This is a genomic window from Streptomyces sindenensis (genome assembly GCF_014649035.1).
In the GTDB taxonomy this organism is placed as follows: domain Bacteria; phylum Actinomycetota; class Actinomycetes; order Streptomycetales; family Streptomycetaceae; genus Streptomyces; species Streptomyces sindenensis.
In genome coordinates this window covers 169,385-225,404 of sequence record NZ_BMSG01000006.1, presented here as the reverse complement: position 1 = coordinate 225,404, position 56,020 = coordinate 169,385, and the positions used below count along the sequence as shown (strand labels likewise).

Sequence of the window (56,020 nt, the reverse complement as noted above, 5' to 3'; positions counted from 1 at the left end):
ATGGAGTACGCGGAAAGGAAACCGCTTTTCCCCGGAAAACACAAACCCTCGGGAGAGGTTCAGGGGGCCGGGAAGCCGGGAAACATGCGCGATTCGGACATAGGGATGCAGGTCCTTCTGCCGATCACAGGTGCAGAAGCATCCGGCTGTTGCCCAAGGTGTTCGGCTTCACTCGTTCGAGACCGAGGAACTCCGCGACACCCTCGTCGTAGGAACGCAGCAGCTCACTGTAGACATCGGTGTCGACGGGCGTCTCTCCGATCTCGACGAAGCCGTGCTTGGCGAAGAAGTCCACTTCGAAGGTGAGACAGAAAACCCTGCGGACACCGAGCCATCGCGCGGTCTGCAAGAGCTTCTCCAGCACCTGGTGCCCGACTCCCGCGCCCTTCATGCGGGGGTCGACGGCAAGGGTCCGCACCTCTGCCAGGTCTTCCCACATGACATGAAGTGCGCCGCAGCCGATGACGGTCGCGTCCTCGTCGCGTTCCGCGACCCAGAACTCCTGGATGTCCTCGTAAAGGGTGACGGTCGCTTTGTCGAGCAGGATGCCCCCGGACACGTACCCGTCGAGGAGTCGTCGCACCGACCCGACATCACTCGTCCTGGCCCGTCGGACGGTGATGGCGGGCTTATTTACCGACGGGTCGGTATGGAGTTCGGTTTCCGGATCGCTTTGCGGCTGCTCTGAGGACATGCCCCGACGCTATCGCCCGCTCTCCGGCGTCGCGTCATCGGTCGGGGAGTCATCTCCGGCGGCGTCGGCGGTCGGTTCCGCGGGGGCGCTCGGAGTGGTTTCGGCCGTCGGGCCGGGGGTGGTTTCCGTGAGATTGGGGGAAACCATACGAACGGCGTCCTGCAGCGCTTCGCGCTGCTCGGCGGACATCATGCCGAAGAACGCGACAAGCGCTGCGGCGGGGTTGTCACTCTGTGACCAGGCTTCGTTCATCAGTGCGGCCGAGTAGGCGGCCCTGGTGGAGACGGCCGTATATCGATAGGCGCGGCCGTCGACTTCCCTGCGGACCCAGCCCTTCTGATGGAGATTGTCCATTACCGTCATCACGGTCGTGTAGGCGATGGACCGTTCCTGCTGAAGGTCCTCCAGGACTTCCCGCACCGTGACCGGTCGGTTCCATTGCCAGACGCGCGTCATCACGGCGTCTTCGAGGTCTCCCAATTGACGGGGCACGCGATCACTTTAGTGCTAGATGTCCCAAATGCTCTGCTCCTTGGGCAGCAAAAAGCGCACGACTCGTGCGAGCCGTGCGCTCGGCGAACGTGCGCCGGGAAGACGCGGGCGGGCGGAGCCGCTCCGGCGGTCAGACATTCTCCGGACGAGCGGTCTGCTTTGCGGATTCCGCGCGGGCGATCGCCGCGTCCACCGCGTCGTCCTCCTTGGTCTTGTTCGGACCACCCTGGCTCTTGACGATGATCACGATCAGGGAGACGAAGAAGACGGCCATCACCACGGGGGGCACGAGCGCGGATACATAGTCCATACCGCCCAGAGTAGCGAGCCCGGAACGGCCGGACGCGGCGACCTCCCGGTGGAGGGCGCCGCGTCGGGAAACGCCGGAGGTCAGCCGGCCGCCCGCTCCTCGGACGGGGGCGGTGCGGGCCGCCGGCGCGGCGGGAAGACCTCGGAGGGCTTGGGCATGGGGCGCTCGCCCGGCTTCCGCGGCTTGTCCGGCGCGGCCGGGGTCCTGGGCCGGTCCGGTTCCCGAGCCGCGGCGCGGCCGCCGGGCAGGGCGAGCAGCCGGCTGCGGGGGCCGGGTGCCGCGGTGCCGGCGGAGCGGCCGGCGAGCCTGGCTCGTACGGAGCGCTCGGCGAGCACCTGGCAGCGTTCCAGGAGGGCCGCCGCGAGGGGTCCGCCGCGCAGGGCCCGCAGGGCGGCCAGATCGTCCGGGCGGGGGTCGTAGCCGGCCGCCAGGGCGTCCTGGAGCAGCTCCAGGTAGCCGGCGGCGGAGCCGGGGAGGGCGTTGCGGTAGCGGGCGAGATCGGCAAGGAGGAACGCTCGCAGCCGACCGGCCTCGCCGACCGCCTCGTCCACGGAGCCCGCGAGCCGCAGGCAGTCCTGGACGTCCTCGTCGGACAGGGGCGTGGGGTGGAGGGCGATGGCGAGGGCACGTCGGAGCACCCGCAGCTCGTCCGCGCTGAACGCCATGCCGCCTCGTGAACCGTAGGGCGTGGGCATAACGCGACAATACGTGCTAAATGGACAAAATCCGTTTAACTGGTCGTCGGTGGCGCGGCGTGGCAGAACGTGGCGCGGGGCAGCCGCCCCGGCCGTTCCCGCAGGTACGCCGGGGTCCTCGGCGGCTGCCTCTAGGCGCGGGAGGCGTTCCGCTCGTAGACCAGGCGCAGCCCGATGAGCGTCAGCCACGGCTCGTGCTCGTCGATGACCGAGGACTCCCCCAACACCATCGGAGCAAGGCCGCCCGTCGCGATGACGGTGACGTCGTCCGGGTCGGCGGCCAGCTCCTTCTTCATCCGGGTCACGACCCCGTCGACCTGGCCGGCGAAGCCGTAGATGATGCCGGACTGCATGGCCTCCACGGTGTTCTTGCCGATCACGCTGCGCGGCCTGGCCAGCTCGATCTTGCGGAGCTGGGCGCCCCTGACGCCGAGCGCCTCGACGGAGATCTCGATACCGGGGGCGATCACCCCGCCCGCGTACTCGCCGCGCGGGGAGACCGCGTCGAAGGTGGTGGCGGTGCCGAAGTCGACGACGATCGCCGGGCCCCCGTACAGCTCGACGGCGGCGACCGCGTTGATGATGCGGTCCGCGCCGACCTCCTTGGGGTTGTCCATCAGGATCGGCACGCCCGTCTTGACCCCGGGCTCGACCAGCACGGCGGGGACGTCGCCGTAGTAGCGGCGGGTGACCTCGCGCAGCTCGTGCAGGACCGAGGGGACGGTGGCGCAGATCGCGATGCCCTCGATGCCGTCGCCCAGCTCCATGCCGAGCAGCGGATGCATGCCCATCAGGCCCTGCAGCAGGACGGCCAGCTCGTCCGCGGTGCGGCGGGCGTCGGTGGAGATCCGCCAGTGCTCGACGATCTCCTCGCCGTCGAAGAGGCCGAGGACCGTGTGCGTGTTGCCGACGTCGATGGTGAGCAGCATCAGGCGTCGGCCCCGTCCTCGGCCGAGGGGGTCGCGTCCGCGTCACGGAAGTCCAGGCCGATGTCGAGGATCGGCGAGGAGTGGGTGAGCGCGCCGACCGCGAGATAGTCGACGCCCGCGTCGGCGTAGGCGCGGGCCGAGTCGAGGGTGAGGCGGCCCGAGGACTCCAGGATCGCCCGGCCGTCGACCAGGGCGACCGCCTCGGCGGTCTCGGCCGGGGTGAAGTTGTCCAGCAGGATCAGGTCGACGCCCGCGTCCAGCACCTCGCGGACCTGCTCCAGCGTGTCGACCTCGACCTCGATGGGCAGCTCGGGGAACTCGGCGCGCACCCTCCGGAACGCCTCCGCGACCCCGCCCGCGGCGATCACGTGGTTGTCCTTGACCAGGGCCGCGTCCGAGAGCGACATCCGGTGGTTGACGCCGCCGCCGCAGCGCACCGCGTACTTCTCCAGGGCGCGCAGGCCCGCCGTCGTCTTGCGGCTGTCGCGGACCCTGGCCTTGGAGCCCTCCAGCACGTCCGCCCAGGCGCGCGTGGCGGTCGCGATGCCCGAGAGGCGGCAGAGCAGGTTCAGCGCGCTGCGCTCGCCGGTCAGCAGGTCCCGGGTGCGGGTGGTGACGGTCAGCAGCCTCTGGCCGGGGACGATCCGGTCGCCGTCCTCGACATGCCGCTCGACCTCGAACTCCTCGGTGCAGACGATCGACAGGACCGCCTCGGCGACCCGCAGCCCGGCGACCACGCCGGCCTCGCGGGCGGTGAAGTCACCGGTGACCACGGCGTCCTCGGGGACGGTCGCCACGGTCGTGACGTCCACCCCGCCGTCGAGGTCCTCCTCGATCGCCACATGCGCGACGTCCTCGACCTGGACGGGGTCGAGGCCGGCCTCCGCCAGCAGCAGGGCGAGCGCGGGGTCGAGGCCGCACTCCAGGGCGTCGGGGTCGAAGCCGTCGCCGCAACCGCAGCCGTCGCCGCAGCCGCCCTCCGGGGCCTCGGACGATGCGGGCGCGCCGACGCTGATCAGCGGTACGTCCACGGGAGTGGGGCGCGGATTCTCTTCGGGCGTGCTCACGGTGTCGGCTCCTCGGGGACGTGGCGGGTGGCGCGGGTGCGGCTGGTGCTTCGGGTGGTGCGGGTGTTGTTGCGGGTGGTGCGGCTGGTGCTTCGGGTGGCGCTTCGGGTGGTGCTGCGTGTTGCTGTGGCTGCGTGTTGCCGGTGCTGCGTGTTGCCGGTGCTGCTCCGCGCGGGGCGGCGGAGCGGCTGCTTCCAGCAGTCTGCTCAATCCGAGGGGCGTACGGGCGGGAATGCGGCGGTCTCCGTGCGGTGGACGACCGGGGTGCGGTCCGGCGCGATGCGGACGACCAGGTGGCGGCGGCCGTGCGCGTCGTCGCGGTCGGGCCGGTCCTCGCGCCAGTGACAGCCGCGGGTCTCCTCGCGTTCCCGGGCGGCGGCGACCAGGACCCGGGAGACCAGGAGCAGATTGGTGACCTCCCAGGCGTCGACCCCGGGGACGACCGCCTTGGCCCCGTCCCCCGCCGCGTCGGCGGCGGCCTCCCGGTGCAGGGTCTCCAGCTCCTCGGCGGCGGCGGCCAGGGAGTCGGCGGAGCGCAGGACTCCGGCGCCCCGCGTCATCGTGCGCTGGATCGCCGTACGGGCCTCGGGGGCCAGCAGCGGGACGGGGTCGCCCGCCGCCCGGGGGGCCCCGGCCGGTTCCGTGCGGGGCGGGCGGACCTCGGCGATGTCGGCGGCGATGCGCTCGGCGAAGACCAGGCCCTCCAGCAGGGAGTTGGACGCGAGGCGGTTGGCCCCGTGGACTCCGGTGCAGGCGACCTCGCCGCAGGCGTACAGGCCGGGGACGGTGGTGCGGCCCCGCAGGTCGGTGCGGACGCCGCCGGAGGCGTAGTGCGCGGCCGGGGCGACCGGGATCGGCTCGGTCACCGGGTCGATGCCGTGGGACCGGCAGGCGGCCAGGATGGTGGGGAAGCGCTGCTCCCACATGGCTGCCCCGAAGTGCCGGGCGTCGAGATACATGTGCTCGGCGCCCTTCTCGTGCATGCGGCGCGTGATGCCCTTGGCGACGATGTCGCGCGGGGCCAGCTCGGCCAGCTCGTGCTGTCCGAGCATGAAGCGGACGCCGTCGGCGTCGACGAGATGCGCGCCCTCGCCCCGTACGGCCTCGGAGACCAGCGGTTGCTGGCCCTCGGAGTCCGCGCCGAGGAAGAGGACCGTGGGGTGGAACTGGACGAACTCCAGGTCGGAGACCTCCGCCCCGGCCCGCAGCGCGAGCGCCACGCCGTCGCCGGTGGAGACGGAGGGGTTGGTGGTGGCGGAGAAGACCTGGCCCATCCCTCCGGTGGCGAGGACCACCGAGGGGGCCCGGACCGCGCCCACGCCGTCGTGCTGCCCCTCGCCCATGACGTGCAGGGAGACGCCCGCCGTACGGCCTTCGGCGTCCGTGAGCAGGTCCAGGACGAGGGCGTTCTCGATGGTGTGCAGGGCGGCTTCGCGGACCGCCTCGACCAGGGCGCGGGAGATCTCCGCGCCGGTCGCGTCGCCGCCCGCGTGCGCGATGCGGCGGCGGTGGTGGCCTCCCTCGCGGGTGAGCGCGATGGCGCCGCTGTCGGTGGTGTCGAAGTGGGCGCCGGTGGTGATCAGCCGGCGTACGGCGTCGGGGCCCTCGGTGACCAGGGTGCGCACGGCCTCCTCGTCGCAGAGGCCCGCGCCCGCGACGAGGGTGTCGTCGAGGTGCTGCTCGGGGGTGTCGCCCTCGCCGAGCGCCGCGGCGATGCCGCCCTGGGCCCAGCGGGTCGAGCCGTCGTCGAGCCGGGCCTTGGTGACGACGACGGTGTCCAGGCCGGCGGCGGCGCACCGCAGCGCGGCGGTGAGCCCGGCGACGCCGGAACCGACCACCACGACGTCCGCGTCGATGGCCCAGCCGGGGGCGGGGGCGGTCAGCCGTATTCCGGTCACGTCAGGGCTCCGAAGGTGAGGGGGATGTTGTCGATGAGACGGGTGTTCCCGACCCGGGCCGCGACGGCGAGAATCGCCTCCCCGCTCTCGCGGTCGTCCGGGATCTCGGTGAAGTCCGCCGGGTCCACCAGGGCCAGGTAGTCCAGGACGAGCGGGACCCGGTCGCGGGCGGCGGCCTCCTCCAGGATCGTCCGGGCGGCGGCGCGGACGGCGGCGGGCGCCCCGTTCGGCCGGGCCAGCGCCACGGCCTGGGCGTCGGCGGCGGCCCGGGCCTCGCCCAGCCGGTTGAGCCCGGCGGCCCGGTCGCCGCCGGGTGCGGTGGCCTTGGCCCGCTCGTGCAGGGCCTGCTGGGCGGCGAGCCGGTCCTGGGCCGCGAACAGGGCGCGGGGCAGGGCGAGGGCGGTGTGCCGCTCCTGCGGGGAGAGGAAACGGTTGCGGCTGGAGAGCGCGAGGCCGTCCTCGTCCCGGACGGTGGGGACGCCGGTGATCCGGACGGCGAAATTCAGGTCCCGGACCATACGCCGGATCAGGGCGAGCTGCTGGGCGTCCTTCTGCCCGTAGAACGCCTCGTCGGGGCGGGTGAGGTGGAGGAGCTTGGCGACGACGGTGAGCATCCCGTCGAAGTGGCCGGGTCGGGACGCGCCTTCGAGGCGCTCCCCCATGGGGCCCGCGGTGATCCGGACCTGGGGTTCGCCGCCCGGGTAGACCTCGTCGACGCCGGGGGCGAAGACCGCGTCGGCGCCCGCGGCTGCGGCGGTCTCCAGGTCGGCGTCCAGGGTGCGCGGATAGCGGTCCAGGTCGGCGGCCTCGCCGAACTGGAGCGGGTTCACGAAGACGGTGACCACGACCTGGCCGTCCGGTCCCGCCGCCTCCCGGGCCGCGCGGATCAGGGTGGCGTGGCCGTCGTGCAGCGCGCCCATCGTCATGACGACGGCCCGCTCCGCCCCGGCCGGGCGGGGCAGCGCGTCCAGCTCGGCGGCGGTGCGCAGCAGGGTGGTACGCGTGGTGCGCGTCATCGGGTCTCCCCCGCTCCCGTACGACCGGTGGTCGCCCGGCCGGCCATGGTCCCGCTGGTGGTCGTCATCGGGGCTCCCCCGGTCCGGCGCCGCCGGGGCGGCGCTCCTGATCGGCCAGGACGACGAGGAGGTCCTCGGCCAGCTCGGCCTTGAGCAGGCCGTGGGCGAGCGCCCGGTCGGCCGTGGCGCGGGCCATCGCGACATATCCGGCCACCGCCTGCGGGGCGTGGGTGCGCAGCTCGCCGATGTGGGCGGCGACCGTGCCCGCGTCCCCGCGGGCGACCGGGCCGGTCAGCGCGGCGTCGCCGGAACGCAGGGCGTTGTCCAGGGCGGCACCGAGCAGCGGGCCGAGCATCCGGTCGGGAGCGGTGACCCCGGCCTTGGACAGCAGCTCCATCGACTGGGCGACCAGGGTGACCAGGTGGTTCGCGCCCAGCGCGAGGGCGGCGTGGTAGAGCGGGCGCGCCTCCTCGGCGATCCACTCGGGCTCGCCGCCCATCTCGATGACCAGCGCCTCGGCCGCGAGCCGCAGCCCTTCGGGAGCGGTGACGCCGAAGGAGCAGCCCGCGAGCCGCTGGACGTCGACGGCGGTGCCGGTGAACGTCATCGCGGGGTGCAGCGCGAGCGGCAGCGCCCCGGCCCGCAGCGCGGGGTCCAGCACCTTCGCCCCGTACCGCCCGGAGGTGTGGACGAGCAGCTGGCCCGGCCGGACGGCGCCGGTCTCGACGAGGCCCTCGACCAGCGTGGGCAGCACGTCGTCGGGGACGGTCAGGAGCACCAGCTCGGCGCGGGCCAGCACCTCGGCGGGCTCCACCAGGGGCACGTCGGGGAGGAGGGCCGCGGCGCGGCGGCGGGAGGCGTCGGAGACGCCGGACACGGCGACCGGGCGGTGCCCGGCGAGCTGGAGCGACGCGGCGAGGGCGGGCCCGACCCGGCCCGCGCCGACGACGCCGACCGTGAGACGGGCGGGGCGGTCCCTCGCGTCGAGGGGTTCCTTCGAAACTGATGCGTTCACGCGGCGATGGCCTTCCGTTCCAGTCCGCGGGGGGTACCGGACGACTTCTCTGCATGCTACGCCAGCGTTTCGGGGAAGCCCCGCCCCTGCCCACAGCCTGTGGATAACTTTCCGGGCGGGACGGAACCGCGCGGGCGCGCCGCCGGAGGTCCGGGTGATGATCGTCCCATGGCGACCATGGATGAGCAGGAGCAGCGGCGGCGCAGACTGACCGCGTGGCGGGGTGCGCGGCGGGTGCTGGCCCGCGTGGGCGCGGACGGCACGCTCGGCGAACGGCTGGCGGCGCTGGCGGCCGACGCCCCGTCCGTACACGATCCGGACGACTGGACCGATGTGTACGGGGGCGGGGTCGTCGCCGATCTGGAGCGGCGGGCGGCCGGGCTGCTGGGGATGGAGGCGGCGACGTTCTTCCCGACCGGGACGATGGCCCAGCAGGTCGCGCTGCGGTGCTGGGCGGGGCGTACGGGCAACGCGACGGTGGCGCTGCATCCCCTGTCCCACCCGGAGGTGCACGAGGGCGGGGCGCTGGGGGTGGTGAGCGGGCTGCGCACGGTGCATCCGACGTCGGAGCCGAGGCTGCCGGACGCGGAGGAGGTCCGGGGGTTCCCCGAGCCGTTCGGCACGCTGATGCTGGAGCTGCCGTTGCGGGACGCCGGGTTCGTCCTGCCGTCCTGGGAGGAGCTGACGGCGGTGGTGGACGCGGCCCGGGAGCGGGACGCGGTCGTCCACTTCGACGGGGCGCGGCTGTGGGAGTGCGCACCGCACTTCGGGCGCGCGCTGCCGGAGATCGCGGGGCTCGCGGACAGCGTGTACGTGTCCTTCTACAAGTCGCTGGACGGGCTGTCCGGGGCGGTGCTGGCGGGACCCGCGACGCTGGTGGAGGAGGCGCGGGTGTGGCGTCACCGGTACGGGGGCCAGCTCTTCCAGCAGTTTCCGGCGGCGCTGTCCGCGCTGATCGGTCTCGAGCGGGAGCTGCCGCGCCTCCCGTCGTACGTGGCCCACGCGAAGGTGGTGGCCGGGGCGCTGGCGGAGGGGTTCGCGGCGGCGGGGGTGCCGTGGTTCCGGGTGCATCCGGAGCCGCCGCACACGCATCAGTTCCAGGTGTGGCTGCCGTACGGGACGGAGGTGCTGGACGAGGCGTCGGTGCGGCAGGCGGAGGAGACGGGGGTGGCCCTGTTCCGGCGCTGGTTCGCGGGGACGGGCGGGGCGGGGCTGCCGCCGGGGACCTCGTTCACCGAGGTGACGGTGGGGGGCGCGGGGCTGGAGTGGTCGGCGGGGGATGTACGGGATGCGGTGGCGGGGTTCGTGGGGTTGCTGCGGTAGGCCGCGGCCTCATGGCCTCATGGGGGGGCGGGCGGCCTCGTTCGGGGCGGAGCCTCCGGGACGCCCGGGGGCCCGGGGCCCGGGTCGCCGGGGGGCCGTGTTCCGTGCGGGCCCCTGGACCCCGGGGTTCCGTCCTCAGACGCCGGACGGGGTGGGAGGGCAGGACGGGGTGGAAGCGCCGGTGCGGCAAGTCGGGGGGTGCGTGAGCCAGTGTCTGTACAGGTCGCGCAGGACCGTGCGGTCGTGGCGGCCCGGGGGCGGCGGCGCGGGCTCCGACCGCTGGGCCGCGCGGTAGGTGTCGAGCAGGTGCTGCTGGATGGCGTCCATGCTTTTCAGCCTGCGCGGCTCGTGGCGGGCCCGCGCGTTGATTGACGGCCCCCGTCAATCGGAACGTCGGCCCGGGACCGTACCCCCACTATGGAGGGGTGAGCGTGCACATAGACATCGCGGGACTCCCCGCCGACCGCGTCGTATTCGCGACCTCTCCCCTGGCCGAGCTGGGCCTCGCCCTGCATGCGCTCTCCGAGCCCGGCCACCATCCGGGGCTGCACGGCTGGACCACCGCGACCGCCGCGGCCCTGGAGCCCGACCTCGCGGACCGGCTGCTGGAGGCGGAGTTCCTCTGGCAGAACACCTTCGCCGACATCTTCCTGCCGTTCTCCGGCATCCCCGGCGGCGACGGCAGGACCGGGGCGACCCTCGCGGAGGACCTGGACATCCTGGACCGGCTCGACGACGAGCGGTTCGTCGCCGCGGCCACCGAGTTCACCTGCTCCAGCCTGTACGGGGCGGAGGCCCGGTCCCCGCTGACGGACCCGGCCATGCGGGCCCGGGCCCTGGACATGGCGACGGCACGCGGACCGCGCCAGGTGGAGTTCACCAAGCGGCTGCTGGCCGACCCCGTCTCCGTACGCGGATGGATCAGGCGGCTCCTGGAGGACTGCGACCAGGCGTTCTTCGCCGACACCTGGCGGCGGGTCTCCGTCCAGCTGGTCGCCGACGCCCGGCACAAGACGGAGTTGCTGCGGCGCAAGGGGCTCGCCGACGCGATCGGTGCCGTCTCCTCGGCCGTGACCGTGGACGAGGCCGCGGAGCGGATCACCATCGACAAGCTGACCGAGGGCCGGACCACGGCCGTCGCCCCGGAGGCCGGCCTCGGCCTCACCCTCGTCCCCACCAGCTTCGGCTGGCCGCACCTGACCGTGCTGCACGCCCACCACTGGCGCCCCGTGATCCACTACCCGGTCCGGCTGCCCGACCTGCCGTCGCCCGCCTCCGTGGAACAGCTCCAGCGCCGGATGGAGGCCCTGGCCCACCCGATGCGGATGCGGCTGTGCCGCAACCTCGCCCGCTCCCCGTACACCACGGGCGAACTGGCCGAATCGCACAGCATCACCGCGCCCGAGGTCTCGCGGCATCTCTCGGTGCTCAAGAAGGCGGGCCTGGTCACCACGCGCCGCCGGGGCCGCTATGTCCTGCACCAGCTGGACCTGACGGTCGTCGCCCGGCTCGGCAGCGACTTCCTGGAGGGCGTCCTGCGCTGAGCCCCCGCCCTCCCCGCCAGCTCAGCCCGCGCCGCCGCCGGCCCTGACCAGACCGGTCTCGTAGGCGAGGACGACGACCTGGACCCGGTCGCGGAGGTTCAGCTTGGTGAGGATGCGGCCCACGTGCGTCTTCACCGTGGCCTCGGAGAGTACGAGCCGGGCCGCGATCTCCCCGTTGGAGAGGCCCTGGGCGACCAGGAGCATGACTTCCCGTTCGCGTTCGGTGAGCTTGCCGACGTGCTTGTTCTTCGGCTCCTTCTCGCCGCTGGGCAGCATCGGCGAGAAGCGGTCGAGCAGCCGGCGGGTGGTGGACGGGGCGACGACCGCGTCGCCGCTGTGCACCGAACGGATCGCGGCGAGCAGCTCGGCGGGCGGCACGTCCTTGAGCATGAAGCCGCTGGCCCCCGCCTTCAGCCCGGAGAAGGCGTACTCGTCGAGGTCGAAGGTGGTCAGGATGAGCACCTTCGGCGGGTTCTGCTGCGCGCAGATCCGGCGGGTCGCCTCGACGCCGTCCAGCCGGGGCATGCGGACGTCCATCAGAACCACGTCGACGGCGGTGGACCGCAGCATCTCGATCGCCTCGGCCCCGTCACCGGCCTCGGCGACGACCTCCATGTCGGGCTGGGCGGCGAGCACCATCCGGAAGCCGGTCCGCAGCAGCACCTGGTCGTCGACGAGCATCACGCGGATGGCCATGGTCATGGGAACGAGTCCTGTCCTGAGGTCGGTCGATCGGTCGGACGTCGGGGTCGGGTCGGACGTCGGGGTCGGGTCGGACGTCGGGGTCGGGTCGGGCGTCGGGGTCTTGGTCGGTCGGTCGCCGGGGTCGCGGTCGGGCCGGGGTCGTCGTCCGGCCGGTCTGCGTGGTCGGGGCCGGCAAGCCGTGGGGCCGGTCAGCCCGAGGGCTTCAGCGGCAGCAGGGCGCTGATGCGGAAACCGCCGCCGGGGCGGGGCCCCGCGTCCAGGGTGCCTCCCACCATGCCGACCCGCTCCCGCATCCCGATCATCCCGTGTCCGGCGCCGTCCGCGCCGCCGTCCTCGTACAGTTCGTGCGCCGCGCCCCGGCCGTCGTCCTCGATCAGCAGCCCGAGACCGTCGTCGAAGTACACCAGCCGGACGCTGGCCCCGGCGTCGGGCCCGCCGTGCTTGCGGGTGTTCGTCAGGGCCTCCTGCACCACCCGGTACGCGGTCAGCTCCACGCCGCTGGGCAGCGGACGCGGGGTGCCCTCGACCTTGAAATCGACCTCCAGGCCGGTCTGCCGCACCTGCGCGACCAGGTCCTCGATCTGTTCGACGTCGGGCTGGGGGACGTACTCCCCGCTCTCCGGGGCGTCACCGGTCCGCAGCACGCCGAGCAGCCGCCGCATCTCCGCGAGCGCCTGGCGGCCGGTGCTGGAGATGGTCTCCAGGGCCTGCTTGGCCTGGTCGGGGGCGGCGTCCATGACATAGGCGGCACCGTCGGCCTGGACGACCATCACGGACACGTTGTGCGCCACGACGTCGTGCAGCTCCCGGGCGATCCGGGCCCGCTCGGCGGCGACCGCGACCTTGGACTGCGCCTCGCGTTCCCGCTCCAGGCGGGCGGCACGCTCCTCCAGCTGGTCGAAATAGGCGCGCCGGGTCCGCAGCGAGTCCCCGAGCACCCAGGCCAGCACGAACGGCACGGTCATGATGACCGTCACGAAGATCACCTGGGCCCAGGACCCGCCGGGCTCCGCCTCCCACCGCAGCTGGGACAGAGCCGCCGCGCTCAGACTGCAGATCAGGGCGAGCCGGGACGCCCAGCGCTCGCCGACCGTGGCCACGGTGTACGTGATCACCAGCATCGCGAAGTTCCCGATGCCCGGCCGGACGTCGAACACCAGCTGCACGACGCCCACCAGGATGGCGAGCAGCAGCATCTTCTCCGGGGCCTTGCGGCGCAGCGCCACGACGGTGGAGAACCCCAGCGCGACCGGGACCGCGACGATCTCCTCGCGCCCGGCGTCGTACATGCCCGAGACCATCGACATGCCGGAGAGCCCGAGGAGGAAGACGGCCCAGAAGACGTCGACGCCCGTCGGGTGTCTGCGGATGAAGTCGTAGAGGCGCTGCACTTGACCAAGCGTAGGGACAGGGGATCGGTGACCGGGTCAACCGGAGGGTCGATCCGGGTCCTGGGACCGTACTCCCCAAGGTGGAGACTTGCCTACGTGACGGACGAATGGCGCGGTTGGCGGGAGGCGGCTCAGGCCGCTCTGTACGGGGATGAGGGCTTTTATCGCAGCCCGGTGCGGAGCCCGAAGGGGCCCGCGGGCCACTTCCGTACCTCGGTGCACGCCTCGCCGCTCTTCGCCGGGGCGGTGGCCCGGCTGCTGACCGGAATCGCACGGGAGCTGAACACCGGGACGGTCGCGCTGGTCGATGTGGGGGCGGGGCGCGGCGAGCTGTTGACCGGAGTGCTGGAAGCGCTGGACGCAGGGCCGGAGGGACCGGACGTGGCCCCGTACGCCGTCGAGGTCGCCGCCCGGCCGCCGGGGCTGGATACCCGGATCGAGTGGTGCGCCGAACCGCCGGCCGGGGTCACCGGGCTGCTGTTCGCCAACGAGTGGCTGGACAACGTACCGGTGGAGGTGGCGGAGGCGGACGCGGAGGGCGTTCCCCGGTACGTCGAGGTGCGGACCTCGGACGGTGCGGAGCGCCTGGGCGCTCCGGTGACCGGGGCGGACGCCGCGTGGCTGGAGCGCTGGTGGCCGCTGTCCGCGCCGGGCGAGCGGGCGGAGATCGGCCGCCCCCGGGACGCCGGCTGGGCCGGGGCGGTGGGCTCCCTGACCGCCGGTCTCGCGGTGGCGGTGGACTACGCGCACGGGCGGGACGCCCGCCCGCCCTTCGGGACGCTGACGGGCTTCCGGGGCGGGCGCGAGGTGCGCCCGGTGCCGGACGGCTCCTGCGACGTGACCGCGCATGTGGCGCTGGACGCCTGCGCGGCGGCGGTCACGGAGGCGGGGGCGGACGTGCGCACCGAGCTGACCGACCAGCGGGCGGCGCTGCGCAGGCTCGGCGTCGGCGGCGACCGGCCGCCGCTGAGCCTGGCCACCACCGACCCGGCGGGGTACGTCACCGCGCTGGCGGCGGCGGGCGAGGCGGCGGAGCTGACCGCGCGCGGCGGCCTCGGCGACTTCGGCTGGCTGCTGCACCGGGTGGGGCTGCCGGAACCCGGGTGACCGCCCCGGCGCAGGGGCCGCAGGGAACACAGCCGCCGCAGGGAATACTGTCCCGCATGACGGAGACGACGATCGGCATCGGCGGAGCGGCGGAGAGCACCGACATGGTGCTCAACATCGGTCCCCAGCACCCCTCGACGCACGGGGTCCTCCGGCTGCGGATCGTGCTGGACGGCGAGCGCGTCCAGCACGCGGAGCCGGTCATCGGCTATATGCACCGGGGCGCGGAGAAGCTCTTCGAGGCCCGCGACTACCGGCAGATCGTCATGCTGGCCAACCGTCACGACTGGCTGTCCGCGTTCTCGAACGAGCTGGGCGTCGTGATGGCCGTCGAGCGGATGCTCGGCATGGAGGTCCCCGAGCGCGCCGTGTGGACGCGGACGCTGCTCGCCGAGTTGAACCGGGTCCTCAACCATCTGATGTTCCTCGGCTCCTACCCCCTCGAACTCGGCGGCATCACCCCGGTCTTCCACGCGTTCCGGGAGCGCGAGGAGCTCCAGGCGGTGATGGAGGAGGTCTCCGGCGGGCGGATGCACTACATGTTCAACCGGGTCGGGGGCCTCAAGGAGGACATCCCGGCGGGCTGGACCGGCCGGGTCCGGGACGCCGTCGCCTCCGTCCGCTCCCGGATGGACGTGTACGAGGACCTCGTCCTCGGCAACGAGATCTTCCGGGGCCGTACGCGCGACGTGGGCGTGCTGTCCGCCGAAGCGGTGCACGCGTACGGGGTGTCGGGGCCGATCGCCCGCGCCTCGGGCGTCGACTTCGACCTGCGGCGCGACGAGCCCTATCTGGCGTACGGGGAGCTGCGGGACACCCTGAAGGTGGTGACCCGGTCCGAGGGCGACTGCCTGGCCCGCTTCGAGTGCCTGCTGGAGCAGACCCTCAACTCCCTGGACCTGGCGGACGCCTGCCTGGACCGTATGGCCGGCCTGGCGCCGGGGCCGATCAACCAGCGGCTGCCCAAGGTGCTCAAGGCCCCCGAGGGCCACACCTACGCCTGGACGGAGAATCCGCTCGGCGTGAACGGCTACTACCTGGTGTCCAAGGGCGAGAAGACGCCCTACCGGCTGAAGCTGCGCTCGGCCTCGTTCAACAACATCCAGGCGCTCACCGAGCTGCTGCCGGGCACCCTGGTCGCCGACATGGTGGCGATCCTGGGCTCGCTGTTCTTCGTCGTCGGCGACATCGACAAGTAGCGGGCCGGGCGGGGCGGTCCCGCGTCAGGAGACCGCGCCGCGCAGTCGGGCCACGTCGATCTGCTCGGTCTCGTCGTGCGCGGTGAGGTCGATGACCTTGCCGACGGCCCGGCTGTCGACGACCGCCGTGCGGTGGGCGGCGAGCGCCTCCTCGCCGACGACGTCCGCGAGGTCCTCGTTCTGCACGGACTCGATCGCGGCCTTGGTCTTCTGGTCGTTCTGGGTGCCGAAGAAGTCGAAGTTCCCCTGGGGGACCAGCTGGCGGCGGGCGGCGTACGGGACGACGGCCGAGGCGGCGGCGATCGCTCGCGGCGCCCGCACCGGCGCGATGGAGGCCGGGGCGGCGCTCTGCGCCGAGCTCCTGTCCGTGTGCTGCGCGTCGCTCTTGGCCGTGTGCTGCTCGTCCGTGGCCGGGGCGGTGCTCTGTGCGGACTGCTGCGCGTTCGTGTCCGGGGCGGGCGGGGTGGTCGAGGGGCGGCCGTGCTGGTCGTCCCGGTGCTCGCCCGCCCCGGTGGCCGCCGTCTGCTTCCCCTCCGGGCTCTCCGCCTCCGCATCCCGGTGCCGCTCGGCGAGGGCGAGCTGGCGCTGCCGGACCGCCTCCACCGTGCGGCGGGTCTCCTGGAGCGCCGCGTTCCGCGTGAGGTTCATCAGGGCCTCGTCCGCGCGCCGGTACGACTCGGGGGTCGGCGTGGACCGCGCGGGCAGCAGCTCCTTGGGGGCCGCGGCCTCGATGGCGAGCTGCCTGCGGCCCTCCAGCGCACTGGCCCGCTCGGTCTCGGCGTTGGCGTAACGGCGGAGCAGTCCGGCGTGCTCCCCGCGCAGTCCCGCGAGCTCCACCCGCTTGCGCCGGAGCTTGGTCTCCAGCCGGGTGCGCAGCTCGCGCGACTCCTCCAGGTCCTGCTCCAGCTCGGCTATCCGCTCCTCGGCCCGCCATTCGTCACTGGCCCGGGCCCGGGTCAGCTCGGCGACCCGCAGCCCCGCGGCCCGGTCCCAGCTGCGCATCAGATACGCACCGGTGACGGCGGCGGCCGCCACGGCGGCCACCAGGCCGCGCAGGGCCAGGGGTTCGGCCAGCAGCCAGGCGCCGGCGGCGCCGACGACCGACACGCCCGCCACCACGGAGGGCGGCAGGATTCTGTGGAGAGGCGGCGAATGGCGGTGGCGTCCACGTGGCATGGCCTGAAATTTACCGTGTGTGCGGGCCACTTGGGGAGCCGCCCGGGAATCTGTTCCCCGCCGGTTACCTCGCGGCCCCCCGGAAGCCCTCTCCACGGCCCTTTACCTATTGATCAAGAACTACTTCTTGATCAGATCCTTCGACTCCAGATACTCCTTGGCCACATCGGCCGGCTTGGCCCGCTCCGCGTCGACCTTCCGGTTCAGCTCGGCGAGATCCTCCGTGGTGAGCGCGGCGGTGAGCTCGCCCAGCGCGTCGGCGATCTCCGGGTCGCCCGCGTCCTCGGTATTCAGGACCGGCAGCACGTTGTCGGCGTTCTGGAGCTTCTTGTCGTCCTCCAGGAACACCAGCCCGTCCAGCACCGCGTCCGTGGTGGTCGTCAGAACCAGCTGGACCTTGCCGTCCCGGACGGCCTGCTTGGACACCGGGGTGCCGACGCCCTTGGGGTCGATCCCGGTGACGTCGATGCCGTACGTCTTCTTCAGACCGGGTGCGCAGAACGGCCGCACCTCGCACTCGTCACCCGCCGCGATCTTCACCTTCAGCTTCGACTTCCCCAGATCGGAAAGCGTCTTGAGGCTGTTCTTCTCGGCGAATTCCTTCGACACCGCGAAGGCGTTCTGGTCCACGGCCTTCCCTGCCGGGAGGACCGTGAGACCCAGCGGCTCGGCGAGCCGCTTCAGCGCGGAGACCGTGGCTTCGACGTCACCGGAGGCCACGGGCTCGGCCTGGGCCTTGTCGGCCCCGTTGACCTTGGCGTTGAGGAACTCGGCGAGCGTGGCCGCGTACTCCGGTACGACGTCGATCTCGCCCTTCTCCAGCGACGGCTCGTACAGCTCGCGGTTCTTCACCGTGGTGATCGAGGTGCTGTACCCGGCGTCGCCGAGGACCTGGGCGTACAGCTCGGCGAGCACCTTGGACTCGGTGAAGGAGGCCGACCCGACGACCAGGGACCCCTTCTTGCCGTCGCCGCCGGCCGAGGAGCCGGAGCCGCTCTTCTCCTGCTCCAGGCTGTCGCCACCGCAGGCCGCGAGCGACCCGGCCAGCGCCACCATGCCGATGACCGCTCCGGCTATCCGCGAGGTCCTGCTCATGTGTTGTTCTCCGTCCGAACAGAAGGAAAGTGACCAGAAGAAAGGTGATCTGAAACGAGGTGATGCGGAACGAGCTGAGCCGGAACGAGGTGATGTGCGCTCACGCGGGCCTGCGGCGGCGCAGCGGGGACAGCAGCCGGTCGAGGCCCACCAGCACGCCCTCCACCACCAGGGCGAGACCGGCGACCAGGACCGCGCCCGCGAAGACCTGGGCGGTGTCGTAGGTGTTGAACCCGGCGGTGATGATCCGGCCGAGACCGCCGAGGCCGACCATGGCGGCGATCGACGCGGTGGCCACGACCTGGACGGCGGCGGACCGCAGCCCGGCCATGATCATCGGGTGGGCGAGCGGCAGCTCGACCCGAAGGAAGAGCTGCCCGCCCGACATCCCCATGCCGCGCGCGGCCTCCACGACGGCCCGGTCCACCTCCCGCATGCCGACATAGGCGTTGGTCAGCAGCGGCGGCACCGCGAACAGGACCAGCGCGATGATCGTGGGCCAGTACCCCGAGTTGCGCAGGGACGTGACCATGAACAGGGCCAGCACCGCGAAGACCGGGACGGCCCGCCCCACGTTGGAGAGGTTCACCGCGAGCGCGCCGCCCTTGCCGATGTGCCCCAGATACAGGGCGATCGGCAGGGCGATCGCGCAGGCCACCGCGAGGGCGACCCCGCTCACGTACAGATGCTCGCCGAGCCGGTGCGCGGCTCCGCCGTCGCCCGACCAGTTGGACCCGGTGGTCAGCCAGGTCCAGGCGTCGCCGATGACTCCCACGGGTCAGCCCACCTCCACGGTCGCCGGGGCGGGCGGTCCCGCGTCCGTCTTCGCCGGGGCGGCCCCCGCGGCCCCGGATATGCGGGTCCAGGGCGTCAGCAGCCGCTGGAGGCCGAGCAGCAGCAGGTCCGCCACCACCGCGAGCAGCACGCACAGGACCGATGCGGCGAGCACCTGGGCCTTGAAGAAGCTGGGCAGCGCGTCCTCGATGAGATTGCCGAGGCCCCCCTTGCCCACGAGCGAGCCGACCGTGGTCAGCGCGACCGTCGACACGGTGGCTATCCGCAGCCCCGCCATCACCGCGGGCAGCGCCAGCGGGAGCTCCACCTCCCACAGCAGCCGGACCGGCCCGTACCCCATGCCGCGGGCGGCGTCCCTGGCCTCCTGCGGCACCGCCGCGAGCCCGGCCAGGATGTTGCGCACGAGGATGGTCAGCGAATAGAGCACCAAGCCCGTCACCACCAGCGCGGCCGACAGCCCGAACAGGGGCAGCAGCAGCGAGAACATCGCCAGCGAGGGCACGGTGTAGAGCACGGTCGTCAGCCCGAGCACCGGTGCGGCGAAGCGCGGGCCCCGGCGGGCGAGCAACGCCAGCGGAAAGGCCACCGCGAGCCCGATCAGCACCGAGACCACCGTGATCCCGATGTGCTGCACGGTCGCGTCGGTCAACTCCTGGCTGCGGGAGCGCAGATACTCCCCGCAGATCCAGTCGTTCGTCACCAGGCAACTCTGCTCGGCCATCCGCCCCCCACCTCCCGCTTTCCCTCGTCTGCCCGGGATCTCCCCGGATCGAACTGATGACTGACGAGCCTATCCTCGACCACTGACAATCGCGGAGGGGTGTCGCATTCCGGCAACATGCCCTTCACCGAACGCCCTCCACAATGGGGAACCATGATCCGTTTCGAGCACGTCACCAAGCGGTACGCCGATGGCACCACCGCCGTCGACGACCTTTCCTTCGAGGTCGCCGAGGGTGAACTGGTCACGCTCGTCGGACCTTCCGGATGCGGCAAGACGACCACCATGAAGATGGTGAACCGGCTGATCGAACCGACCGAGGGCGGGATATTCCTCGACGGGGACGACATATCCACCATCGACCCCGTCCAACTGCGCCGTCGTATCGGCTATGTGATCCAGCAGGTGGGTCTCTTCCCGCACAAGACGGTGCTGGAGAACACGGCGACCGTTCCCCATCTGCTGGGCTGGAAGCGCGGAAAAGGACGCGAACGCGCTGCCGAACTCCTGGACCTCGTCGGACTCGACCCGTCCGTTTATGGTGACCGCTATCCGGAACAGCTTTCCGGCGGCCAGCGCCAACGCGTCGGCGTGGCCCGCGCATTGGCCGCCGATCCGCCCGTTCTCCTGATGGACGAGCCTTTCGGGGCGGTCGACCCGGTCGTCCGCGAACGCCTCCAGAACGAATTCCTGAAACTCCAGGCCCAGGTCCGCAAGACCGTGCTGTTCGTCACACACGACATCGAGGAGGCCGTCCGCCTCGGCGACCGCATCGCCGTGTACGGGCAGGGCCGCATCGAGCAGTTCGACTCCCCCGCCACCGTGCTCGGCGCCCCCGCCACCCCGTACGTGGCCGACTTCGTCGGTGCGGACCGCGGCCTGAAGCGGCTCTCCGTGACGCCCATCGAGGAGGGCGACCTCGACCAGCCGCCGGTCGTCCACCTCGACGATCCGCTGGTGACCGCCACCGAACGGCTCAGGTCCGAGGGCGCGCGCTGGGCGGTCGTCCTGGACGGCCGGGACAACCTGCACGGCTGGATCCCCGCCGACGCGACCGCCGACGCGACCGCCGACGCCACGGCCAAGGGAACCGTCCGCGAACACGCCCGCCGGATGGAGGCCTGGCTGCCGCTCGGCGCACCCCTCAAGCAGGCGTTCGCCACCATGCTCCAGCACGACGCGGGCTGGATCGCGGTCGTCGACAAGGAGAGCGAGGGCCGCTTCCTCGGCGTGCTGACCCCGGCCCGGCTGCACGAAGCCCTGCGCCGCTCGATCGACGCCGACGCCCAGGACGTACCGCGCGCGGAGGTCGCGGTGGAGACGGTGGCGACCGCGTAGGACGCGACGGGATGGCCGCCCCGGCTCAGCCCTCGCCGAGCCGGGCGCTCAGCCACTGGAGGGCGGGCGGGATCTCCCGCCGCCAGGTCGTGAAGTTGTGCCCGCCGCTGTCGAGCACGATCGAGGACACCTTCGCAGGCGCCTTCACCTTCCCGATGAACTTCATCGTGCTCCCGAGGTTGTCCTCGCCCTGCCGGGACGTCGTCACCAGGAACGACCCCCCGGACGGCGGCCGGTTCTCCAGGGTCCACAGCAGATCGGCCCGGTCGCGCAGCTCCTGCCTCCCGTGGAACAGATCGCCCGTCGTCGGGTCCTCGGCGGCCTTGTAGTACGCGGAGAGCCCGGCGCTCGCCGCGTACCGGTCCGGGTGGTGCAGCCCGATCTTCAAGGCGCAGTAGCCGCCGGTGGAGTTGCCGATGATGCCCCAGTCACGGGCCTCCTTCCCGGCCCGGTAGGACCCCGAGATCGCCTCCGGGAGGTCCTTCGCGAAGAACGTCTCGGTCTGCGGTCCGCCGGGGACGTCCACGCACTCGGTGTCCCGGGGCGGCGCGACCGTCGGCCGCAGCATCACCAGGATCATCGGCCGGGCCTTCCCCGCCTTCACCAGGTCATGCGCGGTCTGCGGGTAGCGCAGCCCCTTCAGCAGGTTCTCGGCCGTGCCCGGGTAGCCGGTGAGGACCACGGCCGCCGGGAACGTCCGCCCGGCGTGCGCCGCCCGGAAGTACTCCGGCGGCAGATAGACGTACGCCGGGGACTCGATGCCCGACCTGCGCCCCGAGATCACCACCTTGTCGATCCGCCCGCCGACCGAGGGCACCCGGCCGCCCGGCACGTCCGGGTGCTGGGTGCCCACGCGCGCCATGCGCCGGGAGCCGGCCGCGCCCGCCTCCCCGTCCACGTGGTCGGTGACGACGCCCAGCTCCTGGTGCCGCCCGAAGAGATCGGCCCAGGAACCGTAGAAGAGGAAGGCGTTGTTGGCCGCCAGCCCCACCGCGGCGAACAGCGTCAGCTGGGTCGCCAGCAGCAGCCCGACCCGGCCCGACACCGCGGCCGCACCGGGCCGGGCCAGCCGCGGCCAGAGTCCGACCGTGGCGGCGAAGAGCGCGACAGCCAGCGCCGCCACGACCGCCAGGACTGCTGTGCTGGTGAGACCCATGGATGAGCTTTCTCTGCGATTCCGTACCGGCTCGGATGCGGGAAATTTCCGTAATGCGAGTGAACCCGCACTCCGCAGCCCACGTCCTAGAGGGCGCACATCGTCCGCAGGGCCCGGCCCGCGGACGGACTCAAGAGAACCTCTCGCGAAGCCACGGGAAACGATGTCTGTCACGCTAGATGGGGATAAGTCGGTATCGGTTCCGCAGCGCGTACGCCGGCTGCTGCGCGGGCCGCGCCCCGAATCCGTACCGTCCCTCGTCGGTACCGCCTGCACCGTCGTCGGGCTGATCGACGTCGCCGCCGGCGTCTTCCCCCGCTTCCGCCACAGCCGGATGCACACCCTCGCCGAGGTGCTCCCCGGGGCGCTCGGACCGTTCGCCGCCGCGCTCTCGCTCAGCGCGGGGGTGCTGCTGCTCCTGCTCGCCCACGGGCTGAAGCGGCACAAGCGGCGGGCCTGGCGGGCGGCGGTGGTCCTGCTCCCCGTGGGGGCCGTGGCCCAGTTCGCCTACCGCCACTCGATCGTCGGGGTGCTCGTCTCGCTGACGCTCTGCTGGCTGCTGGTGCGTCACCGCGACCAGTTCCGGGCGCTGCCCGACCCGCGCAGCCGCTGGCGCGCCCTCGCCAACTTCGTGCTGCTCGGGGCCGGTTCGCTGGGGCTCGGGCTGATCATCGTCAGCGTCCACCCCGGGCGGGTCGTCGGCGCCCCGTCCATCGCCGACCGCCTCCAGCACGTCCTGTACGGCCTGTTCGGCGTCGAAGGCCCCGTCGACTACGCGGGCAGGACCGGCTGGACCGTGGCCTACTCGCTGGGCGCGCTCGGCCTGCTGACCGCCGTCACCACCATCTACCTCGCCTTCCGCCCCGAACACCCGGCCGCCCGCCTCACCGAGGACGACGAGAGCCGGCTGCGGGAGCTGCTGGAGCGGCACGGCGGCCGGGACTCGCTCGGCCACTTCGCGCTCCGCCGCGACAAGGCCGTCGTCTTCTCCCCCAGCGGCAAGGCCGCCGTCTGCTACCGGGTCGTCTCCGGGGTGATGCTGGCCGGCGGCGACCCCATCGGCGACGTGGAGGCCTGGCCGGGCGCGATCGAGCGCTTCATGGACGAGGCGCGGGCGCACTCCTGGACCCCCGCCGTGATGGGGTGCAGCGAGACCGGCGGTCAGGTCTGGACCCGCGAGACCGGGCTCACCGCCCTGGAGCTGGGCGACGAGGCGGTGGTCGACGTGGCGGATTTCTCCCTCGCCGGACGGGCCATGCGGAACGTGCGGCAGATGGTCAAGCGCATCGAGCGCGGCGGATACGAGACCCGGGTCCGGCGGGCGCGTGACATCGGCGACGCCGAGCTGGACCGGATCCGCCGCGCCGCCGCCGACTGGCGCGGCACCGACACCGAACGCGGCTTCTCCATGGCGCTCGGCCGCATCGGCGACCCGGCCGACGGCGACTGCGTGATCGCCACCGCCCACCTGCCCGGATCCGGCACGGAGGACTCCCCGCACGGCGACCTGAAGGCCGTCCTCCACTTCGTCCCGTGGGGGCGCGACGGGATGTCCCTGGAGCTGATGCGCCGCGACCGCTCGGCCGACCCCGGCATGAACGAGCTCCTGATCGTCGCCTCCCTCCAGGCCGCCGGGAAGCTCGGCGTCGAGCGGGTCTCGCTGAACTTCGCGATGTTCCGCTCGGCGCTGGCCCGCGGCGAGCGGCTCGGCGCGGGGCCGGTGCTGCGCTGCTGGCGCGGCCTGCTGATCTTCCTCTCGCGCTGGTTCCAGATCGAGTCGCTGTACAAGTTCAACGCCAAGTTCAAGCCACGCTGGGAGCCCCGCTTCGTGGTCTTCCGCACCAGCCGGGACCTGCCCCGCATCGGGATCGCGGCGATGCGCGCGGAGGGGTTCGTGAACCTCTCGCCGCCCCGCCCGTTCCGGCCCCGCGCACCCCGCCCGTGCGGCCACACCGCGCGTACCCGCCCGGAGCACGAGGTGAGCGCGGCGTAACGCGTCGTACGGCGGAAACGACACGCCCTAGTCTGGTCGTATGAGTACGTCACGCACGCGGGGCACGATCCGAGGGCTGCCGGAGTGGGACCGCTGCGCGGTCATGGGGGTCGTCAACGTGACGCCCGACTCCTTCTCCGACGGCGGCCGCTGGTTCGACACCACGGCCGCGGTCAAGCACGGCCTGCATCTGGTCTCCGAGGGCGCGGACCTGGTGGACGTGGGCGGCGAGTCGACCCGCCCCGGCGCCAGCCGGGTGGACGAGGCCGAGGAGCTGCGCCGGGTGATCCCGGTCGTGCGGGGCCTGGCCTCCGAGGGCGTCACCGTCTCCGTGGACACCATGCGCGCCCGCGTCGCCGAGCAGGCCGTCGCCGCCGGGGCCGCCCTGGTCAACGACGTCAGCGGCGGCCTCGCCGACCCGGGCATGATCCCGGCCGTCGCCGCCGCCGAGGTCCCGTTCGTCGTGATGCACTGGCGCGGCTTCAGCGAGTCGATGAACAGCCGCGCGGTGTACGAGGACGTCGTCGCCGAGGTCCTCGACGAGCTGCGGCGGCGGATGGACGCGGTGGTCACGGGCGGGGTCGCCCCGGAACGCGTCGTGATCGACCCCGGCCTCGGCTTCGCGAAGGACGCCGACCACGACCTGAAGCTCGTCGCGCACCTGGCCGAGCTGCACACCCTGGGCCGCCCGCTGCTGGTGGCCGCCTCCCGCAAGCGTTTCCTCGGCCGCGTCCTGGCCGGGCCGGGCAGCTCCCCGCCGCCCGCCCGCGAACGCGACGCGGCCACCGCCGCCGTCTCCGCCCTCGCCGCGCAGGCCGGTGCCTGGGCGGTCCGGGTCCACGAGGTGCGGGCCACCGCCGACGCGGTCCGCGTCGCCCGAGCGGTCGAGGGAGCCGAGTGAACGAGGAGCACGCACAGGCCGCCGCCGACATCGCGGAGGTCGAGGCGGCGAACACCGCCTTCTACGAGGCGCTGGAACGCGGCGACCACGAGGGTCTCTCCCGCCGCTGGCTGCCCGGCGAGGACCTCACCGTCTCCTGCGTCCACCCCGGCTGGCCGGTGCTCACGGGGCGGGGCGAGGTGCTGCGCAGCTACGCCCTGATCATGGCGAACACCGAGTACATCCAGTTCTTCCTGACCGACGTCAACATCGCGATGACCGGCGACACCGCCCTGGTCACCTGCACCGAGAACATCCTCAGCGGCGGTCCGGCCGAGGAGGGCAACGCGCTGGGCCCGCTGGTGGGCCAGCTGGTCGTCGCGACGAACGTGTTCCGGCGCACCGACGACGGCTGGAAGCTCTGGTCCCACCACGGGTCGCCGGTGCTCACCGAGTCCGACGAGGACGACGAGGAGGAGTCCCCTTCCTGAGGAGTCCCCTGAGAAACCCCCTGAGGAATCCCTCCGCTGAGGAATCCCTCTCCCGAGGAGGAAACACCCTCCCGAGTGGGTACGGGACCGATAGGGATTCGAACCGATCACCAAGGGGTAGGGGCGGCTTCCGGCCCGGTGAGGCGCTGTCCGGGCACCCACGGGCGAGCACTGTCGGTGCTCGCAGGTAGATTCGAAAGAAGGCACCCCGCCGCCCGCACGCGGCCGGGTGCCTCTCGACCAACGACAGCAGGAGTGATTCGCGTGGATCGTGTCGCGCTGCGCGGCCTCAAGGCCCGTGGGCACCACGGCGTCTTCCCCCGGGAGCGGGAAGAGGGCCAGACCTTCATCGTCGACCTGGTGCTCGGCCTCGACACCCGCCCCGCGGCAGCCACCGACGACCTGGCCCGCACCGTGCACTACGGCGTGGTGGCCGAGGAGGTCGTCGACGTGGTGACGGGCGAACCGGTGGATCTGATCGAGACGCTCGCCGAGCGCATCGCCCAGCAGTGCCTGAAGCACGAAGGCGTCCAGGAGGTCGAGGTCGTGGTGCACAAGCCGGACGCTCCGATCACCGTCCCCTTCGACGACGTGACCATCACCATCACCCGGAGCCGAGCATGACCGCATTTTCGACCGAGGGGCAGAGCGACCCGACCGTACAGCCGGTCCCGACCGCCGTCGTCCGGCAGGTGGACGCCGCCGACGTCACGCTCTCCAACCCCAAGATGGCCGTGATCTCCCTCGGCTCCAACCTGGGCAACCGCCTGGAGACCCTCCAGGGGGCCGTCGACGCCCTGGAGGACACCCCGGGCCTGCGGGTCAAGGCCGTCTCCCCGGTCTACGAGACCGAGCCCTGGGGCGTCGAGGCGAACTCGCAGCCCTCCTACTTCAACGCCGTCATCCTGGTGAAGACGACGCTGCCGCCCGCCTCCCTGCTGGAGCGCGGCCAGGCCGTCGAGGAGGCCTTCGACCGGGTCCGCGAGGAGCGTTGGGGCCCGCGCACCATCGACGTCGACATCGTGTCGTACGCCGATGTCCTCTCCGACGACCCGGTCCTCACCCTCCCCCACCCGCGCGCCCACGAGCGGGCCTTCGTCCTCGCCCCCTGGCACGACATGGACCCCGAGGCCCAACTGCCCGGCGCCGGGCCGGTGGCGCAGCTCCTCGACCGGGTCGGCCGCGACAGCGTGCTGCCCCGGGCCGACCTGGAACTGCGCCTGCCGGAGTAATCGTTAGGCTCGACGGACGGCGGTCCGGCGCACGGCCGGACCGGGCACAGGCGGCGCGAAGGGCGGCTCACGCGGTGAAGCAACTACGGCTCGGGGTACTGGCGGGCCTCTTCGCCGCCGCCGGTGTCCTCTCCTGGGGCGGGGCCCGCCTCTGGGACTCCTTCGGCACCCTGCCGAGCGTCCCGCTGGCCGCGTCGATCGTGCTCGCCGTGATCGCGGTGATCCTCCTCGCGACCGCCCTCTCCACCCGCGCCCGGCTGCGCGCCCAACGCGAGCGCCGCCCCGGCGCCAAGGGCGTCGAGCCCCTGTTCGCGGCCCGCGCGGTCGTCTTCGGCCAGGCGAGCGCCCTGGTGGCCGCCCTGGTCGCCGGCATGTACGGCGGCACGGGCGTCTTCCTCCTGAGCTACCTCGACATCCCGCCCCGCCGCGACCAGGCCATCTACGCGGGCGCGGCGGTCCTCGCCGGCATCGGCGTCATCGCGGCCGCCCTCTTCCTGGAACGCGTCTGCCGCCTCCCGGAGGACGGCAACGACCACGACGGCACGGGCACGGCGGCGGCGTAACGCAGGGCACGGCCCAGCTGCCCGATCCGCGAGGCAACCGGGCCGGTCACGCCGCCACGCGGACCAGATGTCCGTTGACCAGGAACGTGGGATGCGGCTGGAGCCGGTATCCGTACAGGGTGAACGGCTTGCCGGGCGCGGGACGGGGTCGCACGGACTCGACGGTCACCCAGCTCGATTCCACGGGGTCGGCGTCGTGATGCTCCGGCCGGAAGGTCCCGCGGGCCGCCCAGCGGTCCACCACGACCAGGTGCGACGCGAGGCCGTTCCTCGCGGGGTGAACCGTGCGCCGATGATCTCGGCGAGGTCGACGAGGAACGGCACATTGGCGCTGACCAGGGTCCGGCCGGCCCAGTGCTTGGCACGGCACCCGTCACCGTCCGCGTACCCGTCGAGGAAACCGTCGAAGACCTCACGGTCCCGCAGCACGACCCGGGGAAACGCCTGCCTCATGTGGTGCGCCTCGCCACCTGCGTACTGACGCAGGGCGTCGGCGAGGTAGGAGGACACCACCCGGACCCGGAAGCCCGGGAGGTCCCGCCCCAGATACCCGGAGGGCCGCACGACGGGCTGAAGCCGTGCTTCAAGACCCGTCGCCTCCGTGAGGCACCTCGCGTAGCGGGTGGCGAACGCCTCGTCGTTCACGACGAGCGAGACGTAGTTCTTGCCCACCGTGCCGTCGGCACAGGTGGCCCCCACGACATAGCCGAACGCGTATCCCATGCGGAACGTGAGCCGTTCGCGGCAGAGCTTGCGCGCGTGGGTCCACGCGATGGTTCTGCCCGCCGCGTCCTCGGCACGGATCCAGCCAGCCGGTGTGGCCAGGAGAAGATCCCCGGAGACCGTGAAGGCCGCATGGCTCGTGGCGACCTCCACGGCCGTCCTGACCTTGACGGCCGTCACGTCCGTGACCGTCGTCTGTACCGCGCGGTGCCCGTGCAGCGTCCACAGCCTGGTGCCGACAGCGATCTCCCGGGCCCGGAGACGCCCTCCCACCGCGTTCACGGTCTGCCTGCTCGGTAACCCGTCGCTCATGCAGCGCTCCTCGGCCTGTTCACCATCACAGGCCGAGGAGCGTATCGGGCACCACTGACAGCTAGCGCGCCAGTATGAGGCTCATCGCCTCGGCGCGGGTCGAGGCATCGCGGAGCTGGCCCCGCACGGCCGACGTCGTGGTCTTCGCCCCGGGCTTGCGGATGCCCCGCACCGACATGCACATGTGCTCGGCCTCGATCACCACGATCGCGCCCCGCGCCTCCAGGATCCGCATGAGCGAGTCCGCGACCTGCGTGGTGAGTCGTTCCTGCACCTGGGGCCTGCGGGCGAAGACGTCCACCAGCCGGGCCAGTTTCGACAGGCCGGTGATCTTGCCGGAGTCGGCCGGTATGTAGCCGACGTGCGCGACGCCGTGGAAGGGCAGGAGGTGGTGTTCGCAGAGCGACATGATCTCGATGTCCTTCACCAGGACCATCTCGTCGTGCCCGAGATCGAACGTCGTGGTGAGCACGTCCTCGGGTTCCTGCCGCAGACCGGCCAGAATCTCCTTGTACGCCCGCGCCACCCGCCCCGGCGTCTCCCGCAGGCCCTCGCGGTCCGGGTCCTCTCCGACGGCGAGCAGCAGTTCGCGTACGGCCGCCTCGGCCCGCTTCTCGTCGAATTCGCCGATCGAACCCTGGCCGTCCAGCGTCACCGGGTCGGTCATCTGTGCCTCGTTCCTCTGTGCCGTCCGATGCGCGGATTGCGCTCGAACCTCGCAGGCATACGGAAAAGCCGCGCCCCCACAGGCTAGAACCTGGGGGGCGCGGCGTGCATTCCGGAACCGGTGCGGCGGCCCGTGACGGGCGTCTCACCTGGCGTGGAGCGCGGACTAGCTGTTGTCGTCCGGACGGTCCTCGGGGATCGCCTCGGTGGACGGGGCGATGTCCTTGGTCAGGCCCGCCGTCGGGGCGATCTCCGGCGGGGTGGCCGAGCCGTTGGCGCTGCCGTTGGTGAGGGCCAGCTCCTTGGGCGAGAGCACCGGGGGACGCGTCGACGGGGTACGCCGGGCGGATCCGGTCCAGGCCGGGCGGGCCGGGCGCTTGACGATCGGGGCGAAGATCTCGGCGATCTCGTCCTTGCCCAGCGTCTCCTTCTCCAGCAGTTCGAGCACCAGGGCGTCGAGGATGTCGCGGTTCTCGACGAGGATCTCCCACGCGTCGTTGTGGGCGGTCTCGATGAGCTTCTTGACCTCCTCGTCGACCAGGGCCGCGACCTCTTCCGAGTAGTCGCGCTGGTGGCCCATCTCGCGGCCCAGGAAGGGCTCCGAGTTGTCGCCGCCGAACTTGATCGCGCCGAGACGCTCCGTCATGCCGTACTGCGTGACCATCGCGCGGGCCGTCGCCGTGGCCTTCTCGATGTCGTTCGCCGCGCCGGTGGTCGGGTCGTGGAAGACCAGTTCCTCGGCCGCGCGCCCGCCCAGCATGTACGCCAGCTGGTCGAGCATCTCGTTGCGGGTCGTGGAGTACTTGTCCTCCTCCGGGAGCACCATCGTGTAACCGAGGGCGCGGCCGCGGGAGAGGATCGTGATCTTGTGGACCGGGTCCGACTGGGGGGAGGCCGCCGCGACCAGGGCGTGTCCGCCCTCGTGGTACGCGGTGATCTTCTTCTCCTTCTCGGACATGATCCGGGTCCGCTTCTGCGGGCCCGCCACGACGCGGTCGATCGCCTCGTCGAGGCTCTCGTTGTCGATGAGCTTCTTGTCGCTGCGCGCCGTCAGGAGCGCCGCTTCGTTGAGCACGTTCGACAGGTCGGCGCCGGTGAAGCCGGGCGTGCGCCGGGCGACGGCGCCGAGGTCGACGCCCTCCGCGACGGGCTTGCCCTTCTGGTGCACCTTGAGGATCTCCAGGCGGCCCTGCATGTCGGGGCGGTCGACCGCGATCTGCCGGTCGAAGCGGCCCGGGCGCAGGAGCGCCGGGTCGAGGATGTCCGGGCGGTTCGTGGCGGCGATCAGGATGACGCCGCCCTTCACGTCGAACCCGTCCATCTCGACGAGCAGCTGGTTGAGCGTCTGCTCGCGCTCGTCGTGGCCGCCGCCCATGCCGGCGCCGCGGTGGCGGCCGACGGCGTCGATCTCGTCGACGAAGACGATCGCCGGGGCGTTCGCCTTGGCCTGCTCGAAGAGGTCACGCACGCGGGAGGCACCGACACCGACGAACATCTCGACGAAGTCGGACCCGGAGATCGAGTAGAACGGGACGCCCGCCTCGCCGGCGACGGCGCGGGCGAGCAGCGTCTTGCCCGTACCGGGCGGACCGTAGAGCAGGACGCCCTTGGGGATCTTGGCGCCGACGGCCTGGAACTTCGCCGGCTCCTGGAGGAACTCCTTGATCTCGTGGAGCTCCTCGACGGCCTCGTCGGACCCCGCCACGTCGGCGAAGGTCGTCTTGGGGGTGTCCTTGGTGATCAGCTTGGCCTTGGACTTGCCGAACTGCATGACCTTGGAACCGCCGCCCTGCATCTGATTCATCAGAAACAGGAAGACGACCACGATGAGGACGAAGGGCAGCAGCGAGAGGAGGATCGAGACGAACGGGGACTGCTTCGACGGCGAGACGGTGTAACCCTTCTCGATGTCACCCGCCTCGAACTTCGTCTGCAGCGTGTCGGCGAGCTCGACGCCCTGGTTGCCGATGTAGCTCGCCTGGAACTTGCTGCCGGACTCGCCTTCGAGCTTCTGGCCGTCCTTCAGTTCGATCTTGAGGATTTGTTCGTCACCGGTGGTCAGCTTGGCCTGCTCCACCTGGTCCTTGCTGATCGCCTGGATCACCTTGCCGGTGTCCACCGTCTTGTAGCCGCCCGACGAGCCGACGACCTGCATCAACACGACCACGGCGAGGACGGCCAGCACGATCCACATGACCGGCCCACGGAAGTATCGCTTCACGTCCATCCATACGGAGCGAAGACGCCCCGTCCCTCCTGCCCGTAGGTAAATGCTGCTGTTTGAAAAGAGTGTTCTTCGGACGGTACCTCAGCATGGGCACCCGCGACCGCTGGGTGCAGCGGAGAAACCTGCTTTCGAAGCTCCAACGGTCCGGAGGCGGTGAGGGTTCCCCGGCGGCCCTCCCGGGGGTCAGCCGCCGTAGACGTGCGGGGCCAGCGTGCCGACGAAGGGCAGGTTGCGGTACTTCTCCGCGTAGTCCAGCCCGTAGCCGACGACGAACTCGTTGGGGATGTCGAAACCGATCCACTTCACGTCGATCGCGACCTTTGCGGCATCCGGCTTGCGCAGCAGGGTGCAGACCTCCAGCGAGGCCGGCTCCCGGGAGCCCAGGTTGGACAGCAGCCAGGACAGCGTCAGCCCGGAGTCGATGATGTCCTCGACGATCAGGACGTGCTTGCCCTTGATGTCGGTGTCGAGGTCCTTGAGGATCCGCACGACGCCGGAGGACTGGGTGCCCGCCCCGTACGAGGAGACGGCCATCCAGTCCATCGTGACGGGGGTGGACAGCGCGCGCGCCAGGTCCGCCATGACCATCACCGCGCCCTTGAGGACGCCGACGATCAGCAGGTCCTTGCCCGCGTACTCCGCGTCGATCTTCGCGGCCAGCTCGACGAGCTTCGCGTCGATCTCTTCCTTGGTGAGGAGCACCGACTGAAGGTCGGTACCCATGTCCTTCTCGTTCACCCACGTCTCTTTCTGTGCTGCCGACGGCCCGGTCCGCCGGTCCGGGTGTGCCCGGGCCGGCGGCGGTTCGTCTGCACTTCAGCCGCTCGCGCGTCAGCTCTGCCGAATGACCAGTCTGCCACCCTGACGCAGCGCTTCGACGCGGCCGGGCAGGTTGATGGCCCGCTGGCCGCGCCAGCCGGTGATCAGGCGGTCGACTTCTTCGAGGTGCCGGGCGAAGAGGGAGCCGGCGGGTGCCCCGGCCTCGATCAGGGCGCGGCGCAGCACCCGGCGGCGTACGGCGGGGGGCAGGGCGTAGAGCCCCGCGCACTCCAGGCGGCCGGTCTCGTCGCGTACGGACAGCTCGGCCTCGGCGGCCCAGGTGTCCAGGGCGTCGGCGTCGTCGCGGGAGAGCTGGGCGGTACGGGCGAGGGCTTCGACGACGCCTTTGCCGAGCGCCTTCTCCAGGGCGGGCAGCCCTTCGTGGCGGAGCCGGGAGCGGGTGTAGGCGGGGTCGAGGTTGTGCGGGTCGTCCCAGACGGGGATCGACTGGACCAGGCAGGCCTTGCGGGCGGTCTGCCGGTCGAGCTGGAGGAAGGGGCGGCGGTAGCGGCCGGCCGGTCCGGAGGCGGCGGCCATGCCGGAGAGCGAGCGGATGCCGGAGCCGCGGGCGAGGCCGAGGAGGACGGTCTCGGCCTGGTCGTCACGGGTGTGGCCGAGGAGGACGGCGGCGGCGCCGTGGCGTTCCGCGGCGGCGTCCAGCGCGGCGTAGCGGGCGTCGCGGGCGGCGGCCTCGGGGCCGCCCTCGCGTCCGACGTGCACGGCGACGGCCTCGACGGGGTCGAGGTCCATGGCGGTGAGCCGGGTGACGACCTCGGCGGCGCGGTGGCCGGAGCCCGGCTGGAGGTTGTGGTCGACGGTGATGCCGCCGGCCCGGACGTCGAGCTTGCGGGCCTCGAAGGCGAGCGCGGAGGCGAGCGCCATGGAGTCGGCGCCGCCGGAGCAGGCGACGAGGACGAGCGGGGTGCCGGGCCGTTCGGGGAGGGCGGTGCGGGAGCCGCCCGCGGCGGCGGCCTCGGCGTAGGGGGAGCCGGCGGCGTGCGCGGGGCGCCTGGCCGCTTCGGCGGGCCGGGCGGGGCTGTCGGCGTTCCGCCGGCATTCGGTGATGACGTCGTGGAGTACGCGGCGGACCGCCAGGCGTATCGCCGCGACCGCAGGATGGGGACCCATGTCCGGTGCCCTTCGTGGAGTTCGGGAGGAGCGTCGAGCGCCGGAACGCGTGAGTCCCGTCACTCAGAGTGCGTCGATGGTGACAGAGGCAAGCTGTTCATCGAGCATTGCACGCCTTCCCGGGCCTCCATGGTCCCTCGGATGGGTGATTGAGGGGCGAATATCGGTCCTTCGGGACTGCCCGGGGCGCCCGGTGGTCAGGATTCGGCCTTACGGTGCACGCGCGCGACCCAGTCGGCGGGCTTGGCGATCTCGGCCTTGGTCGGGAGGGTGTTGGGCGAGGTCCAGACCCGGTTGAAGCCGTCCATGCCGACCTCGTCGACGACCGACGTCACGAACTTCTCGCCGTCCTTGTACTGGCGGAGCTTGGCGTCGAGGCCGAGGAGCTTGCGCAGGGCCTGGTCGAGGCGGCCGGCGCCCTGGGCGCGGCGCTGCTGGAACTTCTCGCGGATCTCGGAGACGGAGCCGACGACGTCGGGGCCGACGCCGTCCATGACGTAGTCCGCGTGCCCTTCGAGGAGGGACATGACGGCGGTGAGGCGGCCGAGGACCTCGCGCTGGGCGGGGGTCTGGACGATGTCGACGAGGCTGCGGGTGTCGCTCTCGCCCTGTTCGCCCTCGGGGCGGCCGCCGGAGAGGGACTGGGCGGCCTCGCGGAGGCGTTCCAGGAAGGTCATCGGGTCGACGTCGGTCTCGTCGAGGAACGTCTGGATCTCGCCCCGGAGGTGGTCGCGGAGCCAGGGCACGCCGGTGAACTGGGTGCGGTGGGTCTCCTCGTGGAGGGCGACCCAGAGCCGGAAGTCGTGCGGGTCGACGTCCAGCTCGCGTTCGACGTGGACGATGTTGGGGGCGACGAGCAGGAGCCGGCCGCCCCCGGTGGCGGAGGCGGGCAGCTCGCGGGTGGCCGGGGCGAACGTCTCGTACTGGCCGAGCACCCGGGAGGCGAGGAACGAGAGCAGCATGCCCAGCTCGACGCCGGTGACCTTGCCGCCGACCGCGCCGAGGACGGCTCCGCCGGGTCCGCCGGAGCGGCGGCTCTCCATCTTGGCGAGCAGGGGGTGGAGGAGTTCGCGGAAGCCGGCGACGTTGGCCCTGATCCAGCCGGGGCGGTCGACGACGAGGACGGGGGTGTCCTCGGGTTCGGTGCCTTCGGGGATCATCCGGGTGAAGAGCCGGACGTGCTCCTCGGAGGCCTTGGCGTGCCGCCGGAGCTCCGCGACGACGGCGCGGGCCTCCTCGCGGCTGATGTCGGGCCCGGGCCGTACGAGCCGGGTCGCGGTCGCCACCGCGAGATTCCAGTCGACCATCTGGGCACCACCGATGCTCGTCATGCGTCAACCGTACGTGAGCCCGTCGTCCCTTGGTGAGGTCTTGGGCCGCTCTTCGGGTGGGGCCCCGTGCTCAGCCGCCCGTTCCGGCGACGGCGGTGGCCAGGGCGTCGAGGGCGGGCTCGGCCTCGCTCGCGGTCAGGCTGCCGGAGGCGAGGAAGGCGAAGGCGAGCAGCCGGCCCCGGCGGTCGACGACGGTGCCGGCGAGGGAGTTGACGCCGTAGAGGGTGCCGGTCTTGGCGCGGATCAGGCCGGTGCCCTCGGCGTCGGACCCGTACCGGCCGCCGAGGGTGCCGCTGAATCCGGCGATCGGGAGGCCGGTGAGGACCGGGCGGAGTCCGGGGCGGTCGGGTTCGGCGGCGCGGGCGAGGAGGGCGGTGAGGAGGGCGGGGGTGACCCGGCCCGCGCGGTCCAGGCCGCTGCCGTCGGCGAAGTGGGCGCCGGCCACCGGCACCTTGAGCTTCTTCAGCTCGTTGGTGACGGCGCGGCGGGCCCCGGCGAACGAGGCGCTCTCGCCCTTGGCGATGGCGGTCTGCCGGGCGAGGGCCTCGGCGATGTCGTTGTCGCTGTTGGTGAGGGTGCGCTCGACGAGGGCGTCGAGCGGGGCGGAGCGGTGGGTCGCGACGGTGCGGGCCTCGTCGTCGGCGCGGGCCTCGCGGGGGGCGCCGGTGACCTTGACGCCGGCCTTCTCCAGCGCGGCGGCGAAGGTGCGGGCGGCGTCGCCCGCGGGGTCCTTGCTGCGCTCGGCGGTGCCGCGGTCCGTGTCGTTGAGGCGGCCCTCGTTGACCATCAGAGCCGTGACGGGCGCGATGTTCTCGTTGGGGCTGATCGGGTGGAGCACGGGGCCGGTGTAGCGGGAGATGTCGTAGGCCAGCCGTACGGAGTCCCGGTCCTCCTCGCGCAGGGCGTCGGCGGTGTCGGCGGCCATCGCGCGCAGGGCCGCCCTGCTGAGCGTGGGGTCGCCGCCGCCGACGAGGGTGACGGTGCGGGAGTCGGGGGACAGCGCGGCGGTCGTGGCGATGCGGTGGTCGGGGCCGAGGACCGAGAGGGCCGCGGTGGCGGTGGCGATCTTGATGGTGGAGGCCGGGGTCATCGGGGTGGTGGCGCCCTGCCCGTACAGCTGCTCGCCGGTGGCGGTGTCGATGACGGACGCGGCGACCTTGTCGCCTAGGCCGGGCTCGCCGATGAGCGGGGCGAGGGTGTCGCGGAGTGCGGCGGGGTCCTGGGGGGTGTCCTGGGTGGTGGTGCCGAGGGCGGGCAGGACGGCCGGGGCGCTGGGGGCCGGGCGGGGGCCGTCGGGCGTCGGGCGGCCGTGATGTGCGCCACCTGTGCGGTCACCGGCGGCTGCGAGTGCCCGCTCGGCCTTACGCTGACCGTTGTCCCAGGGGCCGGCGGCGAGGACGGCGCCGGCGGCGACGACCAGGCCGAGCGCTGCGGAGCCTGCGATCACCTGCCAGGTGTACGCCCCGTTGCGCTTCTTCGTCAGGATCTTCGGCCCGCCCCACGGGCCCGAGGGGCGCACCGACGGTTCTTCCACCTGCTCGGCCACCGCTGACCAGCCCCTTTCGCGAGCACACTTCTGCGTGGGGGACACTTAATCACCAGTCGTATGTGTTGATCATGGAGGAGCCACCCGTGGAGTTCGACGTCACCATCGAGATCCCGAAGGGTTCGCGGAACAAGTACGAGGTGGACCACGAGACCGGTCGGATCCGCCTGGACCGTCGACTCTTCACCTCGACCAGCTACCCGGCCGACTACGGCTTCGTCGAGAACACCCTCGGCGAGGACGGCGACCCGCTGGACGCGCTGGTCATCCTGGACGAGCCGACCTTCCCCGGTTGCCTCATCAAGTGCCGCGCCATCGGCATGTTCCGGATGACCGACGAGGCGGGCGGCGACGACAAGCTGCTCTGCGTCCCGGCGTCCGACCCGCGTGTGGAGCACCTGCGCGACATCCACCACGTGTCGGAGTTCGACCGCCTGGAGATCCAGCACTTCTTCGAGGTCTACAAGGACCTGGAGCCGGGCAAGTCCGTCGAGGGCGCCGACTGGGTCGGCCGCGCCGAGGCGGAGGCCGAGATCGAGGCCTCCTACAAGCGTCTTGAGGCGCAGGGCGGCGCGCACTGACGTCCCTCTTCCGGTTCCGTTTGTGAGCCGGACGGCCGTCTTCGAACGGGCGGTACACCTTCGCGGGTGTGCCGCCCGTTTCGCTGTCCGCGCTTCCTCGCGTGCGGGGCCCATGCCGGTGGCCATACTGGGCACACGTGCGACGGGGCCGACCCCCAGTGACGTGCAGTCGAGCAGGAACGAGGTCGAGTGGTGGCGGAATCGGGCGGTCCTGAGGACCAGAAGCCCCAGTCCGACGAGGCGCGGAGCGCTTTCGCTCCGCCCGCAGGGACGATGCATCCGGTGTCACCGCCCGAGGAGGACCATCCGACGTCGGAGTTCGCGCTGCCGACCGGGGTGCAGCCGGAACAGCACGGTCCGGCCGGCTCGGGCGGCGGCGTTGGAGGCGGTGCGAACTCCGACACGCTGAGTTCCGCTTTCACCCCGCCGAGCACGTACCGGGCCCAGCAGTCGCCGCCCGCCTTCACCCCGGCGCAGGGCATTCCGATGGTCAAGCTGACCAAGGAGGCGCCCTGGCAGGACCGGATGCGCACGATGCTGCGGATGCCGGTGACGGAGCGTCCGGCGGCCGAGTCGATCCAGCGCACCGACGACGACACGGGTCCGGCCGTGCCGCGCGTGCTCGACCTGACGCTGCGTATCGGGGAGCTGCTGCTGGCGGGCGGCGAGGGCGCCGAGGACGTCGAGGCGGCGATGTTCGCGGTGACCCGGTCCTACGGTCTGGACCGCAGTGAGCCGACGGTCACGTTCACCCTGCTGTCCATCTCGCACCAGCCGTCGCTGGTCGACGACCCGGTGACGGCGAGCCGTACCGTACGCCGCCGGGGCACCGACTACACGCGTCTTGCGGCGGTGTTCCGGCTGGTCGACGACATCACCAGCACGGACGCCGAGGTGTCGCTGGAGGAGGCCTACCGGCGGCTCGCGGAGATCCGCCGTAACCGTCACCCGTATCCGGGCTGGGTGCTGACGGCGGCCGCCGGGCTGCTGGCCGGTTCGGCCTCCGTGCTGGTCGGCGGTGGGTTCCTGGTGTTCCTGGTGGCGGCGGCGGGCGCGATGCTCGGCGACCGGCTGGCGTGGCTGTGCGCCGGGCGCGGGCTGCCGGAGTTCTACCAGTTCACGGTGGCCGCGATGCCGCCCGCCGCGTTGGGCGTTGCACTGACGCTGACCCATTCGACGGACGTCCGCCCGTCCGCGGTGATCACCGGTGGGCTGTTCGCGCTGCTGCCGGGGCGGGCGCTGGTGGCGGGCGTGCAGGACGGGCTGACCGGTTACTACATCACCGCCTCGGCCCGGCTGCTCGAAGTCATGTACTTCTTCATCGGGATCGTCGCGGGCGTGCTGATCGTCCTGTACCTGGGGCTCCAGCTCGGGGCGCAGCTCAACCCCGAGGCCCGGTTCACGCCCTACGACGAGCCGGTGGTCCAGATCCTGGCGTCGATGGCGCTGAGCCTGGCCTTCGCCGTGCTGCTCCAGCAGGAGCGGTCGACCGTGCTGGCGGTGACCCTGAACGGCGGCGTGGCCTGGATCATCTTCGGGGCGATGGCCCGGACCGGGGGCATCTCACCGGTCGCGGCGACGGCGGTGGCGGCCGGGCTGGTCGGCCTGTTCGGCCAGCTGTTCTCGCGCTACCGGTTCCACTCCTCGCTGCCGTACATCACGGCGGCGATCGGGCCGCTGCTGCCCGGTTCGGCGACGTACTTCGGTCTGCTGGGCGTGGCGCAGAACGAGCTGGTCACCGGGCTCACCTCGCTGTCGACGGCGGTGGCGACGGCGCTGGCCATCGCGATCGGGGTGAATCTGGGGAGCGAGATCTCCCGGCTGTTCATGGGGCTGCCGGGGGCGATCGGCGGGGCGAGCCGCCGGGCGGCGAAGCGGACCAGGGGGTTCTGAGGGGGCGGCGGTGCCGCCCTCCCGCGTTCCGGCCCCTCCGTCGTACGGCCACCGCGGTGCGCCGCCTAGGATGGTCGCCTGCTCCCCTCAACGGCCGGAAGCCGCACCATGGCAGAGAGCCGACAGTCGAAACAGGAGATCATGGCGAAGCCAGCCGGTCACCACGTCTTCAACGCCTTCCGCGGCGCTCTCATCGGCACGGCGGAGGCCGTCCCCGGCGTCAGCGGTGGCACCGTCGCACTGATCACCGGCGTGTACGAGAAGCTGATCGGCGGCGCCGGTCACCTCACCAGCGCGCTGCGGATGGGCGCGTCCGATCTCCCGCGCGGCCGCGGGTCCGCGCGGGCCAGGGCAGAGCTGCGGAGCGTCGACTGGACGGTCCTGCTCCCCCTGCTCGTGGGCATGGCTGTGGCCCTGGTGCTCGCGGCGAAACTGATCGCGCCGCTGGTCGAGGAGCACCCTCAGTCCGCCTACGCCCTGTTCTTCGGCCTGGTGCTGGCCTCTCTGTGGGTGCCGTACTCCGGCTCGGGGCAGCGCTGGACCGTCGGTAACTACGCTCTCTGCGCGGTCGTCGCGGCGGGTGCCTTCACCCTGACGGGGCTGCCGCCCGGCGAGATGCCGACCCACCCGGTCGTGGTCGCGCTGTCCGGCTCGATCGCGATCTGCGCGCTGGTGCTGCCCGGTATCTCCGGCTCGTTCCTGCTGCTGACCATGGGCCTGTACGAGCCGACGATCGACGCCGTCAACGAGCGTGACTTCGGCTATCTCGCCGCCTTCGCCCTGGGCTGTGTCCTGGGGCTCGCGCTCTTCGTCAAGCTGTTGAAGTGGCTGCTGGAGAACCACCACCACATGACGCTGGTCGTGATGACCGGCCTGATGGCCGGTTCGCTGCGCGCGCTGTGGCCCTGGCAGGACGATGACCGCGGGCTGCTCGCGCCCAGCGGCTCGGTCGGCCTGAGCCTGGCCCTGTTCGCGCTCGGCGCCGCCGTGGTCATCGGCGTTCTCGTGGTCGAGCACCGGGCGCAGCGCAAGCAGGCGGGGGAGCCCGCCGCCGCGGCGAAGCGTGGCCGGCACGCCCGCACGTGACCTCCGGCCGGGGTCCGGCACGACGTCATGGGCCGCCACCCGGGTCGTCCCCGGGTGACCCCGGGGGATGTGCACCGGATTCGTCACCCCGGTGAATCTATGGTGAGCCGGTGGCCGCCCCCACTCCCCCGAGCCCCCCGCACCCTCCGCAGCCGCCGGCCGCCCCCGCCCGGCGGTTGCTGCCGCTCGTTCTGCCCGCGATCGTCGTCGGCGTCGTCTGCGCGCTGATCCTGCTCGGGGTGAGCCTGCTGGCGGAGCAGCTCCAGGACGTCCTCTGGGAGTCGCTGCCCGACGCGCTCGGGGTGGGGCGGTTCTCCTCGCTGTGGATGGTCGCGATGCTCACCGCGACCGGCCTCGCGGTGGGGCTCGTCCTGCGGACCGTGCCCGGTCACGGCGGGCCGGATCCGGCCACCACCGGGCTGGTCGACGCCCCGATGCGGCCCGGCATCGTCCCCGGGCTGCTCCTGGTGACGGCCCTGGCGCTGGCGGGCGGGGTGAGCCTCGGGCCCGAGAACCCGATCACGGCCGCCAACATCGCCCTCGCCTTCTGGCTCGGCCGGCGGTTCGCGCCCGGCGCTCCGGGCGAGGTGTGGGTGGCGCTCGCGGCGGCCGGGACGATCGGGGCCCTCTTCGGCACCCCGGTCGCCGCCGCGCTGATCCTCTCCGAGGTGCTGGCCTCACAGCCGGGCCCCGGGGCGTTCTGGGACCGGCTGTTCGCCCCGCTCGCGGCCGGCACGGCGGGCGCGCTGACCATGTCGCTGATCGCGGAGCCCAGCTTCGACCTGTCCCTCCCCGCGTACGCCGGACCGCACTGGGGTGATCTGCTCTCCGCCCTGCTGATCGCCTCGGCGGGCGCGCTCCTCGGGCTGCTCGCGGTGTACGCGTTCCCGGTGGCGCACCGGGTCTTCGCGGCGCTGCGGCATCCGGTGCTCGCCCTGACGGTGGGCGGTCTCGTGCTGGGGCTGCTGGGCGCGCTGGGCGGGCATCTCACCCTGTTCAAGGGGCTCGACGAGGTGAAGACGCTCGCCGGGGACCCGGACGGGTGGTCGGCCGGGGAGTTCGCGGGGATGGCGATCGTGAAGATGGCCGCCCTGGTGATCGCGGCCTCCTGCGGCTTCCGGGGCGGGCGGATCTTTCCGGCGGTCTTCGCGGGGGCGGCGCTCGGGCTGTGCGCCCATGCGCTGGTCGACGCGGTCCCGCCGTCGCTCGCGGTGTCCTGCGCGGTGCTGGGCGTGCTGCTCGCCGTCACCCGGCAGGGCTGGGTGAGCCTGTTCACCGCGGCGGTGCTGGTCGGCGACGCGTCCGTGCTGCCGCTGCTGTGCGCGGCGACCCTGCCCGCGTGGCTGCTGGTCACGGGTCGGCCCCAGATGCAGCTGGACGCGGACGGGAAGTCGCTGCGGTGAGCCCGTCAGCGGCGGCGTACACCACCACTGCGGCGAGCGGCAGGCGTACGCGGTCACGGGGAAGGCCCCGTCCGGCGCGCCGGACGGACTGAACCTCCGTATCGTCTGGTTCGTGCGCTTTGCGCCACCCTGTAACGATCCCGCTCGACGGAGGTCCCCCGCATGTCCACGCCCGTCAACGTCGCCGTCGTCTACTACTCCTCCACAGGCACCATCGCCACGATCGCGAAGGCGATGGCCGCGGACGCGGAGCGGGCCGGGGCGCAGGTGCGGCTGCGCCGGGCGGCGGAGCTCGCCCCGCAGGCGGCCATCGACTCCAACCCGGCGTGGGCGGAGAACGTGAAGGCGACCGCGGACATCCCCGAGGTCTCGCCGGACGACATGGTCTGGGCGGACGCGGTGATCTTCGGTACGCCGACCCGGTTCGGGAACGTCACCGCCCAGCTGAAGCAGTTCCTCGACACGCTCGGCGGGCTGTGGCAGTCGGGGCAGCTCGCCGACAAGGTCTACAGCGGCTTCACCTCCACGGCCACCGCCCACGGCGGCCAGGAGTCCACGCTGCTCGCGCTGTACAACACGATCCACCACTTCGGCGGCATCCTCGTCACCCCCGGGTACACCGACCCCACGAAGTTCGTCGACGGCAACCCGTACGGCACCTCGCACATCGCCGGGCAGGGCGACCTCCCGGTCGGCGAGCAGACGCTCACCGCCGCCCGCGTACAGGCCGAGCGGGTCGTGAAGTTCGCCCGGGCCATCAGGGCGGGCCTGGCCGCCGAGAGCTGACCCCGTCCCCGCGGACAGGCACGGACGCGCACCGACCCCGCCGGCCGAGAGAAGGGCTTTCCCACCATGCCGCTCCACCGCGGTGCCCACCCGGAACATGACGAGCCCTCCGACGAGCGGCGCAGGCTCGCGCTGAACCCGTTCTTCGGCGAGGCGGACCCGACGGCCGCGATGAACACCGCGCCGCCCCGGCACCGGCTGCCCGACGGGCCGCTGCCGCCGCTGACGGCGTACCGGCTGGTCCATGACGAGCTGATGCTCGACGGCAACTCCCGGCTCAACCTGGCCACGTTCGTCACCACCTGGATGGAGCCGCAGGCCGGCGTCCTGATGGGCGAGTGCCGGGACAAGAACATGATCGACAAGGACGAGTACCCGCGCACCGCCGAGCTGGAGAAGCGGTGCGTGGCGATGCTCGCCGACCTGTGGAACGCGCCCGATCCGGCGGCGGCCGTGGGGTGTTCGACCACCGGGTCGAGCGAGGCGTGCATGCTCGCGGGGCTCGCCCTGAAGCGCCGCTGGGCCAAGCGGAACGCGGACCGCTACCCGGCGACGGCGCGGCCCAATCTGGTGATGGGCGTCAATGTGCAGGTCTGCTGGGAGAAGTTCTGCAACTTCTGGGAGGTGGAGGCCCGGCAGGTCCCGATGGAGGGCGGGCGCTTCCACATCGACCCGCAGGCCGCCGCCGAGCTCTGCGACGAGAACACCATCGGGGTCGTCGGCATCCTCGGCTCCACCTTCGACGGGTCCTACGAGCCGATCGCCGACCTCTGCGCGGCCCTGGACGCCCTCCAGGAGCGCACCGGCCTCGACATCCCGGTCCATGTGGACGGGGCGTCCGGCGCGATGGTGGCGCCGTTCCTCGACCCGGAGCTGGTGTGGGACTTCCGGCTGCCGAGGGTGGCGTCGATCAACACCTCGGGCCACAAGTACGGCCTGGTCTATCCGGGGGTCGGCTGGGCCCTGTGGCGTACGTCGGACGAGCTGCCCGAGGAGCTGGTCTTCCGGGTCAACTACCTGGGCGGCGACATGCCGACGTTCGCCCTGAACTTCTCCCGGCCCGGGGCGCAGGTGGTCGCGCAGTACTACACGTTCCTGCGCCTCGGCCGCGACGGCTACCGGGCGGTCCAGCAGGCATCCCGAGACGTGGCCTGCTCTCTGGCCCGCGCGGTGGAGGACCTCGGCGACTTCCGACTCCTCACCCGGGGGGACGAGTTGCCGGTGTTCGCGTTCACGACGACCGCCGAGGTCCACGCGTACGACGTCTTCGACGTGTCGCGCCGGCTGCGGGAGCGCGGCTGGCTGGTGCCCGCGTACACCTTCCCCGCCAACCGGCAGGACCTGTCGGTGCTGCGCGTGGTGTGCCGCAACGGCTTCTCCTCCGACCTGGCCGAGCTGCTGGTCGAGGACCTGAAGCTGTTCCTGCCCGAACTGCGGGCGCAGAGGCACCCGGTGAGCCATGACCGGAAGGCGGCGACGGCCTTTCACCACTGAGGCGGCGGTCCACCGCTACCGGCTCAGCCGCGCGAACCTGCCCACCGCCAGCGGGAAGAACACCGCGACGATCGCCACCGGCCAGAGCACCGCGAGGAGTTCGGCGTGCTCCGCCGCCCACGAGCCGGTCGCGCCGCCGGGGTTGCCGAACAACTCCCGTACGGCGGTGGCGGTCGCGGACATCGGGTTCCACTCGACCACCGCGCCCAGCCAGCCCGGCATCGACGCGGGGGTGGCGAAGACGTTGGAGAGGAAGCCGACCGGCCAGACCAGGATCTGGACCGCCGTGACCATCTCCGGCCTGCCCGCCACCATGGCGAGGTGGATGCCGACCCACAGCATCGCGAACCGCAGCAGGAGCAGCAGTCCCACCGCCCCGAGCGCGGCCGCCGCCCCGTTGTGCCAGCGCCAGCCGACCGCGTAACCCACCCCGGTCATCACGGCGAGCGAGACCACCGACTGGAGCATGTCCGCGGCGCTGCGGCCCACCAGCACCGCGCCGGGGACCATCGGCATCGAGCGGAACCGGTCGATGACGCCCTTGCCGAGGTCCTGGGTGACCGCGAGCATCGTCGCCTCCAGGCCGAAGGCCATGGTCAGCGCGAGCATCCCGGGGACCAGGTACTCGGTGGGGTCGCCCGGCACGCCCCGGCCGCCACCCACCAGATAGGTGAACATCAGCAGCAGCATCACCGGGAACACCAGGTTGACGAGGACCCCGACGGGCTGCCGGGCCCAGTGCGCCAGTTCGCGGCGGGTCATCGTCCAGGAGTCGGCCAGCGCCCAGACCGGCCGGGAGGTCGCCCCGCCCGGGCCGGGGGCCGCCGCCGTCGTCGCCGCGCTCATGCCGCCACCTCCGTCTCTTCCGTCTTCTCCGTACGCCGCTCCTCGGCGGGCCGCCCGGTCAGGGACAGGAACACCTCGTCCAGGGTCGGGCGGCGCACCGCGATGTCCTCCGCCTCGATGCCCGCCTCGTCCAGTACCCGTACCGTCCGGGTCAGGGCCGCCATCCGGTCCGGGGCGGGCGCGCCGATCCGCCGCCGGTCCGGGTCGAGCGTCAGTCCCTCGCCGCCGAGCAGCTCCGCCGCACGGGCCAGCCGGGACGCGTCGCGCAGGACGATGTCGACGCGGTCGCCGCCGACGCGGGCCTTCAGCTCGTCGGGGGTGCCCTCGGCGACCGCCCGGCCGTGGTCGATGAGGGAGATCCGGTCGGCCAGCTGGTCCGCCTCCTCCAGATACTGGGTGGTCAGCAGCACGGTGGTGCCGCCGCCGACCAGGGACCGCACCGCGTCCCACACCTCGGTGCGGCCGCGCGGGTCGAGGCCGGTCGTCGGCTCGTCCAGGAACAGCACGTCCGGATCGGTGATCAGCGACGCGGCGAGGTCGAGCCGCCTGCGCATGCCGCCGCTGTACTGCTTGACCGCCTTGCGGCCGGTGTCCGCGAGGCCGAACCGCTCCAGGAGCTCGTCCGCCCGGCTGCCCGCCCGGCGCGCGCCCAGGTGGTACAGCCGCCCGAACATCTCCAGGTTCTGCCGTCCGCCGAGCTGTTCGTCCACCGCCGCGTGCTGCCCGAGCAGCCCGATCCTGCGCCGGACCTCGCCCGCCCGCTCACGGACGTCGAGGCCGGCCACGGTGACCCGGCCCGCGTCGTGGCGCAGCAGCGTCGACACGATCCGTACGGCGGTGGTCTTGCCCGCCCCGTTGGGGCCGAGCACCCCGTGGACGGTGCCGCGGCCGACGACCAGGTCCAGTCCGTCCAGGGCGCGCTTCTCCCCGTACCGCTTGTGCACTCCGTCCATGACGATCGCTTCCGTCACGTTCCCCGCCGCCCTTCCACGCCTCCACGACGCCTGTAGTCAAACTTGACTAGCAGGACGAAGGTAAACCCTTGTCCGGCATTCGTCAAACTTGATTACTCGTCGTCCCCGGGGTCGGGCACCCCGGTGGCGTACGGATTCTCCTCACCCTCGGCGAGCACTCCGACGAACGGGTCGCCCTCGCCCGCGAAGGTGTACGCGCCGCCCTCGATACGGGCGATCAGCCCCCGGGTCCACTCCGCGCCGCTGTCCGCCGAGTGCACCCACAGGTTCATGATCTCGCCGATGTGGCCGAGGGATTCGGGCCCCTCCTCCGGGGTGTAGTACTCGGTGACCGCACTCCGCCACTCGCGGATGCCCTCGATCCGCTCCTTGAGCAGCGCGACCGCCTCCGCGCGGGGCAGATCGACGATGAAGCCGACCGCCGCCGAGAGGACGTCCATGTTCCGGTCGTAGGAGCGGATGGCGTCCCGCAGCAGGGCGCGGTACTCCTCAAGACCCTCGGCCGTGACCTCGTACTCGGTGCGCGGCGGGCCGCCGGCCGTGGAGGGGGCCGTCTCGTGCGCGAGCAGCAGTCCCTGCTTCGCCATCTGCTTCAGGGCGTGGTAGATCGACCCGGGTTTGGCGTTGGACCACTCGTGCGCGCCCCAGTACTCCAGGTCGTTGCGGACCTGATAGCCGTGCGCGCGGCCGTGCATGCGCACCGCGCCGAGGACCAGCAGCCGGATCGCGGACATGGCACTCCTTCGTATTCAACTTTGACTAGGGTAGCCCGGTCCGCTTGCGTCCGGGCGGCAGGTGTGCCCCCGCGTCCGGACGGCGGAGGCCAGCAGGGCCGCGACCAGGCATCCGGCCGCCAGCGCCGCCCACACCACGTCGTAGCCGCCGGCCGTGTCCCGGGCGGTGGCCCCGAGGAACGCCGATGCCCCCGCGCCCAGTTGGTGGGCGGCGTTCGTCCAGCCGAAGACGACGGGGCCGTCCTCCCCGTACACCCGGCGGGCCAGCTCGATGACGGGCGGCACGGTCGCGACGTCGACGAGCCCGTAGACCGCCGTGAACAGCAGCATCGGGACGGTGGCCGTCGAGGCGAACACCAGGGGCAGGGCGAGGAGGCTGAGCGCGCGGACGGCGAAGCAGACGGTGAGCACGCGGCGCGGGTCGAACCGGTCGGTCAGCCAGCCGGCCAGCAGCGCGCCGAGGGCGGAGAAGATCCCGATCAGGGACAGCAGCGAGGCCGCCGCCGTGGCCCGCATGCCGTGATCGTGCGCGGCGGGCGCCCAGTTGGACCACATGATGCCGTTGGTGGACGCCCCGCAGAGCGCGAACGCCCCGGCCAGCAGCCAGAACGGGCCGGTGCGCGCCGCCCGGATGAGCACCTTCAGCGTGCGCGCCGCCGCCCCGGCGGCCGGGGGCGGCTCCGCCACGAACTCCGTTGCCCCGTAGGGCTTCACGCCCGCCTCGGCCGGGTGGTCGCGCAGCAGCAGGAACACCGCGGCGGCCACCGCCAGGGCCACGAGCGCCAGCGTCACCACCGGCGGACGCCAGCCGCGGTGGTCGACGGACCAGGCGAGGAGGGGAAGGAACAGCAACTGGCCCAGGTGGCTCGCGGAGCTCAGCGCGCCCGTCACCAGCGAGCGCCGCCGATCGAACCAGCGGGCGGTCACCCCGGCGGCGAACGTCATGGTCAGACAGCCGCTGCCGAGGCCGATCAGCACACCCCAGTACGCGACCAGCTGCCACGGCCGCGTCATCACCCCGGTCAGCAGCGCCCCCGCCGCGACCAGCAGCAGCGCGCCCATGACGACCCGGCGGGTCCCGATCCGGTCCATCAGCGCCGCCGCGAACGGGGCGGTGAGGCCGAAGAGCACCATGTTCACCGAGGCGGCGAGCGCGATCTGCCCGCGCTCCCAGCCGTACTCCTCGTGAAGCGGCGTCACCAGCAGGCCGGGCACGGTGGTGAACGCGCCCGCCGTGACGATGGCCGCGCCCGCGACGGCGGCCATCAGCCACGCGCGGTGGATACGGGCGGACGGGGGCGTGGTCGAGGTCGATGAGGCCATGGAGTCAGCGTCGCGAGCGGGCCCCGCCCTCACGAGCGTCCCGATGGACCAGGTGCGCAAGGATATGGCCATGACGGTCTTCACCCACCCCGGGCGGCACCGCGTCGCCGTGCTCGCCCGCGCGGTCCTGCTCCCCATCGAGCTGGGCATCGTCCACCAGCTCTTCGGCCAGGCCCGGCAGGGGGCGTCGGCGGACGGCGAGCCGCTGTACGAGGTCGCCACCTGCTCCCCCGCGCCCGGCGACGTCACGACGGACGGCGACTTCACCGTGGCCGTCGCGCACGGGCCAGAGGCGCTGGCCGAGGCCGACACGGTGATCGTGCTGTCGTCGTACGAGGACTACGTCCAGGAGACACCCGCGCTCCCGGCTCCGCTGGCAGAGGCGCTCGCGCTGGTCCGGCCCGGTGTCCGGGTGGCCTCGATCTGCACCGGAGCGTTCGTGCTGGCCTCGGCCGGGCTCCTCGACGGGCACACGGCCACCACCCACTGGCGGTACACGGAGTTGTTCGCCCGGCTCTTCCCCCGCGTCGGGCTGGACCCGGACGTGCTCTACACCGACGGGGGCTCCGTCCTGACCTCGGCCGGCTGCGCGGCCGGGATCGATCTGTGCCTGCACATGATCCGGTGCGACCACGGGACGGCCGTCGCGAACGACGTGGCCCGGCGCACGGTCGTACCGCCCCACCGTGAGGGCGGCCAGGTGCAGTACATCCGGCGACCGGTGCCCGGGCGGTCGGCCCCGGGGACCTCGGCCGCCCGCGAGTGGGCGCTGCGACGGCTCCAGGACCCCATCACGCTGGGGCAGTTGGCGGCCCGGGAGTCGATGAGCGTACGGCACTTCACCCGGCGGTTCCGGGAGGAGTCCGGCCTGACGCCCATGGCCTGGCTGACCCGGCAACGGATCGAGCTGGCCCGGGAGCTGCTGGAGGAGTCGGACACGCCCGTGGAGCAGGTGGCCGCCCGCACCGGGCTCGGTACGGCGGCCAATCTGCGCCGGCACTTCCATGAGGCGCTGGGTGTCTCGCCGAGCGCCTACCGCACCACGTTCCGGGGGCCCGCGCCCCGCGCGTGACGTGGCGTGGCGTCAGTACGGGAAGACCGAGCGGCCGTGCTGGATCGACATCCACCGCTGCGTGGTGAACGCCTCCACCACGGCCTCGCCGTTCAGCCGCCCCACCCCGGACGTCTTCTCGCCGCCGAACGCGACCAGCGGATCGTCGTGCACGGTAGAGTCGTTGACGTGGAACATGCCGCTGACGATGCGCTGGGCGAACTTCACACCGCGCTCCGCGTCCCGGGTGTGGACCGCGCCGCTGAGGCCGTACGGGCCCTCGTTGACCATCCGTACGGCCTCCTCCTCGCCGTCGAACGTCATCAGCAGGGCCACCGGGCCGAGGATCTCCTGCTGCAGCAGCGGGGAGTCCTCCGCGAGACCGGTGAGGACGGTGGGCCCGACGACATTGCCGACGGTCGGACCCCGCACGAGGGCCGTCGCGCCGTCCGCGACCGCCCGGTCCACCAGGGCGCCCAGCGCGTCGGCCTGGAAGGCGTTGATGACGGGCCCGATCCGGGTCTCCGGATCCCTCGGGTCACCGGCCCGCAGTGCGGCCACCTCGGCGGTGAACTTCGCGGTGAACTCCTCGGCCAGGGACCGGTCCACCAGGATCCGGTTGGCCGCCATGCTGACCTGCCCCTGGTGCAGGAAGCGGCTGAAGACGGCGGACCGGACCGCGTAGTCGACGTCCGCGTCCTCCAGCACCACCAGGGCGCTGTTGCCGCTCAGTTCGAGGATGGTCCGCTTGAAGGCGCCCGCCGCCGTGGCGGCTATGTGCCGGCCGACCCGGTCGGAGCCGGTGAACGAGATCACCCTGGGCACGGGGTGCTCGATGAACGCGTCGCCGATCTCGGCGCTGTCGGTGATGACGACGTTGAGCAGCCCGGCCGGCAGCCCGGCGTCCTCGAAGATCTTCGCTATCAGACCGCCGCCGACGACGGGCGCGTTCTGGTGGGGTTTCACGACGACGGCGTTGCCGAGCGCCAGGGCGGGTGCGACGGACTTCATCGTCACCAGGAACGGGAAGTTGAAGGCGCTGATGACGCCGACGACACCGACGGGCAGCCGGTAGAGCCGGTTCTCCCGGCCGTCCCCCACGGCGGGCAGCAGCCGACCGCTGGGGCGCAGCGCCTGGCGGATCGCCTCGCGCAGGAACTCGGTGGCGCCGTCGACCTCGTACCGCGCGCGCGGCCGGGTGCCGCCCAGTTCGTCGATGATCGCCTCGGCGATCTCCTCGGCGCGCTCGCCGGTGATGCGGAGCGCGCGTTCGAGGACGGCGCGCCGCTCGTACGGGTTGACCGAGGCCCATTCCCGCTGCGCCCGCTCCGCGGCCCGGTAGGCCCGGTCGACCTCCAGCGCGGTGGCCACGGTGACGGCGGCGAGTTTCTCACCGTTGTAGGGATTGAAATCGATGATGTCCCACGAGCCGCTGCCGGTCAGCCACTCGCCGTCGATGTACTGGTGGGCCAGTTCATGGAAGAAGGACATGCAATCCCTTACTGCAGGCGTTCGCAGACTCCTGATGCGACGTCATCGTAACGAGAAATTACGTCAGTTGGAGTAGTCCGCGCAGAAGATCCCGGCTCTCTTCCGGGGACGGGCTCTCCTGGGCGAGGGCCGCCATCGCCTTTTCGTACTGCGCGACTTCCTCGGGCTTGTCCAGATAGAGCGCACTCGTCAGCTGCTCCAAGTAGATGATGTCCGACAGGTCGGATTCGGGAAAGCGCAGCATCGTGAATGCGCCGCTCTCGCCCGCATGGCCGCCGTGACTGAAGGGCATGACCTGGAGCGTGATGTTCGGCTGCTCCGACATATCGATCAGATGCCGCAATTGAGCACGCATGACTTCGCGTTCGCCGTACGGGCGGCGCAGCGCCGCCTCGTCGAGCACGGCGTGGAACGTCGGGGCGCGCTCCGACACGAGGGCCTTCTGGCGCTCCAGGCGCAGGGCGACGCGGCGGTCGATCTCGGCGGGCGAGGCTCCGCGCATCCCGCGCGAGACGACGGCGTGGGCATACGCCTCGGTCTGCAACAGTCCGTGCACGAACTGGACTTCATAGATACGGATGAGGGACGCGGCACCCTCCAGCCCGACGTACGTCTGGAACCAGCCGGGCAGCACGTCGCCGTAACTGTGCCACCAGCCCGCCACGTTGGCCTCGCGGGCCAGGCCGAGGAGGGAGTCCCGCTCCGCCTCGTCCGCCACTCCGTAGAGCGTGAGGAGGTCCTCGACGTCCCTGGCCTTGAAGCTCACCCGTCCCAACTCCATGCGGCTGATCTTCGATTCGGAGGCCCGGATCGAGTAGCCGGCCGCCTCACGGGTGATACCGCGCGACTCCCGCAGTCTCCTGAGCTGAGAGCCCAGGAGGATGCGCCGCACCACCGATCCACTCGACTCACCTGCCGACACTGGTCCGACCCTCCCCATCGCCTTCCCTGGCACCCGGAGCCCCCCGAACCCCGACTGCCGGATTCTGCCACCAAAACGCTTCAGCCCGTACTCATTCGATTACGGAAATGGGAAGACGTCCAGAAAGCTCCGAAACTGACCTCGGGAAGAAATGCCCCGCAACCACCACGGTATCGGGCACGTCCGGCGCGTGCACGTGCATCTGCCCTTGCATCTGCTGTGCGCATTCGGAACCATGGTCCCCGCGCACCTGCGTGCTCGTGTTGTGCCGCTGTACCCCCCGCAGTACCGCTACAGGCAGTGCCGCTACAGCCGCGAATCCCGGGAGTGCCTCGTATGGGGACGAATGGATCGACGATGCTCGAGCCGTTACGGCAGGGGCTTCCCCCCACCGACCCCTCAGGGGTTGCCGGATCGGCCTCGTGCGCCCTGCCGGGGCGTTACGAAGCGGTCGGCGGGGCAAGGAAGTTCACCCGGACCACGCTGGAGCGGTGGGAGCTGGCCGACCGGTTCGACGATGTCGCCCTGGTGGTGTCCGAACTCGTCACCAACGCCCTGCGCCACGCGCTGCCCGACGATCCGCCCCGGGAGTTCCAGGACCCGCCGGTGCGGCTGCATCTGATGCGGTGGACCTCGCGGCTGGTGTGCGCGGTGCGCGACCCCAGCCGGGAGAGCCCGGTGGCGGGCGAGGCGGCGGATTCCGCCGAATCGGGCCGCGGACTGTTCCTGGTCGAATGCGTCAGCGACAGCTGGGGCTGGCACCCCTCGCCCGTACCGCTGGGAGAGCTGCCCTCGGGACCGCTGTACGGCAAGGTCGTCTGGGCCCTTTTCCGGCTGCCGGAAAAGACGGAGTAGGGCTCGCAGGCCCGGTCCGGTCCCTCGTGGACCGGACCCGGCGTCAGGCGCCTGCCGCGAGATGGTCGAACTCGCCGTCCTTGACGCCCAGCAGCAACGCCTCGATCTCCGCGGGCGTATAGACGAGGGCGGGCCCGTCGGGGTGACGGGAGTTCCGCATCGCCACATTCCCGCCGGGCAGCCGCGCGAACTCCACACAGGATCCCTGGGAGTTGCTGTGCCTGCTCTTCTGCCAGACGACTCCGCGAAGCTCTGTGGCCGCCATGCCGTTGTACACGTGGTGCACAGGACGCTCCCCGAGTTGCAAGGTGCAAGTGTCAACTAGCTCGGATCATAGCTCTGTTCATATGCCAATGCATGAGCAGATGCACGTGCACGCGGGGTGTTCCTTCGATTACAAGACGAACGGCGCGCCTATTTCGCTCCCGCTTACCGGAGTTGACCGTTGCCGACCTTGGTAACGTGGCGCGGTCTTTCGACCGGAAAACAGCAAGGGGGAACTCCACGTGACCAGGTCTCTACGCACCGGCGTCATCGCGGTGGCCGCTCTGGCGGCCTCGTTCGCGCTGACCGCCTGCGGCAGCGACGACGCGAAGAAGGACTCCGGCGCGGACGCGTCGGCGAGCGCGACGCCCGGCGCCGGTGGCGGCGAGGGCTCCGGGGAGTCCGGCGGGGGCCCCGTCGACGCCGCGGCGCTGGAGGGCACCTGGGTGGGGCTCACGGACGGCAGACACGTCACCGTGTCCATCGCCGCCCGCAAGGTCGCCCTCGTCGCCGACAAGTCCGTGTGCCAGGGCGATGTGAAGGACATGGGCGGCGAGCCGATGCTCGCGCTGAAGTGCACCGACGGCGGCACCGAGCGCACGATGGGCGCGATCGACTCCGCCGACGGCTCGAAGCTGGTCGTCTCGTGGGACGGCGGCGCCAAGGACACCCTCACCAAGGCGGAGGCGGGCAAGCTGCCGAGCGGCATGCCCTCGCTCCCGGACCTGGGGGACCTGCCCGAGGTGCCCGCGCCGTAGGACGACCGTCGCCGAACCCGCCGGGGCGCTCTCACCCCTCGGCGAGGACGCTGCTGACGCGGGTGGAGCCGCCACGCTCGTCCAGGGCGCGGGTGAACTCCTCCAGCGCGTCCAGGAGGAGCGCCGCACCCCGGCGCACCACCGGGTCGCCGACCGGTGTCGTGCCGTCGTCCGTCGGGGTGGGCATGTCCCAGTGGGCCACCGCGTCCACCACCGGCTGCCAGTCGGGCAGCCGCCGCTCCCGTACCGCCTTGGCGCCCTTCTCGGTGGCCCGGCGCAGCGCCTCGGCCAACTGGGCGGCGCCGGGCACCGGGTCGGCCGACCGGGCCGGCAGATGGGCCTCCAGGACCATCGCGGACCGGCCCAGCTGGGCCAGCGCGTGCTGGGCGTCGGTGGCGGCGGCCCGGGAGATGCCCCGGTGGCGTACGGGTTCGTGCTGGGCGGTCGCCAGCGCCTCCTGCCACGCGACACGGGCCTCCCGGGTGGCGATGAGCGCGTCCCGGACGTCCCCGTCGTCCCGCGACGCGGGGTCGGCGTACCGGTCGACGACCGTGGCCGCGTACCGCCCGTCCGCCACCAGCCACTCGGCCAGCCGGTTGCGCAGCCGCGGGGTCTCCCAGGCCGGGTAGAGGGCGTACGCGATCATCGCGAGGAGCCCGCCGGCCAGGGTCAGCACGATGCGTTCGGTGACCGTCTGGGACCAGTCGTCGCCGGCCATGCCGAGCAGGAAGACGACGTACGCGGCGACGCAGACCTGGCCGACCGCGTAGCCGGTGCCCATCAGCAGGTACATCAGCCCGGCGCAGACCACCGCGAGGAGCGCGGAGAGCCGGGCGTCGGGGTGCGCGGTCTGCACGATCGCGGTGGCGAGCCCGACCCCGACCAGGGTGCCGCCGAAGCGTCCGGCGGAGCGGGCGTACGTCTGCGAGAAGTCGGGCCGCATCACCATGACGGCGGTCATCGGCGCCCAGTAGCCGTGGCCGAGCGGTACCGCCTCGCCCACGAAGTAGCCGGAGACGGCGACCACCGCGACCCGGATCCCGTGGCGCATGATCGGCGAACCGTGGTGCATCTCGCGGCGCATCGCGGCCAGCACCACCGGGATCAGCTTCAGCAACGAGGGCCGGTGCCGGGTGTCCGGGGCGAGGTCCGTGGGGATCCCGCTGTCGGTCCCGGTGCCCTCCGCGATCTCCAGGACGTCGTCGAGCAGGGCCGAGAGCCGGTCGGCGGCGCGGCGGGCGGGGCCGACGAGGATCACGTCGTTGTCCGGGGTCTTCAGGACGCCCAGGTCGGTGGCGGAGAGATGGACGGGTTCGCCGTGCCGGACGGCCCGCGCGGCGGCGTCCAGGACCGACCCGGCCGCGCCCAGCAGCTCGTTCACCCAGAGCCGCTCCAGGCCGTCGCCGGGCACCCCCATCGCCGGGTCCGCCAGCGAGGCCAGCACCGGGCGCAGCCGCTCGGCCACCCCCCGGGCCCCGTGCAGCTCGGCGGGGCGGCGGCGGGCCTCGCGCGAGGTGACGGCGGCGGCGCTGCGGGCGGTCATCAGGGGCAGCGGGTCGAAGGGGGCGACCGGGTCGTGGCGCAGCCGGCGGGCGTAGTCGGCCTCGGCGGCCAGGGCATCGGCGAGCGCGTCGCGCTGGGCCCCCCATCTGCGGACCGGGAAGAGGACGATCAGCACGGCCTGCACGAGGCCGCCGACGGCGATCATCCCCGCGTGGGCGGCGGCGTCCACGACCGAGGTGGGCAGGGTGATGGTCACCAGCATGATCGCGACGTTGGACGCGGCGATGATGCCCGCCGTGGGGCCCGCCGCCCAGGCGAGCCCGGCGAGGAAGGTCCAGAGGCCGAGCAGGCAGAGGAAGAGCACGACGTGCGCGCCGCTGACGTACCCGACGAACGTCGAGACGGCGAGGCTCGCCCCGGAGACCAGGGCGAGGACGGGGCGCGGGCGCCAGCTGCGCTGGAAGGTGGCGATGGCCGCCTGGAACGCGCCGAACGCGGAGCTCGCCGCGATCTCCGGGCCGAACAGCACGAGGCTGATGCCGATGACGAGGGCGAGCCCGGCCGCACCGCGCAACGCGATGAGGGGTTCCAGTCTCTGCCGCTCGATCTCCAGCCCCGAGCGGGCGGTCTCCTTCAGCGCCCGGAGCCAGCTCATGGGCCGAGCCTAACGGGGCAATCCAGGACAAGCTCGACTTACGCCGTGATTTCCCCGTCGGGTCGAGGGGGCGTGCCGCCCCGCGCACCGCCCACCCGGGCCCGGTCGGCGGCCTCGGTGCCGTGCGTCCAGCCCGCCGGATCGAAGACGCCGCGGAGCCGGGTGGTCGTGGTCCTCGGGAACATCCGCTCGGCGGTGTCGGCGACCGCGACGTCCCGGGCGACGAGGACGGGCAACAGTCCGCCGCCCTCTCCCGTCCCGCCCGCAGCGGTGTCCGCCTCCGCCGTGACCCGCTCGGCGTCGGCGGCCAGCCGGCGGCCGAGGCGCTGGGCGTACCCCATCCAGAACGCCTGCCGGAAGGTCTTGGTCCGCTTGCGGCCTCCGGCGCGCTGTCCGGCCTCCGCCCGGGTCATCGCCGTCGTCCCCTGGACGAGCAGCGAGGTGAACAGCAGCTCGACCGCCTCCAGGTCCGCCTCGAAGCCGACGACCGTGGAGAAGGCGAAGTCCTCGTTCCACACGGCCCGGCAGCGGTTCGCGGAGGCGACGGCGTCCAGCAGGACCGCCTTGGCGCCCTCGTACGGGGGCTCCACCCCGATCCGGCAGGCCCCCGGTGTCTCGCGGCTCCGGGTCCGGGCGGCGAGGAGGGCCTCGTCGATGGTGTGCCGGGCCATCAGCTCCTGCGCCTTGGTCGTCAGCGCCTCGGCCTCCTCCGGGTAGCCGGTCGCCTCGGCCTTCGCGAGCAGCGCCCGGATTCGGGTGAGCATCCGGGGCTCGTCGGCGGCGGGCGGCCGGTGCGGGTGGTCGGCGGCGGCACCGGGCGGCGGGCCCACGGGCTCGACGGCGGGCAGCCGCAGCAGCACCCGGTAGAGCTCAAGGAGATCGGCGGCGTAACTGAAGCGGTCGGGGCGGTTGCGGGGCACGGGCTTCGGCAACCCGGCGAGCTGCCGGTCCCACCGGGGCGGCAGCTCCGCGTACCGGGCGGTCTCGGCGGCGATCAGGGTCCCGGCCAGCGCCGCCCGCCGCTCGTCCAGCTCCCGGCGGACGAACCGGACCAGGTCGGCGGGGAGCCAGCCGCGCTCCCACGCCCGGCGCACGAACTCCTCGCCGCGCCGGTGCGCCGCGTCGTCGGCGTCCGGGGCGGCGGCGAGCAGGGAAGCGCCGGTGTCCAGGGCGGCGTCGCTCTCCGCGTAGAGGGCCGCCGCGCACGCCCGGTCGATCACGGATTCCATCCGGCCAAGGGTAGGCGCGCGGCATCCGGGCGCTGTCAGTGGCGGGTGCCAGACTCGCACCCATGACCGAACGGTGGGCGGTGGCGGCGGCGGACGGAGGCGGGGCGCTGCTCGCGCCGCTCGCCCGCGACGGCACACCCGCCGGTCCGGTCGTCGCCGAGCCCGACCTCGTCGAGGCGGTCCGCTCCCGCCCCGGCGTGCCGCGCTGGGTGTGGCGGTCGACCGCCGAGATCTACCCCCGGCTGCTCGCCGCCGGGGTCCGGGTCGAGCGGTGCTACGACATCGAGTGCGCCGAGCTGCTGCTCCTCGGCCACGCCGGACGGCTCGGCGAGCCCCGGTCGGCCGCCGCCGCGCTGGCCCGCCTCGACAACGCGGCGGTGCCGCCGGATCCGCCCGCCCGGTCCGCCGAACCGGGCGCGCAGTCCTCCCTCTTCGAGCCGTCGCCGGGGGCCGGTGTGCCGTTCGAGGGGCTCCTGCGGGTCTACGCGGACCAGCTCCGCCGTCATGACGCGGCGGAGCACCCGGACCGGATGCGGCTGCTGACCGCGTCGGAGTCGGCGGGGATGCTGGTGGCCGCCGAGATGCACCGGGCCGG

54 protein-coding genes (1 of these 54 only partly in view) are annotated in these 56,020 nt (G+C 72.4%); 21 read left to right on the top strand and 33 right to left on the bottom strand.

Annotated features, from left to right (window positions below):
• Window positions 1–124: 124 nt before the first annotated feature.
• The 9 genes from IE145_RS10590 to IE145_RS10550 form a co-directional block, all read right to left on the bottom strand.
• Window positions 125–694: an amino-acid N-acetyltransferase gene (locus IE145_RS10590; protein WP_006125505.1), complete on the bottom strand. Its 570-nt coding sequence runs from the start codon at window positions 692–694 to the stop codon at window positions 125–127.
• Between the two features lie 9 nt (window positions 695–703).
• Window positions 704–1,150: a BlaI/MecI/CopY family transcriptional regulator gene (locus IE145_RS10585; protein WP_229825496.1), complete on the bottom strand. Its 447-nt coding sequence runs from the start codon at window positions 1,148–1,150 to the stop codon at window positions 704–706.
• A 166-nt stretch (window positions 1,151–1,316) separates the two neighbouring features.
• A complete protein-coding gene (locus IE145_RS10580; RefSeq protein WP_006125507.1) occupies window positions 1,317–1,496 on the bottom strand; it encodes a hypothetical protein in 180 nt (59 codons plus the stop codon).
• Between the two features lie 80 nt (window positions 1,497–1,576).
• Window positions 1,577–2,161, bottom strand: coding sequence for a hypothetical protein (locus IE145_RS10575; protein ID WP_189520691.1), 585 nt, complete (start codon window positions 2,159–2,161; stop codon window positions 1,577–1,579).
• 161 nt (window positions 2,162–2,322) lie between these two features.
• Window positions 2,323–3,120, bottom strand: a complete 798-nt coding sequence (locus tag IE145_RS10570) for a type III pantothenate kinase (protein ID WP_189520650.1) — start codon at window positions 3,118–3,120, stop codon at window positions 2,323–2,325.
• Entirely contained in the window at window positions 3,120–4,187 is a 1,068-nt protein-coding gene (nadC, locus tag IE145_RS10565) for a carboxylating nicotinate-nucleotide diphosphorylase (protein ID WP_229825481.1), read from the bottom strand. The genes IE145_RS10570 and nadC overlap by 1 nt, the downstream gene beginning before the upstream one ends.
• A gap of 206 nt (window positions 4,188–4,393) precedes the next feature.
• Window positions 4,394–6,085, bottom strand: a complete 1,692-nt coding sequence (locus IE145_RS10560) for an L-aspartate oxidase (protein WP_189520649.1) — start codon at window positions 6,083–6,085, stop codon at window positions 4,394–4,396.
• Window positions 6,082–7,101 (bottom strand): pantoate--beta-alanine ligase, encoded by a 1,020-nt coding sequence (gene panC / locus IE145_RS10555; protein ID WP_189520648.1) that lies wholly within the window; start codon window positions 7,099–7,101, stop codon window positions 6,082–6,084. Before panC ends, IE145_RS10560 begins: the two co-directional genes overlap by 4 nt.
• A gap of 64 nt (window positions 7,102–7,165) precedes the next feature.
• Window positions 7,166–8,116 (bottom strand): Rossmann-like and DUF2520 domain-containing protein, encoded by a 951-nt coding sequence (locus tag IE145_RS10550; RefSeq protein ID WP_189520647.1) that lies wholly within the window; start codon window positions 8,114–8,116, stop codon window positions 7,166–7,168.
• Between the two features lie 168 nt (window positions 8,117–8,284).
• Here IE145_RS10550 and IE145_RS10545 point away from each other — a divergent pair, with 168 nt between their 5' ends.
• Window positions 8,285–9,439 carry a threonine aldolase family protein gene (locus IE145_RS10545; protein WP_189520646.1) on the top strand — a complete coding sequence of 385 codons (1,155 nt, stop codon included), beginning with the start codon at window positions 8,285–8,287 and terminating at the stop codon, window positions 9,437–9,439.
• Window positions 9,440–9,574: 135 nt separating this feature from the next.
• Here IE145_RS10545 and IE145_RS10540 read toward each other — a convergent pair whose 3' ends face one another.
• Window positions 9,575–9,766, bottom strand: a complete 192-nt coding sequence (locus tag IE145_RS10540; RefSeq protein WP_189520645.1) for a hypothetical protein — start codon at window positions 9,764–9,766, stop codon at window positions 9,575–9,577.
• 104 nt (window positions 9,767–9,870) lie between these two features.
• Between IE145_RS10540 and IE145_RS10535 the strand changes: the two genes are divergently transcribed.
• Complete coding sequence (locus tag IE145_RS10535) at window positions 9,871–10,983, top strand: DUF5937 family protein (RefSeq protein ID WP_189520689.1); 1,113 nt, start codon at window positions 9,871–9,873, stop codon at window positions 10,981–10,983.
• Between the two features lie 21 nt (window positions 10,984–11,004).
• Here the strand turns inward: IE145_RS10535 and IE145_RS10530 are convergent, their stop codons facing one another.
• Both IE145_RS10530 and IE145_RS10525 read right to left on the bottom strand, forming a co-directional pair.
• The gene (locus tag IE145_RS10530; RefSeq protein ID WP_093445390.1) at window positions 11,005–11,679 is read right to left on the bottom strand and encodes a response regulator transcription factor; all 675 of its coding nucleotides are present in this window, start codon (window positions 11,677–11,679) and stop codon (window positions 11,005–11,007) included.
• Between the two features lie 197 nt (window positions 11,680–11,876).
• A complete protein-coding gene (locus tag IE145_RS10525; protein WP_189520644.1) occupies window positions 11,877–13,079 on the bottom strand; it encodes a sensor histidine kinase in 1,203 nt (400 codons plus the stop codon).
• 96 nt (window positions 13,080–13,175) lie between these two features.
• Here IE145_RS10525 and IE145_RS10520 point away from each other — a divergent pair, with 96 nt between their 5' ends.
• Window positions 13,176–14,186, top strand: a complete 1,011-nt coding sequence (locus IE145_RS10520; protein ID WP_189520643.1) for an SAM-dependent methyltransferase — start codon at window positions 13,176–13,178, stop codon at window positions 14,184–14,186.
• Window positions 14,187–14,242: 56 nt separating this feature from the next.
• Complete coding sequence (locus tag IE145_RS10515; RefSeq protein WP_189520642.1) at window positions 14,243–15,385, top strand: NADH-quinone oxidoreductase subunit D; 1,143 nt, start codon at window positions 14,243–14,245, stop codon at window positions 15,383–15,385.
• Window positions 15,386–15,409: 24 nt separating this feature from the next.
• Here IE145_RS10515 and IE145_RS10510 read toward each other — a convergent pair whose 3' ends face one another.
• From IE145_RS10510 to IE145_RS10495, 4 genes are all read right to left on the bottom strand, one after another.
• Complete coding sequence (locus tag IE145_RS10510; protein WP_189520641.1) at window positions 15,410–16,561, bottom strand: hypothetical protein; 1,152 nt, start codon at window positions 16,559–16,561, stop codon at window positions 15,410–15,412.
• Between the two features lie 120 nt (window positions 16,562–16,681).
• Window positions 16,682–17,656: an ABC transporter substrate-binding protein gene (locus tag IE145_RS10505; RefSeq protein ID WP_189520640.1), complete on the bottom strand. Its 975-nt coding sequence runs from the start codon at window positions 17,654–17,656 to the stop codon at window positions 16,682–16,684.
• 100 nt (window positions 17,657–17,756) lie between these two features.
• Window positions 17,757–18,431, bottom strand: a complete 675-nt coding sequence (locus IE145_RS10500) for an ABC transporter permease (RefSeq protein ID WP_189520639.1) — start codon at window positions 18,429–18,431, stop codon at window positions 17,757–17,759.
• A 3-nt stretch (window positions 18,432–18,434) separates the two neighbouring features.
• Complete coding sequence (locus IE145_RS10495; protein WP_189520638.1) at window positions 18,435–19,172, bottom strand: ABC transporter permease; 738 nt, start codon at window positions 19,170–19,172, stop codon at window positions 18,435–18,437.
• Between the two features lie 153 nt (window positions 19,173–19,325).
• Here IE145_RS10495 and IE145_RS10490 point away from each other — a divergent pair, with 153 nt between their 5' ends.
• Window positions 19,326–20,510 carry an ABC transporter ATP-binding protein gene (locus tag IE145_RS10490; protein ID WP_189520637.1) on the top strand — a complete coding sequence of 395 codons (1,185 nt, stop codon included), beginning with the start codon at window positions 19,326–19,328 and terminating at the stop codon, window positions 20,508–20,510.
• A gap of 25 nt (window positions 20,511–20,535) precedes the next feature.
• On the opposite strand, the gene IE145_RS10485 is transcribed toward IE145_RS10490, so the two are convergent.
• The gene (locus IE145_RS10485; RefSeq protein ID WP_189520636.1) at window positions 20,536–21,666 is read right to left on the bottom strand and encodes an alpha/beta hydrolase; all 1,131 of its coding nucleotides are present in this window, start codon (window positions 21,664–21,666) and stop codon (window positions 20,536–20,538) included.
• A 163-nt stretch (window positions 21,667–21,829) separates the two neighbouring features.
• Here IE145_RS10485 and IE145_RS10480 point away from each other — a divergent pair, with 163 nt between their 5' ends.
• The 6 genes from IE145_RS10480 to IE145_RS10455 all read left to right on the top strand — a co-directional run bounded on the left by IE145_RS10480 (window position 21,830) and on the right by IE145_RS10455 (window position 26,825).
• The gene (locus tag IE145_RS10480) at window positions 21,830–23,659 is read left to right on the top strand and encodes a phosphatidylglycerol lysyltransferase domain-containing protein (RefSeq protein ID WP_189520635.1); all 1,830 of its coding nucleotides are present in this window, start codon (window positions 21,830–21,832) and stop codon (window positions 23,657–23,659) included.
• A gap of 40 nt (window positions 23,660–23,699) precedes the next feature.
• A complete protein-coding gene (gene folP, locus IE145_RS10475) occupies window positions 23,700–24,560 on the top strand; it encodes a dihydropteroate synthase (protein WP_444545674.1) in 861 nt (286 codons plus the stop codon).
• A complete protein-coding gene (locus tag IE145_RS10470; protein WP_189520634.1) occupies window positions 24,557–25,030 on the top strand; it encodes a nuclear transport factor 2 family protein in 474 nt (157 codons plus the stop codon). The genes folP and IE145_RS10470 overlap by 4 nt, the downstream gene beginning before the upstream one ends.
• Window positions 25,031–25,294: 264 nt before the next feature.
• Window positions 25,295–25,654 carry a dihydroneopterin aldolase gene (folB, locus tag IE145_RS10465; protein WP_003968268.1) on the top strand — a complete coding sequence of 120 codons (360 nt, stop codon included), beginning with the start codon at window positions 25,295–25,297 and terminating at the stop codon, window positions 25,652–25,654.
• A complete protein-coding gene (gene folK / locus IE145_RS10460; RefSeq protein WP_189520633.1) occupies window positions 25,651–26,262 on the top strand; it encodes a 2-amino-4-hydroxy-6-hydroxymethyldihydropteridine diphosphokinase in 612 nt (203 codons plus the stop codon). Before folB ends, folK begins: the two co-directional genes overlap by 4 nt.
• Window positions 26,263–26,336: 74 nt before the next feature.
• The gene (locus IE145_RS10455; protein WP_189520632.1) at window positions 26,337–26,825 is read left to right on the top strand and encodes a DUF3180 domain-containing protein; all 489 of its coding nucleotides are present in this window, start codon (window positions 26,337–26,339) and stop codon (window positions 26,823–26,825) included.
• A gap of 165 nt (window positions 26,826–26,990) precedes the next feature.
• Here IE145_RS10455 and IE145_RS10450 read toward each other — a convergent pair whose 3' ends face one another.
• The 7 genes from IE145_RS10450 to dacB all read right to left on the bottom strand — a co-directional run bounded on the left by IE145_RS10450 (window position 26,991) and on the right by dacB (window position 35,577).
• On the bottom strand, window positions 26,991–27,860 hold the full coding sequence (locus IE145_RS10450; RefSeq protein WP_229825476.1) for a hypothetical protein: 870 nt from the start codon (window positions 27,858–27,860) through the stop codon (window positions 26,991–26,993).
• A 61-nt stretch (window positions 27,861–27,921) separates the two neighbouring features.
• Window positions 27,922–28,527, bottom strand: coding sequence for a GTP cyclohydrolase I FolE (folE, locus tag IE145_RS10445; RefSeq protein ID WP_030581782.1), 606 nt, complete (start codon window positions 28,525–28,527; stop codon window positions 27,922–27,924).
• Window positions 28,528–28,692: 165 nt separating this feature from the next.
• Window positions 28,693–30,753 carry an ATP-dependent zinc metalloprotease FtsH gene (ftsH, locus tag IE145_RS10440; RefSeq protein ID WP_189520631.1) on the bottom strand — a complete coding sequence of 687 codons (2,061 nt, stop codon included), beginning with the start codon at window positions 30,751–30,753 and terminating at the stop codon, window positions 28,693–28,695.
• A 183-nt stretch (window positions 30,754–30,936) separates the two neighbouring features.
• Complete coding sequence (gene hpt / locus IE145_RS10435; protein ID WP_003968263.1) at window positions 30,937–31,476, bottom strand: hypoxanthine phosphoribosyltransferase; 540 nt, start codon at window positions 31,474–31,476, stop codon at window positions 30,937–30,939.
• Window positions 31,477–31,584: 108 nt separating this feature from the next.
• Window positions 31,585–32,700, bottom strand: a complete 1,116-nt coding sequence (gene tilS / locus IE145_RS10430; RefSeq protein WP_189520630.1) for a tRNA lysidine(34) synthetase TilS — start codon at window positions 32,698–32,700, stop codon at window positions 31,585–31,587.
• A gap of 197 nt (window positions 32,701–32,897) precedes the next feature.
• Window positions 32,898–34,031: an Rv3626c family coenzyme F420 biosynthesis-associated protein gene (locus tag IE145_RS10425; RefSeq protein WP_189520629.1), complete on the bottom strand. Its 1,134-nt coding sequence runs from the start codon at window positions 34,029–34,031 to the stop codon at window positions 32,898–32,900.
• Between the two features lie 70 nt (window positions 34,032–34,101).
• A complete protein-coding gene (dacB, locus tag IE145_RS10420) occupies window positions 34,102–35,577 on the bottom strand; it encodes a D-alanyl-D-alanine carboxypeptidase/D-alanyl-D-alanine endopeptidase (RefSeq protein WP_189520628.1) in 1,476 nt (491 codons plus the stop codon).
• An 86-nt stretch (window positions 35,578–35,663) separates the two neighbouring features.
• Here dacB and IE145_RS10415 point away from each other — a divergent pair, with 86 nt between their 5' ends.
• From IE145_RS10415 to gad, 6 genes are all read left to right on the top strand, one after another.
• A complete protein-coding gene (locus IE145_RS10415) occupies window positions 35,664–36,158 on the top strand; it encodes an inorganic diphosphatase (protein WP_003968257.1) in 495 nt (164 codons plus the stop codon).
• Between the two features lie 189 nt (window positions 36,159–36,347).
• Window positions 36,348–38,051: a threonine/serine exporter family protein gene (locus IE145_RS10410; protein WP_189520627.1), complete on the top strand. Its 1,704-nt coding sequence runs from the start codon at window positions 36,348–36,350 to the stop codon at window positions 38,049–38,051.
• 141 nt (window positions 38,052–38,192) lie between these two features.
• The gene (locus tag IE145_RS10405; RefSeq protein WP_189520626.1) at window positions 38,193–39,137 is read left to right on the top strand and encodes a DUF368 domain-containing protein; all 945 of its coding nucleotides are present in this window, start codon (window positions 38,193–38,195) and stop codon (window positions 39,135–39,137) included.
• A gap of 110 nt (window positions 39,138–39,247) precedes the next feature.
• The gene (locus tag IE145_RS10400) at window positions 39,248–40,540 is read left to right on the top strand and encodes an ion channel protein (RefSeq protein WP_189520625.1); all 1,293 of its coding nucleotides are present in this window, start codon (window positions 39,248–39,250) and stop codon (window positions 40,538–40,540) included.
• A gap of 162 nt (window positions 40,541–40,702) precedes the next feature.
• Complete coding sequence (gene wrbA / locus IE145_RS10395; protein WP_189520624.1) at window positions 40,703–41,326, top strand: NAD(P)H:quinone oxidoreductase; 624 nt, start codon at window positions 40,703–40,705, stop codon at window positions 41,324–41,326.
• Between the two features lie 66 nt (window positions 41,327–41,392).
• A complete protein-coding gene (gene gad, locus IE145_RS10390; protein WP_189520623.1) occupies window positions 41,393–42,820 on the top strand; it encodes a glutamate decarboxylase in 1,428 nt (475 codons plus the stop codon).
• Window positions 42,821–42,835: 15 nt separating this feature from the next.
• On the opposite strand, the gene IE145_RS10385 is transcribed toward gad, so the two are convergent.
• The 4 genes from IE145_RS10385 to IE145_RS10370 form a co-directional block, all read right to left on the bottom strand.
• Window positions 42,836–43,666, bottom strand: a complete 831-nt coding sequence (locus tag IE145_RS10385; RefSeq protein ID WP_189520622.1) for an ABC transporter permease — start codon at window positions 43,664–43,666, stop codon at window positions 42,836–42,838.
• The gene (locus IE145_RS10380; protein WP_308427803.1) at window positions 43,663–44,637 is read right to left on the bottom strand and encodes an ATP-binding cassette domain-containing protein; all 975 of its coding nucleotides are present in this window, start codon (window positions 44,635–44,637) and stop codon (window positions 43,663–43,665) included. Before IE145_RS10380 ends, IE145_RS10385 begins: the two co-directional genes overlap by 4 nt.
• 95 nt (window positions 44,638–44,732) lie before the next feature.
• A complete protein-coding gene (locus IE145_RS10375) occupies window positions 44,733–45,374 on the bottom strand; it encodes a PadR family transcriptional regulator (protein WP_189520621.1) in 642 nt (213 codons plus the stop codon).
• Between the two features lie 15 nt (window positions 45,375–45,389).
• Window positions 45,390–46,697 (bottom strand): MFS transporter, encoded by a 1,308-nt coding sequence (locus IE145_RS10370; protein WP_229825474.1) that lies wholly within the window; start codon window positions 46,695–46,697, stop codon window positions 45,390–45,392.
• A 64-nt stretch (window positions 46,698–46,761) separates the two neighbouring features.
• Between IE145_RS10370 and IE145_RS10365 the strand changes: the two genes are divergently transcribed.
• Window positions 46,762–47,769, top strand: a complete 1,008-nt coding sequence (locus IE145_RS10365) for a GlxA family transcriptional regulator (protein WP_229825495.1) — start codon at window positions 46,762–46,764, stop codon at window positions 47,767–47,769.
• Between the two features lie 12 nt (window positions 47,770–47,781).
• On the opposite strand, the gene IE145_RS10360 is transcribed toward IE145_RS10365, so the two are convergent.
• On the bottom strand, window positions 47,782–49,239 hold the full coding sequence (locus IE145_RS10360; protein ID WP_189520620.1) for an aldehyde dehydrogenase family protein: 1,458 nt from the start codon (window positions 49,237–49,239) through the stop codon (window positions 47,782–47,784).
• 58 nt (window positions 49,240–49,297) lie between these two features.
• The gene (locus IE145_RS10355) at window positions 49,298–50,161 is read right to left on the bottom strand and encodes a Sco1979 family transcriptional regulator (RefSeq protein ID WP_189520619.1); all 864 of its coding nucleotides are present in this window, start codon (window positions 50,159–50,161) and stop codon (window positions 49,298–49,300) included.
• A 357-nt stretch (window positions 50,162–50,518) separates the two neighbouring features.
• Between IE145_RS10355 and IE145_RS10350 the strand changes: the two genes are divergently transcribed.
• Window positions 50,519–51,016 carry an ATP-binding protein gene (locus IE145_RS10350; RefSeq protein WP_189520618.1) on the top strand — a complete coding sequence of 166 codons (498 nt, stop codon included), beginning with the start codon at window positions 50,519–50,521 and terminating at the stop codon, window positions 51,014–51,016.
• A gap of 43 nt (window positions 51,017–51,059) precedes the next feature.
• Here IE145_RS10350 and IE145_RS10345 read toward each other — a convergent pair whose 3' ends face one another.
• Window positions 51,060–51,302: a DUF397 domain-containing protein gene (locus tag IE145_RS10345; protein ID WP_003968242.1), complete on the bottom strand. Its 243-nt coding sequence runs from the start codon at window positions 51,300–51,302 to the stop codon at window positions 51,060–51,062.
• A 220-nt stretch (window positions 51,303–51,522) separates the two neighbouring features.
• Between IE145_RS10345 and IE145_RS10340 the strand changes: the two genes are divergently transcribed.
• Entirely contained in the window at window positions 51,523–52,038 is a 516-nt protein-coding gene (locus IE145_RS10340; protein ID WP_189520617.1) for a hypothetical protein, read from the top strand.
• Window positions 52,039–52,069: 31 nt separating this feature from the next.
• Here the strand turns inward: IE145_RS10340 and IE145_RS10335 are convergent, their stop codons facing one another.
• Window positions 52,070–54,196 (bottom strand): FUSC family protein, encoded by a 2,127-nt coding sequence (locus IE145_RS10335; RefSeq protein WP_189520616.1) that lies wholly within the window; start codon window positions 54,194–54,196, stop codon window positions 52,070–52,072.
• A gap of 38 nt (window positions 54,197–54,234) precedes the next feature.
• Window positions 54,235–55,425 carry a DUF2786 domain-containing protein gene (locus IE145_RS10330; RefSeq protein ID WP_189520615.1) on the bottom strand — a complete coding sequence of 397 codons (1,191 nt, stop codon included), beginning with the start codon at window positions 55,423–55,425 and terminating at the stop codon, window positions 54,235–54,237.
• A gap of 62 nt (window positions 55,426–55,487) precedes the next feature.
• Here IE145_RS10330 and IE145_RS10325 point away from each other — a divergent pair, with 62 nt between their 5' ends.
• A protein-coding gene (locus IE145_RS10325) for a bifunctional 3'-5' exonuclease/DNA polymerase (RefSeq protein ID WP_189520614.1) crosses the window boundary here: on the top strand, window positions 55,488–56,020 show its start. The gene runs 1,159 nt beyond the window's last position; 533 of the gene's 1,692 nt are visible here — the first part of the coding sequence; the start codon lies at window positions 55,488–55,490; its stop codon lies beyond the right edge, outside the window.

Bases quoted from the DNA above. Each gene is read 5' to 3' on its own strand.
- IE145_RS10590 (WP_006125505.1), bottom strand. From the start codon at position 694: ATGTCCTCAGAGCAGCCGCAAAGCGATCCGGAAACCGAACTCCATACC.
- IE145_RS10585 (WP_229825496.1), bottom strand. From the start codon at position 1,150: ATGACGCGCGTCTGGCAATGGAACCGACCGGTCACGGTGCGGGAAGTC.
- IE145_RS10580 (WP_006125507.1), bottom strand. From the start codon at position 1,496: ATGGACTATGTATCCGCGCTCGTGCCCCCCGTGGTGATGGCCGTCTTC.
- IE145_RS10575 (WP_189520691.1), bottom strand. From the start codon at position 2,161: ATGGCGTTCAGCGCGGACGAGCTGCGGGTGCTCCGACGTGCCCTCGCC.
- IE145_RS10570 (WP_189520650.1), bottom strand. From the start codon at position 3,120: ATGCTGCTCACCATCGACGTCGGCAACACGCACACGGTCCTCGGCCTC.
- panC (WP_189520648.1), bottom strand. From the start codon at position 7,101: ATGACGCGCACCACGCGTACCACCCTGCTGCGCACCGCCGCCGAGCTG.
- IE145_RS10545 (WP_189520646.1), top strand. From the start codon at position 8,285: ATGGCGACCATGGATGAGCAGGAGCAGCGGCGGCGCAGACTGACCGCG.
- IE145_RS10540 (WP_189520645.1), bottom strand. From the start codon at position 9,766: ATGGACGCCATCCAGCAGCACCTGCTCGACACCTACCGCGCGGCCCAG.
- IE145_RS10530 (WP_093445390.1), bottom strand. From the start codon at position 11,679: ATGGCCATCCGCGTGATGCTCGTCGACGACCAGGTGCTGCTGCGGACC.
- IE145_RS10515 (WP_189520642.1), top strand. From the start codon at position 14,243: ATGACGGAGACGACGATCGGCATCGGCGGAGCGGCGGAGAGCACCGAC.
- IE145_RS10510 (WP_189520641.1), bottom strand. From the start codon at position 16,561: ATGCCACGTGGACGCCACCGCCATTCGCCGCCTCTCCACAGAATCCTG.
- IE145_RS10505 (WP_189520640.1), bottom strand. From the start codon at position 17,656: ATGAGCAGGACCTCGCGGATAGCCGGAGCGGTCATCGGCATGGTGGCG.
- IE145_RS10495 (WP_189520638.1), bottom strand. From the start codon at position 19,172: ATGGCCGAGCAGAGTTGCCTGGTGACGAACGACTGGATCTGCGGGGAG.
- IE145_RS10490 (WP_189520637.1), top strand. From the start codon at position 19,326: ATGATCCGTTTCGAGCACGTCACCAAGCGGTACGCCGATGGCACCACC.
- IE145_RS10485 (WP_189520636.1), bottom strand. From the start codon at position 21,666: ATGGGTCTCACCAGCACAGCAGTCCTGGCGGTCGTGGCGGCGCTGGCT.
- IE145_RS10480 (WP_189520635.1), top strand. From the start codon at position 21,830: ATGTCTGTCACGCTAGATGGGGATAAGTCGGTATCGGTTCCGCAGCGC.
- folP (WP_444545674.1), top strand. From the start codon at position 23,700: ATGAGTACGTCACGCACGCGGGGCACGATCCGAGGGCTGCCGGAGTGG.
- folK (WP_189520633.1), top strand. From the start codon at position 25,651: ATGACCGCATTTTCGACCGAGGGGCAGAGCGACCCGACCGTACAGCCG.
- IE145_RS10450 (WP_229825476.1), bottom strand. From the start codon at position 27,860: ATGAGCGACGGGTTACCGAGCAGGCAGACCGTGAACGCGGTGGGAGGG.
- folE (WP_030581782.1), bottom strand. From the start codon at position 28,527: ATGACCGACCCGGTGACGCTGGACGGCCAGGGTTCGATCGGCGAATTC.
- ftsH (WP_189520631.1), bottom strand. From the start codon at position 30,753: ATGGACGTGAAGCGATACTTCCGTGGGCCGGTCATGTGGATCGTGCTG.
- hpt (WP_003968263.1), bottom strand. From the start codon at position 31,476: ATGGGTACCGACCTTCAGTCGGTGCTCCTCACCAAGGAAGAGATCGAC.
- tilS (WP_189520630.1), bottom strand. From the start codon at position 32,700: ATGGGTCCCCATCCTGCGGTCGCGGCGATACGCCTGGCGGTCCGCCGC.
- IE145_RS10425 (WP_189520629.1), bottom strand. From the start codon at position 34,031: ATGACGAGCATCGGTGGTGCCCAGATGGTCGACTGGAATCTCGCGGTG.
- IE145_RS10405 (WP_189520626.1), top strand. From the start codon at position 38,193: ATGGCGAAGCCAGCCGGTCACCACGTCTTCAACGCCTTCCGCGGCGCT.
- wrbA (WP_189520624.1), top strand. From the start codon at position 40,703: ATGTCCACGCCCGTCAACGTCGCCGTCGTCTACTACTCCTCCACAGGC.
- gad (WP_189520623.1), top strand. From the start codon at position 41,393: ATGCCGCTCCACCGCGGTGCCCACCCGGAACATGACGAGCCCTCCGAC.
- IE145_RS10385 (WP_189520622.1), bottom strand. From the start codon at position 43,666: ATGAGCGCGGCGACGACGGCGGCGGCCCCCGGCCCGGGCGGGGCGACC.
- IE145_RS10375 (WP_189520621.1), bottom strand. From the start codon at position 45,374: ATGTCCGCGATCCGGCTGCTGGTCCTCGGCGCGGTGCGCATGCACGGC.
- IE145_RS10370 (WP_229825474.1), bottom strand. From the start codon at position 46,697: ATGGCCTCATCGACCTCGACCACGCCCCCGTCCGCCCGTATCCACCGC.
- IE145_RS10365 (WP_229825495.1), top strand. From the start codon at position 46,762: ATGGCCATGACGGTCTTCACCCACCCCGGGCGGCACCGCGTCGCCGTG.
- IE145_RS10360 (WP_189520620.1), bottom strand. From the start codon at position 49,239: ATGTCCTTCTTCCATGAACTGGCCCACCAGTACATCGACGGCGAGTGG.
- IE145_RS10350 (WP_189520618.1), top strand. From the start codon at position 50,519: ATGCTCGAGCCGTTACGGCAGGGGCTTCCCCCCACCGACCCCTCAGGG.
- IE145_RS10335 (WP_189520616.1), bottom strand. From the start codon at position 54,196: ATGAGCTGGCTCCGGGCGCTGAAGGAGACCGCCCGCTCGGGGCTGGAG.
- IE145_RS10330 (WP_189520615.1), bottom strand. From the start codon at position 55,425: ATGGAATCCGTGATCGACCGGGCGTGCGCGGCGGCCCTCTACGCGGAG.